The sequence below is a fragment of the Alteromonas marina genome, assembly GCF_000808575.1.
Taxonomy (GTDB): Bacteria; Pseudomonadota; Gammaproteobacteria; order Enterobacterales; family Alteromonadaceae; genus Alteromonas; species Alteromonas marina_A.
Genome location: NZ_JWLW01000009.1, coordinates 1 through 57671, shown reverse-complemented (window position 1 = coordinate 57671; position 57671 = coordinate 1). Strand labels below are relative to the sequence as shown.

46 protein-coding genes (1 of these 46 running past the window's edge) are annotated in these 57671 nt (G+C 45.2%); 20 read left to right on the top strand and 26 right to left on the bottom strand.

What is annotated here, in order from left to right; all coding sequences use genetic code 11:
• On the top strand, positions 1–85 hold the final stretch of the coding sequence (locus RJ41_RS04840) for a DUF4198 domain-containing protein (protein WP_039217713.1). 740 nt of this gene lie to the left of the window's left edge; 85 of the gene's 825 nt are visible here — the last part of the coding sequence; its start codon lies beyond the left edge, outside the window; it ends in the stop codon at positions 83–85.
• 76 nt (positions 86–161) lie between these two features.
• Here RJ41_RS04840 and RJ41_RS04835 read toward each other — a convergent pair whose 3' ends face one another.
• Entirely contained in the window at positions 162–1445 is a 1284-nt protein-coding gene (locus tag RJ41_RS04835; RefSeq protein ID WP_039217711.1) for a lytic murein transglycosylase, read from the bottom strand.
• A 266-nt stretch (positions 1446–1711) separates the two neighbouring features.
• Between RJ41_RS04835 and mrcB the strand changes: the two genes are divergently transcribed.
• Positions 1712–4063 carry a penicillin-binding protein 1B gene (gene mrcB / locus RJ41_RS04830; RefSeq protein ID WP_039217709.1) on the top strand — a complete coding sequence of 784 codons (2352 nt, stop codon included), beginning with the start codon at positions 1712–1714 and terminating at the stop codon, positions 4061–4063.
• Between the two features lie 265 nt (positions 4064–4328).
• On the opposite strand, the gene RJ41_RS04825 is transcribed toward mrcB, so the two are convergent.
• On the bottom strand, positions 4329–4613 hold the full coding sequence (locus RJ41_RS04825) for a hypothetical protein (protein WP_039217707.1): 285 nt from the start codon (positions 4611–4613) through the stop codon (positions 4329–4331).
• Positions 4614–5250: 637 nt separating this feature from the next.
• A complete protein-coding gene (locus RJ41_RS04820; protein ID WP_039217705.1) occupies positions 5251–6174 on the bottom strand; it encodes a DUF808 domain-containing protein in 924 nt (307 codons plus the stop codon).
• A gap of 165 nt (positions 6175–6339) precedes the next feature.
• On the opposite strand from RJ41_RS04820, the gene RJ41_RS04815 reads away from it, so the two are divergent.
• Complete coding sequence (locus tag RJ41_RS04815; RefSeq protein WP_240485730.1) at positions 6340–7080, top strand: helix-turn-helix transcriptional regulator; 741 nt, start codon at positions 6340–6342, stop codon at positions 7078–7080.
• Between the two features lie 49 nt (positions 7081–7129).
• Here RJ41_RS04815 and RJ41_RS04810 read toward each other — a convergent pair whose 3' ends face one another.
• Positions 7130–7984 (bottom strand): hypothetical protein, encoded by an 855-nt coding sequence (locus tag RJ41_RS04810; protein ID WP_039217704.1) that lies wholly within the window; start codon positions 7982–7984, stop codon positions 7130–7132.
• A 242-nt stretch (positions 7985–8226) separates the two neighbouring features.
• Between RJ41_RS04810 and glnK the strand changes: the two genes are divergently transcribed.
• The 4 genes from glnK to RJ41_RS04790 all read left to right on the top strand — a co-directional run bounded on the left by glnK (position 8227) and on the right by RJ41_RS04790 (position 12868).
• Positions 8227–8565, top strand: a complete 339-nt coding sequence (gene glnK / locus RJ41_RS04805; protein WP_012516988.1) for a P-II family nitrogen regulator — start codon at positions 8227–8229, stop codon at positions 8563–8565.
• A 32-nt stretch (positions 8566–8597) separates the two neighbouring features.
• Positions 8598–9845, top strand: coding sequence for an ammonium transporter (locus RJ41_RS04800; RefSeq protein WP_039217693.1), 1248 nt, complete (start codon positions 8598–8600; stop codon positions 9843–9845).
• A gap of 221 nt (positions 9846–10066) precedes the next feature.
• Positions 10067–11758 carry a gamma-glutamyltransferase gene (gene ggt / locus RJ41_RS04795; protein ID WP_039217692.1) on the top strand — a complete coding sequence of 564 codons (1692 nt, stop codon included), beginning with the start codon at positions 10067–10069 and terminating at the stop codon, positions 11756–11758.
• A 183-nt stretch (positions 11759–11941) separates the two neighbouring features.
• Positions 11942–12868 carry a Dyp-type peroxidase gene (locus RJ41_RS04790; protein ID WP_039217689.1) on the top strand — a complete coding sequence of 309 codons (927 nt, stop codon included), beginning with the start codon at positions 11942–11944 and terminating at the stop codon, positions 12866–12868.
• A gap of 87 nt (positions 12869–12955) precedes the next feature.
• Here the strand turns inward: RJ41_RS04790 and RJ41_RS04785 are convergent, their stop codons facing one another.
• The 4 genes from RJ41_RS04785 to RJ41_RS04770 form a co-directional block, all read right to left on the bottom strand.
• Positions 12956–14032, bottom strand: a complete 1077-nt coding sequence (locus tag RJ41_RS04785; protein WP_039217686.1) for an adenylate/guanylate cyclase domain-containing protein — start codon at positions 14030–14032, stop codon at positions 12956–12958.
• A 164-nt stretch (positions 14033–14196) separates the two neighbouring features.
• Entirely contained in the window at positions 14197–15477 is a 1281-nt protein-coding gene (gene hemL / locus RJ41_RS04780) for a glutamate-1-semialdehyde 2,1-aminomutase (RefSeq protein WP_039217683.1), read from the bottom strand.
• 4 nt (positions 15478–15481) lie between these two features.
• Positions 15482–16495 carry an aspartate carbamoyltransferase gene (locus tag RJ41_RS04775; protein ID WP_014948009.1) on the bottom strand — a complete coding sequence of 338 codons (1014 nt, stop codon included), beginning with the start codon at positions 16493–16495 and terminating at the stop codon, positions 15482–15484.
• A gap of 140 nt (positions 16496–16635) precedes the next feature.
• The gene (locus RJ41_RS04770) at positions 16636–17289 is read right to left on the bottom strand and encodes a TetR/AcrR family transcriptional regulator (RefSeq protein WP_039217681.1); all 654 of its coding nucleotides are present in this window, start codon (positions 17287–17289) and stop codon (positions 16636–16638) included.
• 129 nt (positions 17290–17418) lie between these two features.
• Here RJ41_RS04770 and RJ41_RS04765 point away from each other — a divergent pair, with 129 nt between their 5' ends.
• From RJ41_RS04765 to RJ41_RS04755, 3 genes are all read left to right on the top strand, one after another.
• Positions 17419–18558 (top strand): efflux RND transporter periplasmic adaptor subunit, encoded by a 1140-nt coding sequence (locus RJ41_RS04765; RefSeq protein ID WP_039217678.1) that lies wholly within the window; start codon positions 17419–17421, stop codon positions 18556–18558.
• Positions 18558–21704 (top strand): efflux RND transporter permease subunit, encoded by a 3147-nt coding sequence (locus RJ41_RS04760; protein WP_039217677.1) that lies wholly within the window; start codon positions 18558–18560, stop codon positions 21702–21704. Before RJ41_RS04765 ends, RJ41_RS04760 begins: the two co-directional genes overlap by 1 nt.
• Before the next feature lie 164 nt (positions 21705–21868).
• The gene (locus RJ41_RS04755) at positions 21869–22564 is read left to right on the top strand and encodes a DUF2982 domain-containing protein (protein WP_039217675.1); all 696 of its coding nucleotides are present in this window, start codon (positions 21869–21871) and stop codon (positions 22562–22564) included.
• A 41-nt stretch (positions 22565–22605) separates the two neighbouring features.
• On the opposite strand, the gene RJ41_RS04750 is transcribed toward RJ41_RS04755, so the two are convergent.
• On the bottom strand, positions 22606–25725 hold the full coding sequence (locus tag RJ41_RS04750; protein ID WP_039217777.1) for a hybrid sensor histidine kinase/response regulator: 3120 nt from the start codon (positions 25723–25725) through the stop codon (positions 22606–22608).
• 353 nt (positions 25726–26078) lie between these two features.
• Here RJ41_RS04750 and parC point away from each other — a divergent pair, with 353 nt between their 5' ends.
• The 3 genes from parC (at position 26079) to RJ41_RS04735 (ending at position 31145) form a co-directional block, all read left to right on the top strand.
• Positions 26079–28364 (top strand): DNA topoisomerase IV subunit A, encoded by a 2286-nt coding sequence (parC, locus tag RJ41_RS04745; protein ID WP_039217673.1) that lies wholly within the window; start codon positions 26079–26081, stop codon positions 28362–28364.
• A 63-nt stretch (positions 28365–28427) separates the two neighbouring features.
• Positions 28428–28964 (top strand): heme NO-binding domain-containing protein, encoded by a 537-nt coding sequence (locus RJ41_RS04740; protein WP_039217672.1) that lies wholly within the window; start codon positions 28428–28430, stop codon positions 28962–28964.
• Positions 28965–28976: 12 nt separating this feature from the next.
• Entirely contained in the window at positions 28977–31145 is a 2169-nt protein-coding gene (locus RJ41_RS04735) for a putative bifunctional diguanylate cyclase/phosphodiesterase (RefSeq protein ID WP_039217671.1), read from the top strand.
• A 64-nt stretch (positions 31146–31209) separates the two neighbouring features.
• On the opposite strand, the gene RJ41_RS04730 is transcribed toward RJ41_RS04735, so the two are convergent.
• The 8 genes from RJ41_RS04730 to rpe form a co-directional block, all read right to left on the bottom strand.
• A complete protein-coding gene (locus tag RJ41_RS04730; protein ID WP_039217670.1) occupies positions 31210–32016 on the bottom strand; it encodes a DUF1338 domain-containing protein in 807 nt (268 codons plus the stop codon).
• A 117-nt stretch (positions 32017–32133) separates the two neighbouring features.
• Entirely contained in the window at positions 32134–33603 is a 1470-nt protein-coding gene (gene astD / locus RJ41_RS04725) for a succinylglutamate-semialdehyde dehydrogenase (RefSeq protein WP_039217668.1), read from the bottom strand.
• 13 nt (positions 33604–33616) lie between these two features.
• Entirely contained in the window at positions 33617–34654 is a 1038-nt protein-coding gene (gene astA / locus RJ41_RS04720) for an arginine N-succinyltransferase (protein ID WP_014948020.1), read from the bottom strand.
• A 20-nt stretch (positions 34655–34674) separates the two neighbouring features.
• Positions 34675–35883 (bottom strand): aspartate aminotransferase family protein, encoded by a 1209-nt coding sequence (locus RJ41_RS04715; RefSeq protein WP_039217665.1) that lies wholly within the window; start codon positions 35881–35883, stop codon positions 34675–34677.
• Positions 35884–36412: 529 nt separating this feature from the next.
• Entirely contained in the window at positions 36413–37579 is a 1167-nt protein-coding gene (locus tag RJ41_RS04710) for an HDOD domain-containing protein (protein WP_039217662.1), read from the bottom strand.
• A 290-nt stretch (positions 37580–37869) separates the two neighbouring features.
• Positions 37870–38454, bottom strand: a complete 585-nt coding sequence (locus RJ41_RS04705; RefSeq protein ID WP_039217659.1) for an anthranilate synthase component II — start codon at positions 38452–38454, stop codon at positions 37870–37872.
• Positions 38455–38556: 102 nt separating this feature from the next.
• A complete protein-coding gene (trpS, locus tag RJ41_RS04700) occupies positions 38557–39564 on the bottom strand; it encodes a tryptophan--tRNA ligase (RefSeq protein ID WP_039217656.1) in 1008 nt (335 codons plus the stop codon).
• 37 nt (positions 39565–39601) lie between these two features.
• Complete coding sequence (rpe, locus tag RJ41_RS04695; protein ID WP_039217653.1) at positions 39602–40279, bottom strand: ribulose-phosphate 3-epimerase; 678 nt, start codon at positions 40277–40279, stop codon at positions 39602–39604.
• 305 nt (positions 40280–40584) lie between these two features.
• Here rpe and RJ41_RS04690 point away from each other — a divergent pair, with 305 nt between their 5' ends.
• The 3 genes from RJ41_RS04690 to RJ41_RS04680 all read left to right on the top strand — a co-directional run bounded on the left by RJ41_RS04690 (position 40585) and on the right by RJ41_RS04680 (position 42092).
• A complete protein-coding gene (locus tag RJ41_RS04690) occupies positions 40585–41412 on the top strand; it encodes a TorF family putative porin (protein WP_084081757.1) in 828 nt (275 codons plus the stop codon).
• Positions 41413–41581: 169 nt separating this feature from the next.
• Positions 41582–41890 (top strand): hypothetical protein, encoded by a 309-nt coding sequence (locus RJ41_RS04685; protein WP_039217648.1) that lies wholly within the window; start codon positions 41582–41584, stop codon positions 41888–41890.
• Positions 41891–41900: 10 nt separating this feature from the next.
• Entirely contained in the window at positions 41901–42092 is a 192-nt protein-coding gene (locus tag RJ41_RS04680) for a DUF2970 domain-containing protein (protein ID WP_039217645.1), read from the top strand.
• 116 nt (positions 42093–42208) lie between these two features.
• Here RJ41_RS04680 and RJ41_RS04675 read toward each other — a convergent pair whose 3' ends face one another.
• The 9 genes from RJ41_RS04675 to pilM all read right to left on the bottom strand — a co-directional run bounded on the left by RJ41_RS04675 (position 42209) and on the right by pilM (position 51323).
• Positions 42209–43069, bottom strand: coding sequence for a Dam family site-specific DNA-(adenine-N6)-methyltransferase (locus tag RJ41_RS04675; RefSeq protein WP_039217643.1), 861 nt, complete (start codon positions 43067–43069; stop codon positions 42209–42211).
• Positions 43070–43295: 226 nt separating this feature from the next.
• On the bottom strand, positions 43296–44771 hold the full coding sequence (locus tag RJ41_RS04670) for an SPOR domain-containing protein (protein ID WP_039217641.1): 1476 nt from the start codon (positions 44769–44771) through the stop codon (positions 43296–43298).
• Positions 44772–44891: 120 nt separating this feature from the next.
• A complete protein-coding gene (gene aroB, locus RJ41_RS04665; RefSeq protein WP_039217637.1) occupies positions 44892–45959 on the bottom strand; it encodes a 3-dehydroquinate synthase in 1068 nt (355 codons plus the stop codon).
• A 30-nt stretch (positions 45960–45989) separates the two neighbouring features.
• Entirely contained in the window at positions 45990–46505 is a 516-nt protein-coding gene (gene aroK, locus RJ41_RS04660) for a shikimate kinase AroK (RefSeq protein WP_025256800.1), read from the bottom strand.
• Positions 46506–46773: 268 nt separating this feature from the next.
• Positions 46774–48549 (bottom strand): type IV pilus secretin PilQ, encoded by a 1776-nt coding sequence (locus RJ41_RS04655; RefSeq protein WP_039217631.1) that lies wholly within the window; start codon positions 48547–48549, stop codon positions 46774–46776.
• 2 nt (positions 48550–48551) lie between these two features.
• Positions 48552–49079 carry a pilus assembly protein PilP gene (locus RJ41_RS04650; protein WP_039217629.1) on the bottom strand — a complete coding sequence of 176 codons (528 nt, stop codon included), beginning with the start codon at positions 49077–49079 and terminating at the stop codon, positions 48552–48554.
• Positions 49076–49687 (bottom strand): type IV pilus inner membrane component PilO, encoded by a 612-nt coding sequence (locus RJ41_RS04645; protein ID WP_039217627.1) that lies wholly within the window; start codon positions 49685–49687, stop codon positions 49076–49078. Before RJ41_RS04645 ends, RJ41_RS04650 begins: the two co-directional genes overlap by 4 nt.
• A 2-nt stretch (positions 49688–49689) precedes the next feature.
• Positions 49690–50268: a PilN domain-containing protein gene (locus tag RJ41_RS04640; RefSeq protein ID WP_039217624.1), complete on the bottom strand. Its 579-nt coding sequence runs from the start codon at positions 50266–50268 to the stop codon at positions 49690–49692.
• The gene (gene pilM / locus RJ41_RS04635; protein WP_039217774.1) at positions 50256–51323 is read right to left on the bottom strand and encodes a type IV pilus assembly protein PilM; all 1068 of its coding nucleotides are present in this window, start codon (positions 51321–51323) and stop codon (positions 50256–50258) included. Before pilM ends, RJ41_RS04640 begins: the two co-directional genes overlap by 13 nt.
• A 136-nt stretch (positions 51324–51459) precedes the next feature.
• Between pilM and RJ41_RS04630 the strand changes: the two genes are divergently transcribed.
• From RJ41_RS04630 to yghU, 4 genes are all read left to right on the top strand, one after another.
• The gene (locus RJ41_RS04630) at positions 51460–54123 is read left to right on the top strand and encodes a penicillin-binding protein 1A (protein WP_039217618.1); all 2664 of its coding nucleotides are present in this window, start codon (positions 51460–51462) and stop codon (positions 54121–54123) included.
• Between the two features lie 79 nt (positions 54124–54202).
• Positions 54203–55894 (top strand): NAD-dependent malic enzyme, encoded by a 1692-nt coding sequence (locus tag RJ41_RS04625; protein WP_039217614.1) that lies wholly within the window; start codon positions 54203–54205, stop codon positions 55892–55894.
• 310 nt (positions 55895–56204) lie between these two features.
• The gene (locus RJ41_RS04620) at positions 56205–56462 is read left to right on the top strand and encodes a hypothetical protein (RefSeq protein WP_039217612.1); all 258 of its coding nucleotides are present in this window, start codon (positions 56205–56207) and stop codon (positions 56460–56462) included.
• Positions 56463–56742: 280 nt separating this feature from the next.
• Positions 56743–57600 carry a glutathione-dependent disulfide-bond oxidoreductase gene (gene yghU, locus RJ41_RS04615; RefSeq protein ID WP_039217610.1) on the top strand — a complete coding sequence of 286 codons (858 nt, stop codon included), beginning with the start codon at positions 56743–56745 and terminating at the stop codon, positions 57598–57600.
• Positions 57601–57671: the final 71 nt, after the last annotated feature.

Below are 57671 nucleotides of genomic sequence, written 5' to 3'. Positions count from 1 at the left end.
CCCACTTACAAATAGCTCGGCTGCAGATTTCGAAACCTATTTTTCAAGCCTAACGTTTGAGTACTTTCAGTCACCAACAAAGTGAGTGGTTTACACCTTGTAGGCCAATGAAAATACCAAACAGTGAATGCGCGCCAGAAATGGCGCATCATATATGAAATTTAAGAAGTCGTCGTTTCAAGGTCGATATTAAGTGCAGCCATCACTTCAAGTCCTGGGAACCCATCCGCAATCATGTTGTTACTAATTTGGTAATTGCGAATGCCTTCGCGGGTGGCGGGGCCAATAATGCCGTCAGGCTTACCCACATCAAAGCCCAAATCATTCAGCTTGCTTTGAAGGGCAATAATATCTTTGCGATTGTACGCAGGTAGATCAGGTAACGTGGCTTTAATGCCAGACGCGCCAGCGATGCGGTCGGCCAATACACCCACGGCAATGGCATAAAACTCTGAGTTGTTCCAGCGCATAATAACGCGGAAGTTTTTGTAGGCGATAAAGGCGGGTCCGTTGTGACCAGCTGGCACAATAACATAGGCTGTAGTATCGCCTTCGCCCAATTCAGAACCATCAGCTTTTTTCACGCCTTGGGCGTGCCATTCACTGAGAGATTTTCTATTTTTATAGCCTGACTCTTGATAGTCAAAGTTCTCAGGCAGTTGCACTTCACGACCCCAGCGGAAAGCTCGTTCCCAACCAAGATTAGCAAGGAAGTTTGCCGCAGAAGACAACGCATCTTCTTCACTTGCCCACAAGTTAATTTGTCCGTCGCCATCGCCATCAATAGCGTAGTGTGTATAGGCCGAAGGCATAAATTGGGTGTGCCCCATGGCACCGGCCCACGAGCCAATCATTTCTTCTTTTTGCAGCTTCTCTCGCTCCATCAATTTCACAGCAACAAGAAACTCTTGGGTGAAGTAGGTGCTTCGTCGCTTATCACAAGCCAAAGTGGCAAGCGAATCGAGTACCGGCATTTTGCCTTTATAAGAGCCAAAGTTTGTTTCTAGCCCCCAAAAAGCAAGCAGGTAATGAGGAGGCACGCCGTATTTTTCACTTAGCTTATGCAAAAGCTTGTCGTGCTTTGCATACATCTCTTTACCTTTTTCGGTACGCCAGTCGGTAACGCGCTTGCTGAAGTACCCTGGAAAAGTTTGTACAAATTCTGGTTGGCTTCGGTCTAGCTCTATCACGCGGTCCTGGTGAACAAGACGAGGAAACACGTCATCGATAGTTTGCTGGCTAACCCCTTCCTGCTTGGCTTTATCAGCAAGCGCTGCGGTGCAGCTAGCGAATTGTTCATTGGCTAGCGCTGAATTCATTGTCGCACCCGCGAGAAGCAGCGCCATAGACATGCGAAGTGACGGTCGAAGAAATGAGGCGTAAGACTTGGTCTCTTTAGGCGAACGAATAGAGAAAAAAGAAGACTTAAATGAAGCTAAGCGCATAGTACGGTTCCTGTGTTACTTGCCAGCATGCTATCGCATTGTGACCGTGAAACGCGAGTAAAATTCATTTTAGTCCTTCAACATATTAGCGCCATGGGACGTTTTAGAAGTATACAATTCGGAGTGTGCATATTTGGAAACAGTTGTTGAGAGGCGGCCCGAATGATAATGTTGATACTATTAAAACTAACGTTTTAAAGGCGTTTGTTAAATCCATATCGCATTATGTGCGATGTCATCCTTAATGATCTTCATGGCGTTTTCACGTGGCAAAAAGACAGACAAAAGACAATCCATCTTCAAAAAGTAAAACATCAAGCAATGGCAAAGGCTCGGCCAAGCGCTCGTGGTTTTTCAAACTGTTTTGGCGAGTCACTCTTATTGGTTTAGTTGTGCTTGGGGCGTATGCCTTCTACCTTGACGCCCAAATTAAGCATGCGTTCTCTGGAAATAAATGGGAAGTTCCCGCGCAGATCTTCGCCCGTCCGTTGGAAATCAGCAAAGGTGAAGAGATAACGCCCCAAGAAGTCATTGATGAGCTCAATTTGCTGGGCTACCGCAAGGTAACCTTTGCCGACAGTAGCGGTGAATATAGCTATCAAAATAAGGTGCTGACTGTGCAGCGCCGTGCGTTTCAGTTTCCAGAAGGCGCAGAGCCTCTGCGACATTTAGTGATCACGTGGGAAGGTGCACGTATTGGGGAAATTTATGACAAGTCGCAAGGCCGCCCGTATGGTTCTGCAAAGCTAGAACCCTGGTTAGTAACGCGCATGACAAGCGGGTCTCAAGAAGACCGTATGCTGGTAACGTTAGACACCATTCCTGAGATGTTGCCAAAAGCGCTAACCCTGGTGGAAGACCGCAATTTTTATAATCACCATGGCGTTGCGCCGCTTTCAATATTGCGGGCTCTAATGGCAAATATTGCAGCCGGTAGAACGGTTCAAGGCGGGAGTACGCTAACGCAGCAGCTGGTTAAAAACATGTTTTTAACCCGTGAGCGCTCCATTGTGCGTAAGGCAAAAGAAGCCATTATGGCGGTGATCATTGATGCCCGTTACAGCAAATCAGAAATTATTGAAGCGTACTTAAACGAAGTGTTTTTGGGGCAAAATGGCGATATGGCCGTACATGGTTTTGGACTTGCTAGCTATTTCTATTTTGACCGACCAGCTAACGAGCTAAGTACGCCCGAAATAGCCACGTTGGTTGCTATTATTAAAGGCCCATCTTATTACAACCCACGCAAATATGCTGAGCGCACGAAAGAGCGTCGTGATTTAGTGTTGCGCATGCTGTTTGATGAAAATGAAATTAGTCGTCAAGACTACGAACGTTTTGTGAATATGCCGTTAGGGCTCGCCAGTGGGGCTAGCTTAGCAAGCGGTAAACACCCTGCTTTCATGGAGCAGGTTCGTCGGGAACTCAATGAAATTCTGGCTGAGCCTAGCTTAAGAGATTCGGGCGTAAAAGTGTTTACAACACTTGATATCGTAGCCCAGCGCCGCGCTGAAAGTGCATTGTCGGGTACGCTAGACGGTTTGCAAAAAGACAGGAAAGTACCCTTACAGGGCGCAATGGTAGTCACAGATAGTGCAAGTGGTGAAGTACGCGCTATCGTTGGCGGAAAAGACTTTGCGTTCAAAGGCTTTAACCGAGCACTAGACGCAAAACGCCCTATAGGCTCGTTGATTAAACCTGCGGTTTACTTAACCGCACTAGAAGATCCTACACAATTTAACCTGGCAACGCCGCTTAAAGACGAGCCCATTACCCTTGAAAGTCGAAATGGAAAAACGTGGTCGCCGCAAAACTACGATAAAGAGTTCAGAGGCCAAGTGCCTTTACTTCAAGGGCTAGTCGAGTCTTTGAACATACCTACGGTTAATTTAGGCATGCAGATAGGGCTTGATGCGTTAGCCGATACGATAGAGCGATTAGGGGTAACCACCCCCGTAGATAAAGTACCGTCGTTGACCCTTGGTGCTTTTGAGTTGACACCATTTAGTACCAATCAAATGTATCAGACCCTATCAAATGATGGGCGTTATATACCTCTTCATACGGTGACTTCTGTAGTAACAGCAGACAACGCGCTGCTTTGGAAAAAGGCGGAGTTTTTTGCTCAGCGCACCGATGAAGCGGCGACCTATTTGCTCAACTATGCCTTGTATAAAGTAACTACCGAAGGCACTGCGAAGCGTATCGGCTGGAATTTTGGCAATGTGAATATGGCTGGCAAAACGGGCACCACAGACGATTACCGCGATAGCTGGTTTAGTGGCTTCGATAGAAACAATGTGGTTACGGTTTGGGTAGGCAACGATGATAACCAACCGGTTAATTTGACCGGTGCAGGTGGTGCCTTGCCCGTCTTTATAAACTACATGAAATCTCAGTCGCCCAAGTCATTATCAAGGCGTTTCCCTAAAGGCTTAGGCATTGCACATTTTGACGCCAAGACCGGCGCAGTTGTGGTTGCAGGGTGCGCTGGGAGTTTAAGCGTACCGGCTATTTTGGATGTGCTTCCTCCACCTCAACAAGATTGCTCAGGCCGCCCTGTAGACAAAGACAGCGACAAGGATGATAAAAGCTGGTGGGAACGGATATTCGGATAAAAAAGCTCCAGTAAGAAGATAGAAAACACAATCACTTGGCTGGGATACTGTCAGTGCTTTCTATCTCCCTCTGGAGTAAAAGGCCCAGGGAGGCAAATTTGTTAGCGGTAGTCGGTTAGGTCCTATTTGTTTTTATTGCGTTTTCAGTGACCTTTCTGAAGGAATAGGCGCGCTGTTGAAAACACCAGCGCACTTACTACAAACGCAATAACCGGTCCGAGTACCACCATAAATAGGGTTGCGGCGGTTAACATATGCATTCTCCTTATGCGTCGTTATCGTCTGAGCTGATAGGCTCAATCGGTGTAATAGTAACGTCAGCAACCAATGCATTCGCTTCTTCTACTTCTGGCTCAAACGTATGGCTTGCAGTTAACACGTCATAAGTCACGGCTAGGTCTAAGTTCTGCTTTACGTCGTGCATGGCGCTTTCAACGATCGAATCTGTATGCGAAACAATGTTGTTCTGAGTGTCGTCAGCGAACGCTGATGCGCCCAATACGCTAGTTGCTAAAGTTAGTGCAGTGAAAGTTTTGCGACCAATAAACATAGTAATCTCCAAAAATTAAGTTAGACACTGCACTTGAACATACTGCGTGGCAGCTATCATGTTGCTAAAGGTTTCGATAATAAGTCGTTATCAATTAACAATTAGTTTATAGCGAGGGATGTGCCAACTCGTAAAAAATGCACAAGTAGCTGAAATTAATGATTTTTATTTTTTGTCGGAGAGCGGGTGTGAAAATGTAAAATAATAGAAAAGCTAAAATTTGGCGAGTTTGATATGGAGGTGGTCAAAATGACTAACGCAAATTTTTTAACATTCGAGCAGCGACACTGGTGACCATGAGACAGGTCAAAAATAGGGGCGCTAGTCTATAAAAAGAGCAGCGCCGCCAATGTAATACCAATCCGCATAGATCATTACCCACTCAGCGAGAGTTAAAATGTTCGTAATCGCGGCGTGTTACCGCAGGTATAGTGGTTCTACATCAAGGTGACACAACAAAGAGTACGGACATTTTAAACTCGCCCTTCGGGAAGGTCTGGCAAGCTTCCTAGCTTCATTCTGGGAATTTGAAAGGGAACAGCCATTCCTGCATTCCCACGCTTTGCTAGGAAACTTGCCAGCGCCTTCTGAGTGGGCAATTATCTATGCGGATTGGTATAAAAAAGAGTGAATAGGTTTAGGACGCTTTACTTCTAAATTGTGAAACCATAGTCACTATTAGCGCAATGAGCACACCAGCAGCAATACCAACAACACCATCAGCAAGTATAGACATAACCAGCGATGCGTCTGGGATAAGTGCGGTAAACCAGTCGGTAACAATGTGCAAAAAGCCGATGCTGTGAGTGAGTATGCCACCGCCTACCAAAAACATAGCTACAGTACCTACTACCGCAAGAGTCTTCATTAGTGCGGGGGCGGTAACTAATAACGCTCTGCCAATAAATCGTTGAAGGGTGTTCATTGATCCTGTTAACGACTTGCGAAGCATGTAAAGCCCAACATCGTCCATTTTAACTAGTGCCGCTACCAGCCCATAAACGCCAAGAGTAATCGCTAAGCTTAGTGCTACCAGTACGCCGATTTGCGTAGTAAGTGTTGCATCGGTCACAGTACCTAATGCAATGACAATAATTTCAGCAGACAGTATGAAGTCAGTGCGTATAGCGCCTTTAATTTTATCTTTCTCAAAAGCAACCATATCCACATCTTCGTGGGTGAGCGCTTCTATTCTGGCTTCTCGTGTTTTTTCTTCATCTTCGTGGGGAAGATATTTGTGCAACAGTTTTTCTGCACCTTCAAAACATAAATATAACCCGCCCAGTACCAAAAGGACGGTTATAAGTGAGGGCACAAAAGCACTGATAGCTAATGCCGCAGGAACCAATATTGCTTTATTAATAAGTGAGCCTTTTGCTACTGCCCAAACAACAGGTAGCTCTCGGTCTGCTTTGACGCCTTGGACCTGGTCGGCGTTTACCGCTAGATCGTCGCCCAAAACACCCGCTGTTTTTTGCGCAGCGACTTTCGACATGGTTGCGATGTCGTCCATTAACGTTGCTATATCATCAAGTAGGGCAAGTAAGTTAGCTGCGGCCAAAGTGATTTTCCTTGTGTTTGTTGTTATAAAGTTTGTTGCTTTATGTTTCACTAACATAGCAAATCAAGAAGCGATAAGTCGTTGCGGTATGCAGAGAATACGCGCAGGATCTTACCTTTGGCAACTTATGAATAGTACGAATTCAGATAAAAGGTTGAAATCATTGTGAGTAACGATAGTGAAATAAACGAAGAGACAGAACTTCCATCACTTTCAATTCGTTCCTATACCAGAACGGTACGAAGTCACGCACACCCCTATTATCAATTGGTTTTGCCTATTAATGGACATATAGAAATAGCGCAAGATTGCTATACAGGTAATGTTGGTGTTGGAGAGGGGGTGTGCATCGCACCACATGAAATACACGACTTTAGCGCAAACGAAAACGCTAAGTTTGTGGTAGCTGATTTGTTATCGGTACCGGTGCAGCTTCAAGACAAACACTCACCAATATTCCAAGTTAATAGTGCGCTTCAGGCATTTTTAAGCTTTGTTGAAGTACAATTAACGCATTACGCTTTTTATGGTCACAGTGAAGTGGCTGAATTGTTTCAGGTATTACTTGCGAAGAGCGAAGTAGGGAGTGCGACAGGTAAAGGCATGACTCGAGTATTAAGCCATATCCATAGTGATGTAGGCGGTGAGCATTCAGTAAAGAACCTTTCTGGACTTGCCTGCATGGGAACCACGCAATTCAAAAAACGCTTTAAAGAAGCCTCCGGACATAGTTTACGAGATTACCTCGTAAAAGTGAGGATGGAAAAGGCTAAAGCGCTGCTTAGAAATACTGATACGCCAATGTTGGGTATAGCTCAGCTAACAGGATACGAAGATGTTGCAGCGTTCAGTCGACGGTTCAAAGCGTATTTCGGGCAACCCCCTAAGTTTTTCAAAAGAAAGTGACTGTGATAAGGGCTTACCTCACATGACGGTAAATCGTTGATAGAGACAACTAGTTAATCTCTTCGTCTTTAGGAAGTTTATTGAGTCTGGCTTCTATGAAACGTTTGTGGTCGTCCATTTTGGTGCATTCTAAGGTTCCACCTGTAAAACCACTTAATATCGCCAAGGTTTTATTGGTCGTACTGCTACAATTTACCCGTTTTGAAGGGCGTCGATTTTCATTAGCTTGTATTTGCTGTGTGCTTGGCCCGCTAAGCACAGGACTATTTTTACGCTCCTGAAATGCCTTTGCTGCTTGTTCAGCGTCTTCAGCGACTTTGTCACTGTGATACTTTTCAAAGTAGAGGGCTGCGCCATCTTTTACCGATAGGTTCAACGAGCCTGCGCGCCGATTTGCGTCTTTTGATAAAGTGGGCGACGGCAGTGTATTCGTCGACTTACTTTCAATGGGTACCTGCTGTGTATCGGGCTCAGCATTTTTCTGCTTTTTGGGCGCAGGACTTTCTACAATTTCATTCTTACTATCAAGTGCTTCAGTCGCTTTGGTTGCGTCAGGCTTCAACTCAATTTCTTGCCTTTTAGGGGAAACATCGTTTGGTTTAGTTTCTTGTGGTTTAGCTTGTGCAGGAGGGCGTGGAACGGGGGGATAGTACAGTCTGGCGCTTATCTCCGGCGTTTGCTCCAAAACATTTACTCGTGCTTTTTGGTTGTTGATGCCCATCTGAGAAAGTATGACCACTACGATGACCCCAAACACATGTGCACAGCCCGAAATTAATAGTGGGCGCCACGCCGTTTTCTTTGCAACGGAATGGTGGTCAATGCTGCGCTCAGGCGCAAAGAAAGATGGGGTGATAGTCGTCATAGTAAACAACAGACCATGGGCCCTATCGAATAGTTCCATCCTAATTTCATCGCACTTTTTAGTCTTCTCACCTTACCGCAACCTCATACCGCTTCATAATTGGGCAAATTTTTATCGGTGCACCATTTGTGTGCATTATTTTTGTGCGTTCATGAAGCGTTTGTGTGTATGTATATGATTTTTATGGTTAATCATTTGTGGCATGGCTCTTGGTTTATCTTCCGATAGTTGGAAACACGACCATAAATCACAGAATAACCAAAATAAACTGGGAGCAACTCATGAAACTAGTCACAGCGATCATCAAGCCGTTCAAGCTAGACGATGTTCGTGAAGCCATTTCAGAAATCGGCATCGACGGTTTGACCGTGACCGAAGTGAAAGGCTTTGGACGTCAAAAAGGACACACTGAACTTTACCGCGGAGCGGAATATCAGGTGGATTTTCTACCTAAAGTCAAACTGGAAATTGCTGTTCAGGATGATCAAGTAGAGCGCCTGGTAGAAGCCATCGTTGGCGCTGCCAAAACAGGCAAAATTGGAGACGGCAAGGTGTTTGTTTACGACCTTGAACACGCCGTTCGTATTCGAACTGGTGAGTCGGATAGCGACGCGCTGTAAGCCACAACGATATATTTGCGGAGAAAACCATAATGGAAATCACTTTTGAACTTGGGTATGCGCTAGATACCTTTTATTTTCTAATCTGCGGTGCATTAGTTATGTGGATGGCTGCGGGTTTTGCGATGCTTGAAGCAGGTCTTGTTCGAGCGAAAAACACCACAGAAATTCTAACTAAAAACGTAGCGCTATTTGCTATCGCCTGCACTATGTACATGATTTGCGGTTACGGCATTATGTACGGTGGTGGCGACTGGGGTCCATTCCTAAGCGGTATCATGGCTGATGGCGCAACAGGTGTCGCTGAAGAGCCAGCAACCTATGCACCTTCTGCTGACTTCTTCTTCCAAGTAGTATTTGTTGCAACAGCAATGTCTATCGTATCTGGTGCGGTAGCTGAGCGTATGAAGCTTTGGGCATTCCTAGCGTTCGCAGTTGTTATGACGGGCTTCATCTATCCAATGGAAGGTGCTTGGACATGGGGCGGCGAAGCTGTATTCGGTATGTATACGCTTGGTGACCTTGGTTTCTCTGACTTTGCAGGTTCAGGTATTGTTCACATGGCTGGTGCAGCTGCTGCTCTTGCTGGTGTTCTTGTGCTTGGTGCTCGTAAGGGTAAATACACAGCTGACGGTAAAGTAAACGCGATTCCAGGTGCAAACTTACCGCTTGCAACTTTAGGTACATTTATCCTGTGGATGGGTTGGTTTGGCTTCAACGGCGGTTCAGTACTGGCTACTGCAACTGTTGAAAGTGCAAACTCAGTAGCGATTGTATTTATGAACACGAACGCTGCAGCGGCTGGTGGTGCAATTGCTGCACTTATCGTAGCACGCATTTTATTCGGTAAAGCTGACCTAACTATGGTACTAAACGGTGCGCTAGCTGGTCTTGTGGCAATCACAGCTGAGCCATCTACGCCAACGCCTCTACAAGCTACGCTGTTCGGCGGCCTTGGTGGTATTCTAGTAGTGCTTAGCATCGTTGCGCTTGATAAAGTAAAAATTGATGACCCAGTGGGCGCAATTTCAGTTCACGGTGTGGTAGGTCTTCTAGGTCTTATCCTTGTACCTTTCACTAACGATGGTTCAAGCATCTCTGGTCAGCTAATTGGTGCAGCGACTATCTTTGTATGGGTATTCGTAGTGAGCCTAGTTGTATGGCTAGTGATTAAAGCGGTTATGGGTATACGTGTGAGCGAAGAAGAAGAATTCGACGGCGTAGACATGAGCGAATGCGGTCTGGAAGCATACCCAGACTTCACAAGCAGCCGTTCGTAAGAGAGTCTCGATTAGGCAACGAAACAACAATAACAATAATGCCTTATTACTTCATTTAAGCCCCGCTAATGCGGGGCTTTTTTCGTTTCATGCAATGTGTTTTAAGACCATTACTGAGCTTAGGAAAAGAGCCTAGGCGTAATGTGACAATAACGCTACACTATGAATCGACAGACTAACGCTAGATTTATTATCGGCGACGTTTTAGTAAAAGGACGGTTATGATTGCAAGTGTGCGACTTCTACCTTTGATACTAGCTTTCTTTAGTATCAGTTGTTTGGGCTATGACAGAATAACGGGGCATCCCTTTGCAAGTCGTTCAGAAGTTATTGCAAAGAACGGCATGGCAGCAACGAGCCAACCATTAGCTACGCAAGTGGCGTTGGATATTTTAAAACAAGGCGGCAGTGCAGTTGATGCAGCTATTGCAGCCAACGCCATGTTAGGTTTAGTTGAGCCTACAGGCAGCGGTATTGGCGGCGACCTATTTGCTATTGTGTGGGATGCAAAAGATGAAAAATTGGTGGGTTTAAATGCTTCTGGCCGTTCACCCAGACAGTTAACCAAAGCGGTGTTTGCCGAGCGTGGTTTACATCAAATTCCAAAATTTGGTCCGCTACCCGTTTCTGTCCCTGGCGCTGTAGATGGCTGGTTTGCACTACACGAAAAATTTGGCAAGCTGCCCATGTCTGCGCTGCTTACGCCGTCTATCAAATATGCCCGTGAGGGGTTTCCTGTTTCAGAAGTCATTGCCTATTACTGGCAGATGAATCAAGAGCGAATTGGTCACTATGACGGCTTCGCAGAGACTTTTCTTATCGACGGGAAAGTACCGCAAAAAGGCGATGTTTTTAAAAATCCTGGGTTAGCTGTGACCTATGAAAAGATTGCAACAGGTGGGCGAGATGCTTTTTATAAGGGCGATATCGCGCGCACTATCGATGCTTACATGAAGTCTCAAGGCGGCTTTTTGTCATATCAAGATTTATCATCGCATACCTCAGAGTGGGTAGAGCCTGTTTCCGCTAACTATCGCGGCTACGATATTTGGGAGCTTCCGCCGAACGGACAAGGTATAGCGGCACTACAGATCCTTAATGTGCTTGAGCACTATGACATAGAAGGAATGGGGTTTGACTCAGCTGACTACATTCATACTTTTGTGGAAGCAAAGAAGCTCGCCTTTGAAGATCGCGCTAAGTTCTATGCGGATCCAGACTTTAACGATATCCCTGTCGACTGGCTGATTTCGAAAGAGTACGCCGCTAAGCGTCAGAAACTCATTGATAATGAACGCGCAGCGAATCGCGTTGATGCGGGTATTTATGAGGGGGATACCATTTATCTGACCGTTGCTGATAAAGAGGGCAATATGGTGTCCTTAATTCAAAGTAACTACCGCGGAATGGGCTCGGGCATGACACCTCCAGGGCTAGGTTTTATTCTTCAAAATAGAGGTGAGATGTTTACCCTTGAAGAAGGGCACTTTAATGAATATCGCCCAGGAAAGCGTCCATTTCACACCATTATTCCGGCTTTTGTAACCAGAAACGGTAAGCCAGTAATGAGCTTTGGCGTAATGGGGGGCGGAACTCAGCCTCAAATGCATGCACAAATTATTGTAAACATTCTCGACTTTGGAATGAATTTGCAGGAAGCGGGGGATGCTCCACGTATACTGCACAGTGGGTCGAGTAGCCCAACGGGCGCCTTAATGACTGATGGCGGCTATGTGAGCTTAGAATCAGGGTTCAGCGAAACCGTTCAACGAGAGCTCATGGAGCGGGGGCATAAGCTTCAACGTGTGGTAGGCGCGTTCGGTGGCTATCAGGCTATCGCTTGGGACGAGCAGAAAGGTGTCTATTTTGGCGCTTCAGAAACGCGAAAAGATGGACAAGCCGCGGGCTATTAAGCACACTAGAGTAAATAATAGGCGGCGGAGTTAATTTTTCCCCCGTTTGCTGCTTCGCTTTAAAGGGTTTCAAAGTTTGAAGCAGCCGCTACACTTTACAATAAGGTTCGCACAACAAAGCGCGGCGAATGATCGCCAGCAGCGAAACGTCAGAACAAGACGTTAATAACAACAAGAGCGGCAATGACACAACCACAAAAAGGCCTTTGCGCTGAGCCAAATTTACATGCACAGTATTTGTTACTGAACGTCATTGATGACGATAGCCAAGCCGTACGCGCCAAGCTATCTCGCGTGCTCGATATATTCGAGCATTTCGAGAATGAGCATTACGAAGCTATGGTCACCGGCGTGGTGGCTATAGGCACCGGTTACTGGGCTGAGGTATACCCCGGTTTGATACCTGTTGAGCTTGCCCCTTTTCCTGACATGCAATGTGATGATAGAAGTGCCCCCACTATGCCTTGTGACCTCTTTATCCAAATTCGCGCTGATAGGTTAGATATTTGTCATGCGGTTGGCATTGAAGTGATGGATTTGTTGCGTATTCATGTAGAACTGGTAGAGCAAATAAGAGGGTTTAGGTATTTAGATGGCCGTGACCTCAATGGTTTTCTCTATGGCGCAGATAATCCACGTGGCATGAAGCGTAGACAAGTCGCGATTATTGGCGAAGATGACCCTGATTTTAGCGGCGGAAGCTATGTTCACGTTCAGCGTTTTCGGCACGATTTAAGGCGCTGGAACAGCCTTTCAAGCCGTCAGCAAGAACAAGTGATGGGCACCACGCAAGAACACAATTTGATAAGTAGCGAACAGTCTGAATCTTCGCATTGTGTTAGGGCAAGCACAGTTGCTCCCGATGGCGACGAACCTAGGTTGATAAAGCAAGGTATGCCCTACGGCGACATGGCTTCTCAAGGGTTATTTTTCGTAAGCTGTAGCGCAAGCGCGCGGCCTTTTAAACAGATGCTTCACAGCCAAATATATGGCAACGGAGAGGGCGACTACGACCGCTGGTTGGACTTTACCAGTGCTGAAACAGGTGCTGCGTTTTTTGCTCCTTCTATTAGCTTTATTCGTCGGCAGGCAAAGCTCTCAGAAAACTAAGAGCTTTGTATAAGAACAGATCTTCATCGGAAGAAGAAAATGCTTCAACACCCAGTCGACCGACGAAAAAAGTCAGTTTGATAAACGTTAAAGAACCAGAGCGCCGTCCCAATCAGGCGCAAGGTCTAAATTTCTATAAATTCGGCACACATCAATATGGTGGTGTACAAGAGAGTCATTAGGGCTAATCGCTAGCGCTGTTTCAAAGTACGCGATAGACTCTTCCCACTGCTGGTTAATTCTACACGCCAGGCCCGCTGCAATCTTCGTTTGCACGGCAAGTTTTTTATCTTGCTCCTGCTCTGGAAGATGGCTAAGAATTTCATAAATCTCAATAGGCGCTTTTCGCCCTTTTACCCTCACCCAGTCAAGTAGTCGGGTTTTGATCGGAAAGCCAGGCCCTATTATTTGAAGTACTTGAGCGCTTACGATTATATCGGCCTGATACTTAGGGGTAAGCGCTTCTAACCGAGATGCGATATTGACACTATCACCTATCACCGTGGTATCCATCCTATCTTCTGAACCTACGGTTCCCATAATGACTTGGCCGAAGTGAATACCTATACCCATATTGATAGGTTCATAGTCACAATTTTTTCTGTGCCCGTTATAGATGGTTAACGCCTTGCGTAAATCTAATGCCGCTTGAACCGCATCCAATGCTTTCTGCTTAGGGGTTCCGCCCTGGTGGTCGAACAAGGCCATTATGCCGTCGCCCATAAACTTATCAATAAAGCCTCGGTTTTGGTGGATAGGGTCATTCATTCGCGTGAAATATGAATTCAGAAAATTCATCAGTTCTTGCGGGGTAATACTTTCAGAGAAACCAGCAAAGCCACGAATATCACAAAACATGATGGCGACATCGTTTTCAGCTGCGTAGCCAAGCTCCAATGAATCCACATCAGTCGTAGCCATGTGCTCAACGAATTGGCGGGGTACAAACTTTTGAAAAGTTTGAGTGAGCTTCATGGCTTCGTCGGCGGCAGCCTGAAATCGAGCTTCGTCAGCGGCCTGAAGCGTGGCTTCATACTTACTGGTGTTGCGTGAAAGGGCTTTTCTTAGTCGATATTTGAAGCGTCTGCTGCGCCTGATGTAAAGAATGCTTATAACAGCGCTATACACAATAAGAGCGCTTAACGCACTTGTTTGCCAATCCATTGTTAATCAAACCTTTCAATTTCCTACAGAAAAACAGCAAAAAGGGGCAAAAATTATGCTGCTAAGAAAGTATAAAGGAGAATTCGGCGTTAACACATTACTTTTGATTACATTTGCAAAAGTGTTAGCGCCGAACTTTAATTAACGATAAGGGGGCTGATAGTTTATAAGGTTGAGAACACTTTATCTGCCGCAGCCAAAGTTTTTTCAATGACTTCAGCATCGTGTGCTTTTGAGACAAAGCCAGCTTCGTAAGACGCTGGGGCTAAGTAAACACCTTGTTCTAACATACCGTGATAAAACTTATTAAACTGCTCGGTATTACAGTTAATCGCCTGCTTATAGTTAGTGACCTTCTCTACGTCCGTAAAGAATATCCCAAACATACTGCCGGCAATATTAGTAGTTAGGCTAATATTGTGTTTGTCAGCCAGCGCTTGGAACCCATCAACGAGCTTTTGTGTATTCTCAAAGATAGAGTCGTAAAGGCCAGGCTGTTTAATTTGGGTTAATGCAGCAAGACCTGCGGCCATGGCAACCGGGTTACCTGAAAGCGTACCTGCTTGGTAGATAGGTCCAGTTGGCGCGATATGAGTAATAATGTCACGACGGCCACCAAAACAGCCCACTGGCATGCCGCCGCCAATGACTTTACCCAAGCAAGTCAGGTCTGGTTTGATGTTGTAACGCTCTTGCGCCCCGCCGCGAGATACGCGGAAGCCTGTCATTACTTCATCAAAAATCAATATGCTGCCATATTGGTCACAAATAGCGCGAAGTCCTTCAAGGAAGCCTTCCACAGGAGGGATACAGTTCATGTTACCTGCGACAGGTTCAACGATAATGCAGGCGATATCATCGCCGTGAGCTTCAAAGATTTCTCGAACGCTATCTAGATTGTTGTATTCAACGGTAAGCGTATGCTCAGCAACATTTGCTGGAACACCTGGTGAACTTGGCACACCAAGGGTTAGTGCGCCAGAGCCTGCTTTCACTAGAAGTGAGTCCGCATGCCCATGATAGCAGCCTTCAAACTTAACAATTTTGTTTCTGCTGGTGTAGCCGCGAGCAAGACGGATGGCTGACATGGTGGCTTCTGTGCCCGAGTTCACCATGCGCACCATTTCCATTGAAGGAACTAATTCACTGACAAGTTCGGCCATGAGCACTTCAGCTTCGGTAGGTGCACCGAAAGATAGGCCGTTATACGACGCTTCAATTACCGCTTCGCGAATTTGAGCGTTATTGTGACCAAGAACCATAGGGCCCCAAGACTGAATATAGTCAATATATTGTTTGCCATCCGCATCCCACATGTAAGCGCCATCAGCTTTCGTGATGAAGCGAGGTGTACCGCCTACTGCTTTAAAAGCGCGAACGGGTGAATTTACGCCACCAGGAATGGTTTTTTGGGCGCGGGTAAATAGGGCTTCAGATTTTTGCATGTAATTACTTACTCTTATTGCTGTACCAAACCACGTCACGCTCGTACTTAGTGAGAAGGTTTTCCACACCCAGAGTAAGCGCAAACAAAGCCATTCTGACAAGCACACCGTTGTCGGTTTGTCTAAAAATGGCGAGGTTTGGATTGAGGTTTAGATCGTTATCTAATTCGTTGGCTTCCATACGTGAATCTCGCGGAAGTGGATGCATGATAACGGTCTTCGACTGAAAGTGTTTCGTGTAAATCGACTGATTAAGGCGGAACTTACCTCGGTATTTGTTAGCTTCTTCCTGAGAAGGAAAGCGCTCTTCCTGAATGCGTGTTTGGTAGCATATGTCCGCATCCATATTCCCTTCAAGGGTATCGGTAATCGTAAGCTGGTGCCCCGCATTTTCGATGGCGTCTATGATAGGCTGAGGCATGGCCAGCTCTTTTGGCGAAATGAGCGTAAAGCGAATGTTTTTAAACAAACATAACAAGCGAGATAAAGAGTGTACGGTTCGGCCGTAGCGCAAATCACCAATCATGGCGATGTGCAAGCCGTCAATGCCGTGGCCATTGTATTCCAGTTCACGTTTAATCGTGAACAAGTCCAACAGCGCCTGGGTAGGGTGTTCATTTGCACCATCACCACCGTTGATAACAGGTACACGACTACCTTCGGCAAATTCTGCCACTGAACCCGCTGCAGGGTGTCGCATTGCAATTATGTCAGAATAGCCGCTCAGCACACGGGCTGTGTCGTACAATGACTCACCCTTAGCAAGCGCAGAGCTCGACATGCCGGTGGTTTCTCTTACTTCGCCACCTAAAAGGTTGAATGCGGTACCAAAGCTAACTCGCGTACGGGTACTTGGCTCAAAGAAAAGGTTGCCGAGAATGGCGCCATCTAGCACGGTTGTGCGCTTTTGTCGTTTGGCATAGGGTTGCATGGAATTGGCAACTGAGAACACTTTCTCAATGGCCTCGCGATCGAATTGATTAACCGAAAGAATGTGGTTACCGGTAAAGTCAGACATGCGCTTCTCAATCATCAACGAAAACGGCGCTAGTTTATAATACCGCTGGTATTAAGTCATTAGGGCAAGGTTAATCTTGTCTCACGTTTCGTTAAGTTTGGCCAACGGTAAAAGCTAGATTAATGCTTTTTTTAAAAGCATCAGCATTTGGCGTTTTGCTGTGTGTAGTGAGTGAAAAGTAAGAGAATCTTTTCAGCTGCGCTATTTACGTGTGCTGTGATCTCTTCGTCTTTCAGTGGAGACTGTATGCCGCAAAGCATCATGGTGTGATATTCACCCTTCAGTAGTGCGCAAAAGTCCACAGCAAGTTGCTGTGCAACCTTAGCATTCAAGCTGCCTTGTCCAAATTTCTCAATGACTGAACTCAGTGTAGCGAGCGATGCTTCAGGGCCTGCTTGATAAAAAAGCGTAGCTACGTGAGGGCTGTTTACTGCTTCGGCTATAATCACGCGGAATATGGCGATGGCTTCAGGGTCTTGTAGTAAACGCACAAACTGACAACCCACTTTTTGTAAGCATTCAAACAGAGAAAGTGAGCCAGAGGTGGCGTCTATGAGTTGTTGAGTGTCGAGTTGATATGACCTGCACTTTGATGAAATAGCCGCTTTAAAAAGAGCATCTTTACTTTCAAAGTGAGAGTAGACGGTCTGTTTAGACACGCCCGATGCTTTAGCTACCGTATCCATTGATGTATTCGCAAAGCCTTCTTTCAGAAACAAGCAAGACGCGGCATGTAGTACAAGGTGGTATTTTTCTTCACTTTTAGGACGGCCTTGCTTTTTGGTGGTTGCCACGTATGTTCTCACTTTATTGCAGAATATTTAAATATCAAACTGGACGGTCTAGTATTTATATACTAGCATAGCACAATAAGTATGCAAATATAGCCTAAAGCATTCGCTAAATTGGTTAAAGGAACTGTTATGACTGCTGCAAATACGCCAACTAAAAGTGGTAAATTCACGTTAATAATTTCGATTGCCGCTTTTACTGCAGCATTAGTGATACTTTTAATGACGGCCGGTTTGGGTAACGCAACGCAAGCGCCAGAGGCAAGGTTGCCCGCAACAGTTTCCACTGGCCAGGTAAAAATTCAATCAGGCTTTGAAACACCTGTTAACGTATTTGGTTTAGTTGAATCACCTAAGGCAACGTCTTTGTCTTTTGATGTCGCAGGTCAAGTTAACCGCATGCTCGTAGAAGAAGGCGATGTAGTAAAGAAAGGCGATATGCTTGCGCAACAAGACATTGCGCGTCTTACTGCGAGAAAAAGAGAACTTCAAGCTGCAATTGAACGCGCAAATGCTGACCTTGCTCTTGCGAATGTAAACAGCGATAGAACCAAGTCATTGGTAGAAAAAAAGCTAGAATCCGCACAACGATTAGATGAAGCAAAAGCGAATTTAAATGTTGCGAAAGCCCAATTGAGTGAGATGCAAGCCGCCCTCGAATCTCTTAATGTGGAGATAAGAAAAACCACACTTTTTTCACCGTTCGATGGTGTAGTCAATCGCCGCTTTTTCGATGAAGGCAGTGTGGTGAGTGCAGGCAGTCCTGTGTTTGGTATTACAAGCAGTGAAAATTACCAAGCGCGCTTTGCGGTGCCCGCTGACGTTGTAGAGCAATTTGACGTAAATGAACCTGTGCTTGTACGCGTTGGAGATCTAGATGTAGCAGGGACGGTATCTCAGCGCCTCCCCACGCGCAACGTGCAAACTCGAACCGTTGATATCCTTGTTACCCTTAATAGCAATGAACGTGTACGCCCCGGCGATATGGCCATTTTGTCTGCGTTCCGCTCTCATTCTGAAACTGGCGCATGGCTTCCAGTTAACGCATTAAGTAATGGGCTTAGGGGGCTATGGCGTGTCTTTGTGTTACCAAAAGAAGGAAACGCCACCTTGCAAGCACGTGTGGTAGAAGTGGTATACACCGACGGTAACAAGGCGTTTGTTCGCGGCGCACTTGAAGACGGTGATATATATGTTGATGAAGGGACGCATAAATTAGCGCCAGGGCAGATGGTAGCCATTCCCAGTCAACAGCAAGCTGGGGCGCGTTAATGAAGTCATTCAATGTCGACACCGATAAACCCTATCCTTGGTACACGCTGTTTTATCGACGTGGCCATTTGCTGATTTTAAGCTTGTTGATTTTAATCACCGCAGGCTTATCAGCATTGGGCTCTTTGCCACGTATCGAAGACCCTCGAATAGATACAAGAAATGCGTTGATCATCACTCAATACCCAGGAGCATCAGCCGAGCGGGTTGAAGCCTTAGTCAGCGATGTGTTGGAAGACAGGTTAAGAGAAATATTTGAGATCAAGGAAGTAAAATCCACGTCTCGTGCAGGTATTTCTATTATCTTAATTGAGACTCAGGACTGGATTAATAACAAAAGCAACGAGCAGCTATTCAGTGAAATTCGCGATGCAATAGGTGCAGCCGCTGAGTCTTTTCCACAAGGCGCAATGGCCCCAATATTTGACGAAAAACGGGGGGCAACTGCCTTCACCTTATTGCTTTCTGTACGTGCCGACCATTTTGAAAATACCCCTATTACACTCACTGCTCGATTGGCCCAAGAACTGACAGACCGCCTTCGCAACGTTAATGGAACTGAACTCGTGCGTGTATACGGCGCACCGCAGGAAGAAATCAGTGTCAGTATAGACCCTATTAAGCTTGCCGCCACAGGGCTTACACTGCAGCAGGTAAGCAACACAATTAGCCGAGCCGATCCCAAGTTGCCCGCTGGCATGCTGAACACCGAGCAGAGCAACGTGCGCTTCACAGTGGGAGAAGGGTTAAATGGCGTCAATATGATAGCGTCAATTCCTTTGATGAACGCGCAGGGCCGCTACTTGAGGGTAGAAGATGTGGCGTCGGTAGAGCGCAGTTACACCACACCGAGAGGCGAGGTAGCCTTTTTAAACGGTGAAGAGTCAATTTTCGTAGCAGCCCGTATGCAGCCTTCGCTACGTTCTGATGTGTGGACTAAAAATGCGTTAGCGGTTGTTGAGCAATTTAATAAAGATTTTAGCGGCACCTTGACCGCTACTGTGGCATTTGAGCAAAACGAATATACGGCAAACCGCTTGGCTGACTTGTCGATGAACCTGCTTATGGGGTGTGCTGTTGTCATGATGGTCATTCTATTGTTTATGGGATTTCGAGCGGCGTGGATTGTGGGGTTAGCACTGCCATTGTGTGCGGCCTTTGCCCTGTTTTCGTTAAGCTTTTATGACGAGCAGATACATCAAATGTCAATTTTTGGGATGATTATCGCTATCGGCTTGCTTATTGATAACGCCATTGTGATCACCGATGAAATACGCATTAATCTACAAGATCCCAACTTAACTCGGGTGGGAGCAATGGCTAAAAGTGTATCTCACCTATTTGCGCCGTTATTGGCGTCAACACTCACTACCATTCTTGGCTTTATGCCTATTTTTCTGCTTGATGGGAATATAGGGGATTTCGTAGGGCCTATTGCGATTAGTGTGGTTATGGCGCTTATTGGTTCGCTGTTTATTTCATTGACGATAATCGCTGCGTTAGCCGCTCGATTTTTACCAAAGCACCACAATGACTCGTCCTCCGAAATCGTATCAAAGCCTTGGTGGAAAGTTGGATTGCAAGCTCCCCAGCTAAGCCTAGCATTCAAGAAACAATTAGGTCGCTGGATAAAGCAGCCTGTTTTAGTGCTGCCGGTTATAGCCTTACTTTGCTTGTCCGGCTTTGTGCTGTCTTCAACACTCGCTAACGTGTTTTTCCCAAGTGCAGATAGGGATCAGTTTGAAGTCTACCTGTGGACGAAAGAGGGAAGCAGCATCGATAACACGACTCAATATGTTAAAAAGGTTGATACCGCTATTCGTGACGAGCGAGGGGTGAAGCAAGTCAGTTGGTTGGTGGGCGGATCAGCACCGTCAGTTTATTACAATCAAATGATGACCCGTGACAATATGCCGTACTTTGCAAATGCTGTTGTATCGACACACACGGTAGAAGACGCCGTAGCGCTAGTAGGTAATCTTCAGCATTCCCTTGATAGTGAGTACCCTGAAGTACAAATTGTAGTACGAGCCTTTGGACAGGGGCCCCCCATTGCCGCGCCGGTTGAAGTTGAAATCTTCGGCCCCGATCTTAATATACTGAACGACCTAGGTGATAAGGTGCGTATGCTGATGTCACAAGTTGACGGCATATCTCAGTCGATCACCAGTATTTCAATGGGTGAACCTGAGCTTAAAATAAATGCAGACAGCGATAACTTGTCTCACCTCGGCTTAACCCTTTCTGAGCTTGCCAATCAGATGCAAATTAACTTCTCGGGGATTACTGGCGGTTCAGTGCTTGAAAGTACAGAGGAAATTCCCGTTAGAGTGCGACTTGATGAGGCATATAGGCAAAATGTAACGGGTGTGGATGCTATGCCTATCCCTGTAACCGGCGATAATGCTATTTCTTGGTCTCCTTTGGCCGCAGTGAGTAATTTAACACTACAGCCTGCAACCAGCAGCATTACCCGTGTAGACGGAGAACGACTTAATCGCATCCAAGCCTTTTTGCTTCCTGGTGTACCGGCAATTGACGCTAGTAATCAGCTAAGAGATTTGCTTGAGAGTAGGCTGGTATTGCCAGAGGGCTATAGGATCCACTTGGCCGGTGATGCAGATGAACAGCAGCAGGCGTTAGGTAAACTTGCGACGTATGCCCCAGTCTTATTAGTGCTAATGGTGACCACGCTCATTTTAACCTTTACTAGCCTACGCATGGCTGGCGTAATCGCGCTAGTTGCTATTCTCTCTGTAGGACTAGGAATGTTTAGCTTGTGGATTTCTGGTTTGCCAGTTGGGTTTAACCCTTTACTTGGTTGTGCAGGGCTTATCGGCGTTGCAATAAATGGCTCGATAGTCGTTATCGCCGCGATTAACGCTAACCCCAAAGCTAAGCAAGGCGATACCAAAGCCATCGTTGAAGAAACCATGAGCTGTAGCCGACATATTTTATCCACTACTTTTACTACTGTGGGTGGCTTAATACCGCTGCTGTTGTTCAGTGAAGGGAGCTTTTGGCCGCCGCTGGCTGTTGTGCTTGCTGGTGGCGTAGGCTTTTCTGTTATTTTATCTTTGGTGTTTACCCCGACAATAGTGGCAGCATTTCAACGATATCGTTATAGAAATCACACATTAGCTTAATTTTACGGTTAAACTATCCCTCTTTAACAGGCGTATAAGAAAGTGTTGTTAGCGTATGCGAAAATCAAACCCAATATTGCGCTGGTGGCATACTGACTGCGTGAAATGCAAACGCATTAGACTCTATATTGTTTGGGCTGTAATTATGTTGGTGGTGTATTTGTATGTCTGGCACTAATGTTGAACCTATCTATATTCGAGCTTCATCGAAAAGTAATGGCATTACTAGCATTGTATTGGGCTGCGTAGGTCTGTTTATTGCAGCGCTATGGCTGGCCTTTCTACCAGACTGGTTGTTCTTAGCGGGTATCTTTTTGACAAGCGCAGCGTTGGTGTGTTTGCTGGTCGGCTACTTCAAAATACGCGAGCCAGACTACAGCTTGGAAATCGCAAAAGACTATATCACTTATCGTCATCGCCTTGGCTCTTGGCGTATTCATTGGGACAACTTACAGCGTGCAGATTGCCCCCGTGTGCGGCATGGACTTGACCATGTTCCTCTAGAAACAATCGGTTTTAAACTGAAAAGCTATACAGATTTCCTCAATACTATTTCACCAAGGCTTGCGACCCATTTACTCATGGAGCAACGACCTTTGTTAATGCAAAATACTGATGAGGGGTGCGCATCGGGGAGTTGCTATGAACAATCAATGTTTGATGACAAACAGTATGTTATGGAGGACGGCACCGTTATTAAGGGAATCAAAGCCATGCTAGCACACCGCATGGTAGAGCTAAGAAAAAGGCTGGGTTTTGACATTTTTATCGCAAGTTCAGAGTTAGACAGAGAAGCCAGCGAATTTGCTAGGCTAATTGCCCAATGTCAGCAAACACGTCAGTCATCCCTAGACAGTTAATCAGAAACACACGCTTTACTCGAAGTGTAAAAAACGCGCCGTTAAAGGCCAGATTTACTCTCTCGTAATATTTTTTCGGCTTCCGCGATAAGTGCAGGTAAATGCTCATCCACAAGGTTATGTTGACCTAGTTTAAGCGCACTTTCGGTTTCATGTGCAAGGTGCTGCATAAGTGGAAGGCCAGTATAGCAACACGCACCGTGTAGCTTGTGCACTTCGGTTTTAAGTTCGTTGTAATCTTGTTTTTGCCAAAGTGTCGAAAGCGTATAGATACATTCTGGTAGCATAGCTACGAAGCCATCTAACATCTCTCTTGCTGTATCTTGATTTTGATTAGCACGCTTTAATGCGAGCTGCCAATCGACAGAGGGCAGTTCAATTTTTCCTGGTTCAATATTGTGACACCATGACTTAATAAGATTAATTAGCAAATCTATTTCAATGGGTTTGGGTAGGTAGTCATCCATACCAGAAGCAAGTAAGCGCTCCTGTTCCTCTTTGAAAGCATGAGCAGTAACGGCAATGATGGGCGTGCCCATATTTATAGGGGACTTCCGAATCTCTCTGGTAGCTTGTATACCGTCCATCCCCGGCATCTGAACGTCCATCAAAATCAGGTCGAACTCTTGTGTTTGACACTGGTTAACGGCGTCTTGTCCGCTAATTGTCGTAATTAGCTCTACAGGTGAATGATCAAGCCATGTATGCAGGAGCTTTAAATTCATTTCCATGTCATCAACGGCTAATATTTTTACACTGGGAAGGCTACCAATCTTCTCCTGCATCGCATTTTTTGCCGGTGTCGCGTGCTGATTCACCAAACTATCTAATTTAGTCAAGGTAATGGGCATGCGCACTTGGGAATGGAAATGTTGCGAAAGGCTGGGATATTGAGCAAACGGTTCGGGTCCAGAATACCAGAGAATGCGCTTTTGAGCCGGGAATTGTACAAACCGGCTAAGAAAAGTATCACGTAGCGACATTTTACTTACCGGTACCGTTGCCATGAAAAAGTCATATTGACCATCTAGTGTAGCTAAGTAGTCCAAAGACTCCACTGAAATGATATTCGCGCCTAAGATAGATAACATGTTAGCGCTTGAGCGACGGGTTGCAGGAATGGGATCGAATATCACAACGCTTTTCCCTTTCCAATCGTTGCTACTTGTCAGCGAATACTTTTGGCTTAACTGATTCATGCGAAGGGATACGCTAAAAGTTGAGCCCTGGCCAAGAACACTTTTAAGGGTAAGGTCGCCATTCATTAGGCGAACTAACTCTCTGCTTATAACAAGGCCTAAACCTGTACCTTGATAATTGCGATTAAGTGCATCATCTACTTGTGAAAAAGCGTTAAACAGCTTTTTCCTGTCCTGTCGGCTAATTCCAATACCCGTATCTTCAACGGTAATATTCAACTCGTGGATGCCGTGCGCTAACGAGCGCCCACTTGCTGAGAATGTAATGGCTCCACTGGATGTAAATTTTAATGCATTACTGAGCAGGTTATTTAGCACCTGTTTGATGCGAAACACATCGCCAATAAGCTTTTCAGGTAGCGGGTTTAAGTCAAAAACGAATTCAATACGCTTACTGTGCGAAGATTTAGCCATGATGGTGACCATCTCTTCGAGCAATTTATTGGGCGAAAACGGTTGATTGTTTATTTGCAATTTACCGGCTTCAATTTTTGAAAAGTCGAGAACATCGTTAACTATAGTGAGCAAGTTTTCAGCGGCGGTATTGACGATTCGCACTTGCTCTTGTTGATCTGTTGGCAAGGGCGCGTTGTTGAGTTCTTTGCTGAAACCTAGTATCGCATTAAGTGGAGTTCGAATTTCGTGGCTCATGTTCGCTAGGAACTGAGACTTCACATTGCTGGCTTTGATCGCATCTTTCCGCGCAATGTCTAAGCGCGCGTTTTGCTCTTCAATAAGCTCAACATTGTTGCGCAAATCGTTAGTGGCTTGCTCTACCTCACTTTCAAGCTGACCTCTGCTTTTCTCCATAAGCGCGAAAGAGAAAAGTCCTGCCTCTAGAAAAACGCCAACCTGAAAACAGTAGGTAGTAAAATCATTAGAGGGCAAAACGCCGATAAGGCTTAACATGCCAATAATAGCGCCGGTGGCAAGCATGCTCCATGCAAAAATAAAATAGCGTGCAGGTTTGAAATTATTAAAGAAGGCTTCAAACCCCGCGCAGATATAGCTCAAAATCGCTACTAGGCCTACGCCATATACAAGGTTGTTCTTCCATATAGAGGGGAGAAGATTGATAAAGCACACTAGCCCTGTTAATACCTGGCATACCAATAACAGTTTGATAATGGGATGGGCAGTGGAGGAATGTTTTTCGGTTTCTAAAAACGTCATGGTAAATAAGCCTGAGCTTATACCAATAATGACGAATATTAGCTCTGAATGACCAACCAGCAATGATGGAATGCCTTGGGTGAACAATAGGTGTGTATGCCCGCCCCACACAAACTGCCACAAGATTACCGCCAGTATATAGCCCACATACGCAAGTAGACTCTTTTCTCTTACGCCGAAAAACAGCGCTAAATTGTAAATCGCTAGAATGAGTAAGCCACCGTAGAAAAAGCCCCACAGCAAACTGTCCATCTGAAAGTAACTGCTATGCAGAGGTTCAGCTTGAATACGAAGCGGGGCAATCAGACTGGATGAATGGCTTTCAATGCGAATGTAAAGGTCGACGGGGTCGCTGTTGGGAAGTTCAACACGAAAAGTCGGCACGCGAAAACGTTGTTCCTTTTGTGCTTTTCCCTGATGACTTTGACTAATGACCTTTCCATCTTTTACTAGGTAAAAATCAACGCTATCCAGCTGGCTAAAGTTGATTGAAAAGACCCAGTGTTTGTCGTTCGAAACATTGGTTACCGACGTAAGTAGCCACATGCCGTTATTACGAAAGCCAAAATTGGGGTTGTCGTGTGGATGCATTAAAAAGTCGCTTCGCCTTCTTGATACATCACCAATGGTAAGCTGATAGTCAGTTTCGAATAAAAAATACAGTGAATCTGACAAATCAAGCGTACTTTGTTCATCAAAAAGCTGCTCGATATGCTGGGCATGTAAGCAGGAGGGCAAGAAGCTACCTAACAAAACAAGCAGAAAAGAGAATACGCGAAATATTGCCATATTAATCTGTACTTTAATTACCGTCTGAATAAAGGTTTTATTATTTTTGGGGTGAATATTGAACGGCAAAATTCATCCTTCTCTATTTAACCACTCTATGTACGTAATGACAAAATATTGCGCCACAGCCGTTAATCACTAGGTTTAGTTTATTACGGAACAAAGGTTAAACAGCCTTTTTGAGCGCTCAAATGCTATGACAAATGTTTTCAAGGATTGCACACAATTGCGGTTTACCCCACAATAGCTTTATTGCTCGCGTGAATTCACTATGTGGTGCGCTAAACCACCCATAAACGACCGCCTCACTAGCACGAGCCTATTGGTATTAATAACAAAACGAAAAAACTATCATGAGTGACGAGATCATCATTAATCGCGATGGGGTAGAGCAACTTCCTCTTCGACGTTTCACCGAAGACGCTTATCTAAACTATTCCATGTACGTCATCATGGACCGTGCACTTCCACATATTTCGGATGGCTTAAAGCCTGTTCAGCGACGCATCATTTATGCGATGTCAGACCTAGGCTTAAGTGCAAACGCCAAATATAAAAAATCGGCGAGAACCGTCGGTGATGTGCTGGGTAAGTTTCATCCTCACGGCGATTCTGCCTGTTATGAGGCGATGGTGCTCATGGCTCAGCCTTTCTCTTATCGCTACCCTTTAGTAGATGGTCAAGGCAACTGGGGTGCGCCGGATGATCCGAAATCGTTTGCTGCCATGCGTTATACGGAAGCTAAGCTCTCGCGCTTCTCTGAAGTGCTGCTGAATGAACTTGGACAAGGTACTGTAGACTGGGTACCAAACTTCGATGGTACGTTAGAAGAGCCTAGTGTTCTACCTGCCCGCTTACCTCATATTCTCTTAAATGGTGTGACAGGTATCGCAGTGGGCATGGCGACCGATATTCCACCGCACAACGTAAGAGAGCTGGCTAATGCGTGCGCTATGTTGCTGGATAACAGCAAAGCCGAACTTAGCGATGTGCTAGAACACGTTAGTGGACCTGACTATCCTACCGAAGCTGAAATTATTACGCCAAAGGCTGATATTCAAAAACTTTACGAAACTGGCCGTGGCTCGATAAAAATGCGTGCAGTATATGGCGAGGAAAACGGTGACGTTGTTATAACTGCCTTGCCACACCAAGCGTCTGGTGCCAAGATACTAGAGCAAATTGCCGCGCAAATGCAGGCGAAAAAGTTACCGATGGTAAGCGATCTTCGAGACGAATCGGATCATGAAAATCCAACCCGTTTGGTGATTACGCCTCGCTCAAACCGCATTGATGTCACCCAATTAATGCAGCATTTATTCGCAACTACCGACCTTGAGAAAAACTATCGCGTTAACCTGAATATGATTGGTCTAGACGGCCGTCCGCAGGTTAAAGACTTGCGTACCATCTTGTCTGAGTGGTTGCAGTATCGCAAAGATACGGTAACGCGTCGTTTGCAGTACCGCTTAGACAAAGTGTTAGCTCGCCTGCATATTCTAGAAGGTTTGTTGATTGCGTTTCTAAATATCGATGAAGTCATCGAAATTATTCGTACTTACGATAAACCAAAACCTGAATTAATGTCCCGTTTCGGATTAAGTGATAAGCAAGCTGAAGCTATTCTCGAACTTAAGCTTCGTCACTTAGCCAAACTGGAAGAAATGAAAATTAAAGGCGAGCAGGACGAACTTGCCGCAGAGCGTGACAAGCTACAGCAGTTGCTTGGTTCAGATCGCCGTCTTAAAACGCTTATCAAAAAAGAAATTCTTGCAGACGCTGAAAAATATGGTGACGATAGACGCTCGCCAATTGTTGAGCGTGGCGAAGCTAAAGCCTTGTCTGAAAAAGAGTTGGTGCCTGCTGAATCAGTAACGGTAGTACTTTCAGAAAAAGGCTGGGCACGTTGTGCGAAAGGTCACGATATTGATGCGGAAGGTTTAAGTTACAAAGCGGGTGATGCCTATTTATCCAGCGCCGAAGGCAAGAGCAATCAGCCTGCCGTGTTTATGGATAGTTCAGGTCGTACTTTCTCTTGTGACGCTCATGGATTACCGTCTGCACGAAGTCAGGGAGAGCCGCTAACAGGCCGCTTCAGCATAGTGGGTGGCGAGTCATTCCAACACGTCATTATGGCGCAAGACGAAAGCAAATTCTTAGTAGGTTCTGATGCAGGCTATGGCTTCGTAGGCACGTTTAAAGATATGGTGAGTAAGAACAAGGCAGGTAAAGCCTACTTATCATTACCTACTGCCGCAAAAGTAATGAAACCCATGCCAGTGACTAACCCTGACTCCGATTGGTGCCTAAGTATTTCAAACGAAGGTCGTATGCTCATGTTCCCTCTACGCGATTTACCGAGTTTAGGTAAAGGGAAGGGGAACAAGCTTATCAATATTCCTTCAGCAAAATCACAGTCTCGTGAAGAGTATGTGAAGGTGCTTGCTGTTGTACCTGATGGTGCCGCAATTAAAGTGGGAGCCGGTAAGCGCAACATGACACTGACGGCTGACGACCTTACCCACTATCAGGGAGAAAGAGGCCGAAGAGGGAATAAATTACCGCGAGGACTACAGCGGGTTGATACGGTTGAAGTTGTCTTACCCAGCAAGGACGAAACATCTGAAGATTTGTCATAAAGTTTAAGTTGTTCTTATGCTTAGGTGAACTACACTCAAAAAGGGATTAGATGAGGAATTTACATGCTAGGCATAGTTTTTACATCGTTAATCGATATGCTCGAGGAGAAAGTTTCTCCTGAGTTTGCTGACGATGTCATCATGGAAGCTGGGTTAGAAAACGACGGCGCTTATACCGCAGTGGGCTATTACCCGTTTGAACAAATGCAACGCCTGTTAGGTGTGCTGGTGGAGAAAACGGGTAAGTCAGCTAACGAGCTACTCTACGATTTTGGCTATTACTTATTTGGTAAGTTAGGTGCAGTACATCGCGACGTGCTAGCCAGTACAGAAGGCATGTTGGATATGCTGGAGCACTTGGACGGCGACATTCATGTTCAGGTTAAGAAGCTCTACCCAGACGCCGACCTACCCCGATTTACGGTGATATCCAGAACCGATAACACCATGCGCTTACAGTATTATTCTGAAAGAGAATTATATCCTTTAGCAGAAGGCTTGATGGACGCAGCCGCAGCTCATTACAACTGCACCCTGGAAAGGGAAACCCATCAACTAGATAGGCCTCATACCTACGAATTTAGTATATCTCTCGTTTAACGGAGGCATGTTATGTCAGATGGAACAACGCATAGCACGCCTTCTGGTAGCGACCGTGCTGCGTTACTTGAAAGGCGTTTAAAGCGAGAGCGAAATGCGAGAGAGCAAGCCGAAGCTTTGCTGAGAGAAAAGACGCAAAGTTTGTATGCTACGCTTCAAAAAAGCCAAAGTGCACAGAAAGATTTGGAACTTGCACTATGGGCGTCGCAGGAGTCTTTTTGGAATTGGGAGGCAGAGAATGACATTATGGAATTTCGCTCATTCTCACTACATTCTGAAAGTGTATCTACCTGGTCAGGCACCTTAATTGAGCTTCTAGAGCGGGTACATGAGGACGATTTAGACGGTCTGCAGTTTCACTGGAGCATGGCGCTACACGGCAATCGTGACCGTATAGAGTTTTCTTTTCGCTTAAAGCTCGACAGCGATTTTCAGTGGGTAAGGCTGCGCGGGCGCGTGCTGAAGCGCGGAAAAGCGGGTGAAGCGCTTCATATTGTTGGCACCACAAAAGACATTACTCAGCAGCGCAAAGCTGAACAATCGTTTCACTTAATGGCCTCTGCTTTTGCGAGCTCACGTGAGCCCATGTTAGTACTCTCACCTGATCTTGTTATCACAGAATGTAACGATGCATATATTCAGCTGATTGCTGCGCCTTTTAAAGAGCAATGCATTGGTTTGGATTTCAACCAAATATTCATTGCTGAGAAAGTCGATAAAGTGCAGTTGGCGCTTGATAAACAAATTCGCTTCGAGTCGAAAGTGAAGACGCAAAACGGCGAAATTAAGGTTGTCGATATCTCGGTGGCTCTGTTTGAGACCTACCAGCAAACGTCATCTTATTTAATTGCTACAATGCGCGACATCAGCGATAGAAAACGCAACGAAGCTAAACTACGTCAACTGGCATTGCACGATGAGTTAACCGGCCTTTCCAATCGCAATTCGCTGCGTGAGTCCATCTCCGGGTTAGTACAAAAAGAACAGCACTTTATTTTGGTCTTTATTGATCTGGACGGGTTCAAAGCAATTAACGATAACGCAGGGCATGAAAGAGGGGATATTGAGCTTCAGCGCGTAGGAGCGCTCCTTACTGCCATATTCGGCCCGATAGGGGAAGTCGGCAGGTGGGGTGGTGATGAGTTTATTGCCGTATTGCCTAATCAGAATGTTGAGGAAATTGCTGAACGCTCTGAGCGGCTTATCAGCCAGATAGAAGAAGACGCCATAACCGTAAAAACGTCGGAGCTTAGGCTGTCTGCCAGTATTGGTATTGCTGAATTTCCAGAACATAGTGATAACCTAGAAAGCCTGGTGCAGTGTGCCGACGCCGCAATGTACCGTGCGAAAGAGCTGGGTAAAGGTCAGGCGTTTATTTACGAGTCAGGTCTCTATGAGAGCATGACCCAGCAGGTCAGTATGGTGAATGACTTGCGCAGAACGGTAGAGAACCACCTTCTCGATTTCTATATTCAGGGTAAATACGATCTAAACGGCGAGTTAAAGGGCGGTGAAGTACTGTGTCGCTGGATTTCAGGCTTGCACGGTGTTGTATCGCCAGCAGTGTTTATTCCTATAGCAGAAGAGTACAAGCTAGACAGTGCCATAGGCCTTCAAGCGCTGGAAGCGGCATGTGATTACATTTCAATAATGGAGTCGCAGCAGGGTGATGCCATTCCTTTGTCTGTGAATATCAGCGCTAATCAGATGCTTGACCCAGAATTTCCAAATCAGGCAATGTCTATCTGTATGGATAATGATGTGTCTCCCGAATTTATTGAACTAGAGCTCACTGAGTCGGTCTTTATTCGCGATGAAAAATCAGCACTTAGAGCATTAAACACGTTGAGAGATCATGGGTTTAGACTGTCTCTGGATGATTTTGGCAGTGGCTTTTCATCTCTTAGCTACTTGCGAAGTTTCCAGTTTGAAGTGGTTAAGGTGGATAAAAGCTTAATTCAGGGTATTCACCAAGATAGCAAAGCCAATGCGCTATTTAATGGTTTGATAGCCATGTTAAAGAGTTTGCAAATAGATGTGGTGGCTGAAGGCGTAGAGTTGGAGTCTTATTTGCCTTTCATGGAGCAGGCCGATATTCAGCTAATGCAGGGGTTTTACTTCGATAAACCAATGCCTTACGATCAGTTCTTGGCAAGGCATACTACTGAGCCTAATCGGTAATGTCTTCAGCTAAGCATAAACAAAAAAAGCCCTATCGGGCTTTTTTAATGACTAAGCAGACTCGTTACTTAGCATTGGTGCTTTCAAAGATTTTATCTGCCGATGCGGCAACAAAGCCTTTGTAAAGCTTGCCATCAGGCATTTCATAGCGTTGTGCAAACTCGTAGAAGCAGCTTGGAATTGCCACAGTCTCGTCGCTAAACGCTACGTCAGCACGGTCAGCCATCGTTGATGATTGCGCTAAAAATACGTCTGGCCCACCTTTAATTTCGCCACCTGAGGTGTTCAGCACAAAGCCTGCTTCTTTAAGCAATGTGTTTACGTCGGTAAGCTCGTCAGTACGGGTTAAGTGATTAACACTTACCGTAAAGTGGTTAGCACGGAAGCCCCATGCCGCCATCCACGCCGCGTATTCTGATTCGTTAAGCAGTGTGTCGTATTCTGCTTTAGTAACGTCCCAATGTTTACCCGAATACAAGAAGTTATCTGCATCCACTACAGACTCAGGCATTTGATCAACCATCTTCTTGATAATTGCTTGAGCAGTTTCAGAAAGCTCATTTACACGAAGCTCACTAATAAATACTTTTGGTTTAGTATCGTCAGGGTGCTCGAAATGCTTTGCAGTAAGCTTTTTCGCTTCAAAGTCATAGTCGCCTTTAGCTTCATAACCCAATGCTAAGAAGTGCGCAGCAAGCTTGTCTAAGCGGGTTTTATCAAGAGCAAAAGTTCGAAAAGCTACATGGTCGTTAACGATGTCGTTCGTGTTTTCTTCACCCGCTAATAGTGCATGAATTTTATGCGCTGAGGGAGTGATGGTAACGTAATCGTCCCACATGTTGCTAAACAACGTATCGATGTTGCTATGCATGGTAGTAGGGTCCTTTCTGTCGTTGACTATTTTAAAACGAATAGTTCTTATAGGGTTGGTACTAAACTGGCCGACACAAAAGTTGCATCGGCCTTTTTATAACGTGAAAAACTTAAGTTACATCGACAAACCAGGGCTTAATTTGCCTGGCATAGTAACTTTATCAAGTTCAACTGATGCAACTGGGTATGCACAGTAGTCGGCTGCGTAAAACGCGCTTGCTCTGTGGTTACCACTGTCGCCCACACCACCAAACGGCGCAGCACTACTAGCACCCGTGATAGGTCTATTCCAGTTTACGATGCCCGCGCGAATGCGTGCGAAGAAGTAGCGATAATCTTCTTCGTTGTCGCCAAGAAGACCTGCTGACAAGCCAAAGCTAGTGTTATTAGCTTCTTCAATCGCAGCGTCGAAATCGCTGTAACGGATCACTTTTAGCAGTGGACCGAAGTGTTCTTCGTCAGGCAGTGAGGCAAGCATGTCAGTAACATCAATAATGCCTGGGGTAGCAAAACCTTTGTTCTCGTCTTTTTGTTCAAGGCGAACTAGTACTTTACCACCAAGGTTTTCAAGCTCTTGCTGTGCTTTTACCATAAGAGCAGCGGCATTGCTTGAGATCATTGCGCCCATAAATGGTTGATCTTCAGCGTCATAATCACCCACCTTAATATTCTTGGTCACTTCGATTAAGCGAGCAAGGATTGCATCACCCTGTGCATCGGCTGGTAAGAATAGGCGACGTGCACACGTACAGCGCTGACCTGATGTAATGAAAGCAGATTGAACGATGTCGTGTACGGCAGCATCAACATCAGCTACATCTTTTACGATTAACGGGTTGTTACCACCCATTTCAAGGGCCAAGATTTTACCTGGGTGACCTGCGAACTGCTCGTGCAAGATTTTTCCTGTGCGCGAGCTACCCGTAAAGAAAAGACCATCGATATCGTTATGCGACGCCAATGCCTTGCCCGTTTCAACTTCACCCTGTACTAGGTTGAGTACGCCCGCTGGCAGGCCAGCAGCGTCCCACAGCTTCACCATTTCTTGTGCAACCATAGGCGTTAAATCGCTTGGTTTAAACACAACTGTGTTACCTGCAATAAGGGCTGGAACAATGTGTCCGTTTGGCAGGTGGCCAGGGAAGTTGTATGGGCCAAATACAGCAACAACACCGTGAGGCTTGTGTCGAATGAAGGCTTTACCTACAGGCATTGGGTTTTCAACGTTACCCGTGCGCTCAAAATAGGCTTTTTCAGAAATACCAATTTTGCCCATCATGGCGCCAACTTCAGTGGCAGTTTCCCACTCTGGCTTGCCCGTTTCTTTAGCCATTACTTTGGCAAGGTGCGCTTTAGCTTCTTCTAGCTTAGTGCCGTAAACCTTTATTATTTCAAGACGCTCTTCAACGGTTTTCATGCTCCATGCTACAAGTGCAGCACGAGCAGCGTTAATTGCGTCATCAATTTGAGCGGCGGTCGCAGACTTACCTTCCCAAATCACTTCGTTTTTTGCAGGGTCAACTGATGTTAAGTCATGACCTTGTCCGGCAACCCATTCACCGTTGATAAAATGTGTATGTAGCATAGTGGGTGTCCTTTTAATCTCTGAATGTAACGGGGGCGAAGCGTACGTGCTCTCCCTCTTTGACATTCAATGCAGCAGCGGCTTGGCGAGATAGTACGGCAACTTGCTTTTCTTCGCTTACCGTCATCTCGGTGGCAACTGCACGAAAATCAGATACTGATGTATTAATGATGTAGTGCGTTTGCCCTTGGGCAGCAGCGCTATCGTCAATCACTACAGGCAGTTTTAAGCTCGACTGAGCCGTGCGGATGTGGCTTAAGTTTGCTTCTACCGTCGGGCCTGCGTCGAAAATGTCTACGTAGCCGCGGCAAGAAAAGCCTTCTTCTTCAAGAAGCTGAAGAGCAGGGCGTGTTTTGTCATGAACTTCGCCAATCACTTCTTGCGCTTCTTTGCTAAGCAGATTTACGTATATCGGGTACTTCGGCATAAGTTCAGCAATAAACACTTTATTACCAATGCCAGTTAAGTAGTCGGCAGTAGGAAAATCCATAGAGAAGAAATGGGTTTCCAACCACTCCCAAAACGGTGAGCGTCCTTCTTCGTCACTCACACCGCGCATTTCAGCAATAACTGTCTCTGAGAAGCGTTCACGGTGCTCCATCATGAACAAGAATCGAACCTTTGAAAGGAAGCGGCCGTTTATGCCGCCGCGGGCTTGTTCGCGAAGAAACAGCGTACATATTTCAGTAACACCGGTGTAGTCATTACAAAACGTTAGAATGTCTACCGTGTTGTGAATGTTAAGCTCGCGCGAGGCGTGCACTACTTTGCTTAGGTGGTAATGATAGAACGCATCGTCTATACCAACAGCCGCTTCAATACCTGTTGTTCCCACTACCTGTCCGGTAGTGGTATCTTCCATTACAAACAAGTATGACTCATCGCCAGGTTCGGTTACGTTTGGTTTGTTAAACGCAGTTTCTGCACGATCAATTTTACGCTGCAGCAACTCGTCGTTGACAGGTAAAGACGTAAAGCCAATACCTGATTCAACGGCGATTTCTTTAAGCGCGTTATAGTCGGCCTTCGTGATAGGGCGAATGATATTCATGTTCGCTACTCGTGTTGTAATTATTCGGCGTTTACAACGGCAGCAACGGCGCGTTCAAAACGTGCAAGACCTTCTTTGATGTCTTCATCAGGAATAACCAGTGAAGGTGCAAAACGAATAACGTTCATGCCAGCAACAAGACACATAAGGTTCTCTTTCGTTGCAGCCATCATGAAGTCACGTGCACGGCCTTGGTATTTCTCATTTAACGCACAACCTAACAGCATGCCTTGACCACGTACTTCTTCAAATACGTTGTACTTTTCATTGATAGCACCTAGTAGTTCACGGAATAGGGCTTCTTTCTTAAGTACACCTTCAAGCACTTCTGGTTGGTTCACGATATCTAACGCTTTTTCCGCAACAGCACAGGCTAGTGGGTTACCACCGTAAGTACTACCGTGGGTACCTGGCTTAAGGTGTGCAGCGATGTCTGCTGTGGTAAGCATGGCACCAATTGGAAAGCCGCCACCAAGAGATTTTGCGGTTGTTAGGATATCAGGTGTTACGCCAAGACCCATGTAGGCATAAAGGTGACCAGTACGACCAACACCCGACTGAACTTCGTCAAAAATAAGTAATGCGTTGTGCTTGTCACAAAGTTCGCGAACGCCTTTTACGAAATCTACATCAGGTGGAATAATACCGCCTTCACCCTGAAGCGGTTCCATCATTACCGCGCAGGTTTTGTCAGAAATTAGCGCTTCAAAGGCCGCTAAATCGTTGTAGTCACAGTGGTCAACAGCGCCTGGCTTAGGACCAAAACCGTCAGAGTAAGCTGCTTGACCACCTACTGTTACGGTAAAGAAGGTACGGCCGTGGAAACCTTTGTTGAAAGCGATGATTTGGTTTTTTTCTTCACCGTGCTTGTCCAGCGCCCAGCGACGAGCTAGCTTCAATGCTGCTTCGTTCGCTTCTGCGCCTGAGTTTGCGAAGTAAACTTTGTCAGAGAATGTCGCATCGTTAAGTTTCTTAGCGAGACGAAGGGCTGGTTCGTTAGTGAACACGTTGCTTAAGTGCCAAAGCTTGCTGCCCTGTTCATTGAGAGCTTTAACTAATTCTGGATGGCAGTGACCTAAAACGTTTACCGCAATACCGCCTGCAAAGTCGATGTACTCAGCTCCATCTTGATCCCATACGCGCGAACCTTCACCTCGAACAGGTACCATACCTGCTGGGTTATAGTTAGGAACCATTACATCATCAAATGTAGCGCGAGTTACGTTCATCTTTGTTACCTCTGCGTTGGGCGCCAATCACACAATGTGAGTTTGCTTGTAGAATCAACGAGTACGTTTTGTTCGTACTCCGAGTGACAAAAAGCATCAACTGGACGCGTAAAAACTAATCGGATTTGTTTTACAGTATGCCATTTTTTTTAACATTTGTCTTCTATGTAAAGGGCTGTAGCCCTTTATTTATAAGGACTGTGGCTTAATTTGCAGGAAAAGTGAATAACTATTAACTACTGGTCTATATCGATTAGTAATAATCGTTTTTTACGCCAAGAAAAGCGCCGCTTGGGAGTTTTGTTATGCTTCACGATAATTTTCGTGCTGTAGTAGACGATACTCAAGTTACCTTTCAGTAGCGCTAAAACCAGTCGAGTCGTTGAGTAATAGTCAATAATTCAGTGTATTTAATATGACTGCTAGACTAGGTGCATAACGAGTGCATGAATATCCACAAAATATTTAAGGTTTGCCTTATTTTTATGCTCGTAATTTGGTCTAAATGAGTAAAAAAAGCAAACTGAGCCTATCTTTTATCCTCGTTTTTTACCAACGGAAGAGTGAAAATATCCATGCTTTTGAGTTTCTCAAGTGCACCCGCAGGATAGCGCTGCTCAGAAAAAAGCGGTTTTACTTCTTTAATGTCGACGAGTTTCAGCTGATGTAGCATTCTTATTTGTGTGTAAGTTCGCGCTTGATGCAGTATTTTACTCAAGGTTTTGGGTTGACTGGGCTGCTTATCGGCGCAGTCTCGCATTGGCTGTGCAATGGGGAGGCGTGTGAAGTGCATCCATTCTAAGATGTCTGCACTCACCGCATCAGCGAATTCTTGTTGCAGAGCGATAAGATGGTTGGCCGACGGCGCAATTTTTAATAAAGCCTCATGACGCTTTTGCTCTTTGTCTTTCTGGCACTCTTGTAGTAAATGCAGTTGGATCTTATCGAACAGTTTGAAATAAAGTCGTGTTACAGCACAGCGGCCTAAATTACTTATCATTGCTAGCGTGTAGGCTTGATTCTTATTTAAGTCACTCATTGCAGCTAGGCGTTTTGCAGTAAGCGCAACGCCTGTTGAGTAATGCGTTAGCTTTTGCTTGATAAGCGGGTAAGGATCAGTAATTTGAGGCATAGCGCGCTTTAATATCAATGAAGGTATCAGCGTGCGCAAGTTTTCTATTCCCAAAAAGCTTAAAGCAGTGCGCAACGTCTCAACGACGATTATCCGTCCTCGCGAATCTTTGCGTCTGAATTGGGGCGTATTTACAACAACTATCAATTCGTCATAAAGCCATGGCATGGTGGCGGCTATAGGCTCTAACTTTGAAACCGAGCATGCTTTTACCGATAGAGCATCTAAAAGTTCGCCGATATTTTCAGGTAAGTTAAGCACGTTCTGAACGAGTTCGTCGGTATAACTCAGTTGCTCAGTCAGTTCACCAAGCAAAATTTCGTGAAGATGATGACTCACAGATTCCAGGTAAGAGGCTTCGGTTTTTTCTTGCAGGCGCTTATTTTCAATTGCAACTTTCTCAACGTGGAGTAAAAGTCTGCGCGCGTCTCCTTGCTCTGACTGTTCGAAGCTAACTTGACCCACCTTGCGCTTTCCTAGCATTTCAAGAACGCGTTCGGGTGATATGACCATATTTTCGAAACGATCATCTATCGTGGGCGATGTGGTTGCCCCCATTGTCATTTTAAAAGCACTCCTGCTCATAACTTTTTGGTGAACGGCTATATTATCGTACATCAGGGCCTTATAACTTTCGCAATGCTAATGGTGGAAATAATAGCTACAACTTGAAAGTGTTTTATTCGCTCGGCAACTTTTGATATCGCTTATGCAGTTCTCGACATTACGTTAATTCAGTACAGTGACTAAATTAGTTTATGAAAAGTTAAACGAAAAATCAGTGAATTGCGAGTTTTACCGGTCTTCAAGCGTAAGCTTTACGCATTTTAAGTATCGGCACTAAACTCGCTAACTTAAACCGTTTTAACACGAAGAAAGGCATCAAGCACATTGTGGCCGTGTTCGGTAAGTAGTGACTCCGGGTGATACTGTACCCCCCAAATCGGGTAGTGGATGTGCGAAACCGCCATAATTTCTTTCGTGCCTTGAGCCGTTTCACACCAAGCATCAACACGTAGCGATGGCGGTAAAGAGGTAGGGTTTAAGACCAGGGAGTGGTAACGAGTTACGTTAAACGTACTAGGTAGCCCGTTAAATAAGGCCGTATTGCCGTGTGATAATACTGACACTTTACCGTGTTTAATTTCTTGTGCGCCAACCACTTCAGCGCCGAATGCTTGGCCAATTGCTTGATGACCCAAGCAAACGCCCAGTATTGGCATTTTGCCAGCAAAGTGTTTAATCGCAGCTAGACTGATACCTGCTTCGTTAGGCGTGCAAGGTCCCGGCGAAATAACAAGATGAGAAGGGGCTATATGCGAAATATCGTCGATGCTGAGAGCATTGTTTCGCACAACTTCGACGTCTGCGCCGAGCTCTGTAAAATAGCGAGCAAGATTGTGAGTAAACGAATCGAAGTTATCAATTAACAGCAACACAGCAGTGCTAGTCCTTGGTATTTCTGAAGTATGGGGGTTTTACACATGAAGCGCTTTATCAACGCTTCATGCTGTTAGTATTTTAAGCCCTAAAGCAACGGTTTATGGCTTTGGGATGAAGCCGACGGCTTTGTAAACTTTTGCCAACGTTTCTGCCGCACGTGCTGATGCTTTTTCAGCGCCTTGGCGCATAACGTCATCTAGATATGCTCTATCTGCGCGAATTTCAGCATAGCGAGTTTGAATAGGCTCAAGTAACGAAACTACCGCATCTGCTACGTCACCTTTTAAGTGACCGTACATTTTATCGGTATATTCAGGCTCTAGATCTTTTACCGATTTACCCGTAGCGAGAGAAAGTAAAGTAAGTAGGTTTGATACGCCTGGTTTTTCTGTCGGGTTGAAGTAAATGTTGGCTTGTTCGTCAGAGTCTGTGACCGCGCGCTTAATCTTCTTAGCCAGCTTTTTCGGCTCTTCCAGCAAACCAATGAAGTTATTTGGGTTGTTGTCTGATTTAGACATTTTCTTTTCTGGCTCTTGCAGGCTCATGATACGCGCACCGAACTCTGGAATATAAGGGTCTGGTAAGCGGAATACGTCGCCGTATAAGTTGTTTACTCGCGTTGCTATATCGCGTGTTAACTCAAGGTGCTGTTTTTGATCTTCACCCACAGGTACTTTATCGGCTTGATAAAGCAAGATATCTGCTGCTTGAAGTACAGGGTAGCTGTACAAGCCTACGTTTATGTTGTTCTCATTTTTCGCAGACTTATCTTTAAACTGCGTCATGCGATTTAGTTCGCCCATTTGGGCATAACAATTTAACACCCACGACAACTGTGCATGCTCTGGTACGTGAGATTGCAAAAATAGCGTACTCTTTTGCGGATCAATGCCGCAGGCTAGATAAAGAGAAAGGCCGTCTAAACAAGCTTCTGCAAGTTGCTTCGGATCTTGTCTTACGGTGATCGCATGTAAATCGACAATCATGTATAGACAGTCGTAATCGTCCTGCATGGAAACCCACTGCTTAAGTGCACCCATGTAGTTTCCAAGGGTAAGTTGTCCTGAAGGCTGACAGCCACTTAATACAACGGATTTATTACTCATTTCTTTTTACCTGTAATACGTTAAATTCTGTTAAAAATTAAGCTTTTGATAACGATGAAAGCTCATCGCGCATTTGTGCAATGACATCACTGTAATCGGGTTGAGAAAAAATCGCCGAACCAGCCACAAACATGTCTGCTCCCGCTTCTGCTATTTCGCGAATGTTATCGACTTTGACACCACCGTCAATTTCAATTCGTATATCGTAGCCGCTTTCTAGTACGCGCTGTTTTACTGCTCGTACCTTATCTAATGTGCTAGGTATAAATTTTTGACCACCAAAGCCTGGATTCACCGACATAATAAGAATGTGGTGCAGTTTATCCATAACGTGGTCAAGGTAGTGCAGTGGTGTGGCCGGGTTGAATACCAAACCCGGTTTGCAGCCTGCATCAATAATAAGCTGAAGAGAGCGGTCGATGTGCTCTGACGCTTCTGGATGAAAGCTAATATAGCTTGCGCCAGCATTAGCGAATTTCTCAATGAGGTCATCTACCGGCTTTACCATAAGGTGAACATCGATAGGTGCAGTAATGCCGTATTTTCTCAACGCTTCGCAAATCATCGGCCCAAACGTAAGGTTTGGCACATAGTGGTTATCCATTACATCGAAATGCACCACATCGGCGCCAGCGGCTAACACGTTTTCTACGTCTTCACCTAGCCTAGCGAAGTCAGCAGACAGTATTGATGGGGCGATTAAAAATGGTTTCATTACATGTCCTTTAAATCAAAAACAACAAGGTGCGTTGCCACTTACGTTTTGAGGTTGCGAAAGTTTACCCAAAACCACGCTTCTTTACTATGTAAAGGACGCAACAAGGTTAATTTCACAGAAATTTAAGACCAGTAACCTTAGTTTACGGTGCTGCCCAACTTTGGTGAGGTTGCGTTTTATTGGTGCGTTATTGTTCGTTTATTGGATCGTCCAAAAACTGTGGATGTGAGATTGCACTTAAATAAGTCATTATTTTTCAATGTTTTAAATTTATTTCGGTCGACTTTTTTGATGAACCATAAATGGGCATCAACTTTGCGTTACCCAGTCCAAAAAGAAAACACAGACAGAAAAAAACGAATTACAACAAGTTTGAATTTGACTGGAGAACACACATGAAAACATCTACAAAAAGAACTCTACTTGCCGCTGCTATTTCTTCAGCGTGTTTACTAACTGCTATGCCTAGCTATGCAGAGGGTGAATTTACTGCGAATGCTGGCGCGACCAGCAATTACATTTGGCGTGGTCTAACCCAAACTGTAAACGAAGCTGCTGTTCAAGGCGGTATCGACTATGCGCACGAAAGTGGTTTTTATGCAGGTACATGGGCGTCGAACGTAAGCTATGCATCAGATGATATTTACTCATACGAGCATGACGTATATTTTGGCTACTCGGGCGAGTCTGATGGTATTGCTTATGACTTCGGTTACCTGTACTACAACTACGACGCTGAAGCAGAATTTGATTTCGCAGAAATCTACGGCTCAGTTGGCATGGGTGGTGTAAGCGTAACAGTTTACCTACTAGCGCACACCGAAGCTGACGAAGCAGAAGGTCAAGATTTCGGCTTTGGCCAGGCTTACTACGCATCTCTTGACTATACTACAGAGATTTTGAACGGCACTGAGTTGACTCTACACGCTGGTTATCACAGCGGTGACTTTGTTGATGCGTTTAACTTTGGCGACGGTACTGATAGCTATGCTGATTACGGCGTAACTATTGCTAAAGACGGTTTTAGCTTTGCAGTGACCGGCACTAACCTAGATGATGTTGGAGCTGACGCATTAGATAACGACGAGTTGAAATTCACTGTAGGTTATTCAGTAGATTTCGAACTCTAAAATTATAGGGAGAGGTCAACGGACAGGCCTCTTGACTTAAACGTTGAGTAATAAAAGCCTAATATATATTAGGCTTTTCATTTTTAAAGCAACGCATTTTTAACTTGTTCGTTACCTACTTTTGATTATAATGAGACTACTTTTTAGACGAGTGTAAGGGGTGTTCAGGATGAAAGTTCTTCCTTTTTTTGCGATTTGTGGAGCCGTCGCCCTGGTTAGTGTGGCTGTTACAAACCCGCCAAGCTCTCGTTCGTCTGTTTGCGAATTCCAACCTGTTACTGAATTTAACCCCAAGTTGCCAGCAAGCCACATTCAAAATCAATGCGCCCGTCATCAAGAGGGAGTGGAAGAAGTTAGTTGGCTATCGTGGATAGCAGGTAAATCACCGTCTTTTCAATTCCACTTTTTAGACTTACTAGAGTTGCTTCATAGCGACGATGGTAATCGAGATTTCACCTCACCTTCAAACGATTCATAGGGGCGGCGTGATGCAATCTGGTACTGGTTTCTGGTCAGTTCTAGGTAGTGTAGTAGCAAGCTTATTCGGCGTGCAAAGCCACAAAAACTATGAACGGGACTTTACTAAAGGTACCTTTATTAGTTTTGCTATTATTGGCGTTATTTTAGTTGGGGTATTCGTCGTTTCGCTTTTTATGTTTGTCAGATGGTATGCAGGCTAAACCCGAGCTAGACCTATACACTACCTAGATGAACTCAGACTCGTCAGCATTGCGAATGAATGCTTTCTAACCTTTCTTTCAGTTTTATGTTCGTCATCAAGCTTACGGGCGCTGAACTATTTTTTTTTATGCGTGTTTCGTTTGGGAACGACTTTGGCGGGTGGAAAATAAGCAAGTATTTCATCCACAGGCTGCCGCTTCGCACCATTTTGACTTATTGAGCGCTTAACCGACAGCATACTAAAGTCTGCGCCCTGGTATAAGGCGCGCGTGAGCGGTAGGTCATGATTCGATATCAATACTGGGATACCACGCTTTTTAGACGCTCGGGTAGCGAGCTCAGCCAGCTTCTCTTGTGACTCTTGCCCAAAGCTTCGCGCCGCGTAGCTAGTAAACGCTGCTGTTTTGCTAATAGGTGCGTATGGGGGATCACAGTAAATGACATTGCCTCGCCTAGCTCTTGAAAAAACTTTTTCAAATGGTAGACACGTAAACGTAGCCTTTTGTGATTTTTCAGAAAACACAAACATCTCGTCTTCAGGGAAATAGGGTTTTTTATAGCGCCCAAATGGCACATTGAAACGGCCTTGAAGACTATAGCGACATAAACCATTGTAACCATGACGATTTAAATAAAGAAAAAGAATAGCTCGGTAGTATTCATCCTTCGTTGCGTTGAACTCCTCACGCAAGTCGTAGTACATCTTTTCTTTATTGCGACTCCCATCAAAAAAAGTTCGAGCGTCGTTAATCAGCGCATCGGGTTGCGCTTTTAAGAAGTTGTATAGATTAATGAGATCAGGGTTTATGTCATTAAGCAGGTAACGTTTGTATTGCGTATTCAGAAATACAGAGCCGGCTCCAACAAACGGTTCTATAAGTTTGTTAGCTTGCGGTAATCTGGCCTGAATATGCTCAACCAAGCTGTATTTGCCACCGGCCCATTTTAAAAAGGCCCGGTTTTTTTTCTGCATCATGCTTAAACGTTACTACCTAGACGGAATGAAGACGGTGGTTTTTCCGTGCGCCGCCGTTCCAAGGGAAAGGGTCGTCTTTATACTTTTATGCTGATCAGTATCAGATATCACCACACTAAAGGTAGATTGTAACTTTCATCAGTAAAACGGACAACCAACAAGTGTCGCAAGAATGGAATTTTGGCAAATTATCAAAATTAAAAGAGAGTTTGCGTAAAAAAGTGGCTTAATTTTGTGCTTTGTCTATTTCAGAGAGGACCTGATTTCCTCGCTTAATAAACGCATTTTGTTTGCCCGGATATTCAGGTAGCGCCGCACGTACCTGTTGTGCTTGTGATAGTGAGGAAAAAACCTCTCGAAAAACAACGACAAACCAGTCGCCACCATAGCGTTCGGTTTTATAAATGCGGGTTTGACCTACAAGATTGTTTTCACGCAAGAATGCATTGAGCACCGATTCGCTTTTCATCGCTAGCATCTGAATGGCGTAATCGTTAGCACTAATCCATTGATTTGGCTGCAGTGATGTTTGGTTCCTATTTTCTCTGCTAAGTGCCGTATCAGCGCTTTGTTCAGTTTTTTCACCTGAACTAGTATCGACGAAGGAAGAATTACTGCTTCGTGCCCTTGCTGTAATATTACTATTATCGCCTTCTGTTTTAGACGAAGAACCTGCATCAGGCAATGTTGATACTGCGCTTTCCCAATCAGTAATCAGCGAGTCATTGGCTGCTATTTCATTTTCAGCTGGCATATCAAGGGTTGATTGGTTCGGTAACTCAGGCGTGGCAGTCGGTGTTGAGACAATTTCCACATTACCGGTTTGTACGCTTACGTTATTTTGAATTTCAGCAGCTGTGGTTTCTCCGCTTTTTTCATCGTCGCCACTGAAGCCTTCACCAGCAATGCCGTCTGCAATTAGCTTATTATAGGCTGAACCCGGTTGAACCTGAGTTTCCTTAGGTTCAAGTGTTTGCTGGCTAATAGGAGAAAAAATAGATGACAGTTTTTCACCGTATTGCCAATAAATAAGGCCTGAGAATGTGACCAGAAAGACTAGAACCACCCCTAAATAAAACCATTTTGTTTTTAGTGGGTTAGTGAATGTCTTGGTGTTTTCACGTTGTCTATTTTCTAAGTGAGCCTGAAACGCTTCTCTTCGTGACGCGATCATTTTGTCGAGATCTGACTCGAAATTTGGCTGCTCACTAATGACAGATTGGCTACTAATAATAAGCGGAGTTTCAGTATTCTTCGCAGGAAGCCATTGTTTGGCGCGCTCAGCCCACTCATTATTGGCAAATAAAAGCACGTTCAAATGTTGTTTATTGCCAGCAAATCTACTCTGTAACACCAAATCCCATAGCTCTTGTAACAGTGCATCAGGAAGATTATGGGCTTGGGTGATAGCGATTAGAATTGGGCCTTCGTGGCTATTCAGATCAGAAAGTAACTCATTGAGGGGGCGAACAAAGCTTCCCACTACTTGACCTAGTAGCTGGCGGCAAAGCTGTCTACGATAGTCAGAAGGCTCCATATTATCTTGCGCGGTCAAATACGCAATTTCGGTATCGTCGTGCTGTTGGAAGACAAAGGCTTCAAGGGTTTTTTGCTGTTGAGCAATAGACTCACCGCTGACAAAGATCAGCTGAGAGGAGTAATTGACCAGATATTCCAAACGTTCATGCAGTTCACTTTGCATGGGAGTTTGCCCTTATTCACCGTTGCTTTAAAACTAGTCTAGCAACGCACCTTGTTACTAGTTCCCAAGTCTCGGGAATAACGAAAGGGCACGCTGCCAGTTTGTCGTGAACGCGATTGACTAAGAGAGAATGTCAGTAAGGATGGCGTCGGTGACGTCTTTAGTAACAACCGCTTTGCCAATGCCTTGAGGAAGTACAAATCGAATACTGCCCGCTTCCACTTTCTTATCGCGTTTCATGTGCTTAACATAGTCGTCTTTCGTCATGCTACTAGGCCCTGCAATAGGCAGTGCAAATGCTTCAAATAGCGACGATACGCGTCGTGTTTCTGACGCTTCAAACCATGTTAATGCTTCAGCAGCTTTACAAGCAATTATAGTACCAGCGGCTACCGCTTCGCCATGCAGCCAGTTGCCGTAGCCTTGTTCAGCTTCAATAGCGTGACCAAAGGTATGCCCAAGGTTTAGAATAGCGCGCAATCCACCTTCCCGCTCGTCTTTCGCAACCACATCTGCTTTTATTTCGCAGCAGCGAGAAATAGCGTAGGTAAGGATTTCAGTATCAAGAGACGTAAGTGCGTTAACGTTTTCTTCAAGCCACGTAAAAAACGGTGCGTCGTAAATAATGCCGTATTTAATAACCTCTGCCATACCAGCAGCAAATTCTCGTGGCGGTAGTGTCGCCAGCGAGTCAGTATCGATAGCAACATAAACAGGTTGGTAAAAAGCACCAATCATGTTTTTACCTAGAGGGTGGTTTACCGCGGTTTTTCCACCTACCGATGAGTCTACCTGGGAAAGCAGGGTAGTAGGGACTTGAATAAAAGGCACACCGCGTTGGTAAGTTGCTGCGACAAAGCCCGTGAGGTCTCCTATCACACCACCGCCAAGGGCAATAAGTGTTGTATCTCTTGCCGCATTTAGTTCGAGAAGGCGGGTCATGACTACTTCGAATTGTTCTAAATTCTTGTACTGCTCGCCATCTGGCAAAATAATGGTTTCAACTTGAACGTCACCACATGCTGCTTTAGCGGTTTCTAAGTAAAGCGGCGCAACGGTCTCGTTTGTTACGATAACCGCCAGAGGGCCTTTTATGTAGGCACTAAAAAGACCGGGTTGCGAAAGCAGCCCAGCCTCTATCTGTATAGGATAGCTACGTTCTCCAAGTTCCACAGTTAAGGTTGACATTGGCGTAGCACCTCCTAATACATATTTAATTTATAGACCGATTTTACTGATAATTTGATTTGCTACAGCACGTGCACTTTGGTCGTCTGTATCAACAATGTAATCAGCAACTTCTTCGTAAAGCGGGTTGCGCATTTCTGCAAGATCGCGAAGTACTTGCTCTGGATCTTCGTTTTGCAGTAAAGGGCGACGTTTGTCGCGTTGTGTACGGGCAACTTGCTTATCGATTGTCGTTTGTAGGTAAACAACGATGCCGCGGGCAGATAAACGATTACGCACAGCTTTGGTTACAATAGAGCCGCCGCCAGTGGCAAGTACAATACCTTGCTTATCTGTCAAATCGTTAATGACGGTTTCTTCGCGTTTACGGAATCCATCTTCGCCTTCAAGGTCGAAGATCCAGGCGATGTCCGCACCTGTACGGCGCTCAATTTCCTGATCCGAATCAAAAAAGTCTAGGTGAAGTTCGTCTGCCAGATGTCTACCGATAGTACTTTTGCCAGCACCCATTGGGCCAACTAAAAAGATATTACGTTTTTCAGCCATATTTGCTTATATCACAACTTAATCATGTTAGGGGCAGTGCACTGTTGCCTTACCAGCCTACCCATTGACTCGTGCCTATTTAGTTTCCAATAAGCACCACTCCTTAAACCTCGCTTAAATTTCGAGGCGGGGATTATCTCAGTTTCACGTAAGGCGTTGCAAGTTTTGTTACTAACAAATAGCGTATACCTGTAAATTTAGTGATAAAAACGGTCTAAAAACAAAAAAAGCGCATTAAGATGCGCGTTTTTTGAAGATAAAACTGTTCTTATGGACGTTCAGTTACAATTTTGGGTGTAACAAAAATGAGTAACTCTCGCTTCTGTTGAAGTTGTGACGTATTTCTAAATAAGGCACCCACAACAGGTAAGTCACCAAATAAAGGTACCTTGGATACGCCATCAGAACTTGTCTGCTGGAAAATCCCACCAAGCACAATGGTTTCGCCGTTTTCAACCAATACCTGCGTTTTAATTTCCTGTGTATCGATAGCAACTGCATCACCAGTTGATGTAGCCACGGTTTCGCCGCGCGTATCTTGAGTTACCACTAAGTCCAGAATAATGCGATTATCTGGCGTAATATGAGGAGTAACTTTGAGCGATAGAACCGCTTTTTTAAACTCAACCGATGTAGCGCCGCTTGACGTTGCCTGCACATAGGGTATTTCCGTACCCTGTTCAATGTAAGCTTCATGTTGGTTGGCCACAGTAATACGAGGACTTGCAATAATTTCCCCTTTGTTTTCCGACTCAAGTGCAGAAAGTTCAAGATCTAATATGGTGCCGTCTACTAAGCTTGCTATTTGAAAGCCGATGCTTCCCGCAGCGCTGGTTACCGGAAGGTTCACATTAAGACGATTATCAATGCTAGGCACCACGCCTCCGGCAATGGTATCGGCTGCTTCGAGGCTGCCTGATACGCCGTTATCATCTTGGCGGTCGCTGAACCCCCAGCGCACGCCTAACTGTTCGTCAACATTGTCAAGTACTGTGACCATTCTGCTTTCAATCAGTACCTGTTTAACTGGAATATCTAACGCGTTGATAGTTTTTCTTGCTTCGTCAATCGACGCTAATGTATCACGTATAAGTAGGGTGTTGGTTCGCTCATCTACCGTAACGCCGCCACGCTCGGAAAGAATACCGCCTTCGGTAGATTTTAGAATAGTAGCCAATGCAGAGGCTTTAGCGTAGTTAACTGAAATATTTACCGTATGCAAAGGGGCTAAATCTGAGACTTGTTTTTTAGATTGCAACGCTTGAGTTTCACGAGCAGACAATTCTTCTGCAGGGGCAATCAACAAGATATTGCCCTCTAAACGCTTGTCTAATCCTTTAACGCGCAAGATCATATCTAAGGCTTGATCCCAAGGAACGCCAGATAAACTGATAGTAACATTGCCTGATACTGTGTCAGTCGTAACGAGGTTAAAGCCATTTACTTGCGCAATAATTTGCAAAACCTGTCTTACAGGTACATCTTGAAAATCAAGAGAAATAGGGTCGCCAGTATATTTCTTCTCTGCCTCAAGTGCTTCTTGCTGTTCACTGTCCATTGGTGAAATTGCTACGCGTAATACGCTATCTTTCACCGTGTTTTTGACGGTAACTGGACCTGAGTAATTTATCTCAATACGGGCGGCATTTTCGTCTTCAAAGGTTTCTATGGTCGAAACGATAGTTCCGAAGTCCGCCACGCTTAGCTCTACTAGCTGATCTTGAGCTAATGCAGTATTGGTGAGTGTGAGTATCACCTTTCCTTGAGATTCAATAAGCTGCACCTTTGGTGCTGTGCCCACAAATTCTACTAATGTAATTGCAGTGCTATTTGCCGCTTGGGTAAAGTCTATATTCGTAATGGTGGTAGCTGGGGCCGTTTCATTTCTCTTTGCGTTAGGATCTACCAGTAGTGGTTCCTGTGCTTTGACAGGATGAGAAACCAGAAAGGTGAATGAAAATATTGCAGCGACAACGAAGGCCAGCCAATACCATCTAGGCGCTCTACGATTGAGAGATTTGTTGAAAATATATCGTTCGGCCATGCTTACTCTCCCGCCTTCGATGCTGTAGTCATTGTTGTTGTTTTCCTTTGCCAGCAGCCTGCACCATCAGGTAATAGTTGTTCAATAGTAATTGAGTCGGTGCCAATTTGCATAATTTTGCCATAAAACAATCCGATACGGCTCCCTACTTTCGCTTTATGTAACACTCCGTCGTTGCTTTTTAATAACGCCCATTTCACTTCTTTAACCGCAAAATTGCCGGCAAGGGCGAGGGCATCTAAGCCATAAGCCTCCAAGGCTTCCTTTGGACGTTGAAAGTTAGGCTGTAGACAGTTTTCCACGCGAGCTTTAGCTACAGGGGCCGCATTGTTGCGCGGGCGGTCAAACGGGCTTCTAAGTGCGCTTGCAGTATAACTAAATGGCGGGTGGGTTTTAAACTCTGGGTAGGGCTCGATTTGAGGCTGCGCACGCGATTTCACACTTTGCGTGTAGGCTTGAAGGTCATTCAGTTTTGGCGAGCAGCCCGCAATAAGTAACAAGGCCAAAAGAGAAATAAGTACACGAATCATTGCTCATCTCCTTCAAAATCCGAGGAGTTTTCAGAACGATAGGTTTTGGCTTGAAGTTTAAGGGATAGCCCGTTTGCTTGCCGTTTAATATCAAAGTCATGCAGCGTAACAATACGAGGTAAGTCCGCCACTTTAGACACGAATTCCCCAAAGTTGTGATATCCGCCACTGACTTCCATTTCTATAGGTAGCTCAGTATAGAATTCTTTCGGTACTTCTTGTTGCCAGTTAAGTAGTTCAAATGTCAGGCCTGCCGATGTGCCGACATAAGTGATGTCGTCAAGCAAACCTGGCGTTTCATTACTGGTGGGTAAGCTCTTAAGCATGGAAGAAAAATCTTCTTTAATTTTCGCGAGCTGCGCTTCATAAGCTTCTAAATTCGCCGCGATACGGTACTTCGCTTCAAACTGCAGCTTAAGCTCTTGTTCTTTCAACTCAGCTGCATCCTTGATAGGGAGCTTTGGGCTTACCAACGTATAATAGCTAAGGGCGCCTACTAATATTGCGACGAATGCAGCAACGACAATGCGAACTTCATTCGGCCAAATAGCAATCTGCTCAAAATCGAGTTCGTTTAATTCTTTAAGTTTCGAAACGTCAAACTTCATAATTATGGCGCCTCACTACTAGCGCTTTTTAGGGGGGCAACATTCGGCGCGATAGAAAATGTAAGGGTAAAGTTACTAATAGCTCTTGCCGCACTACTGTCAGACTTAATCGTAGAGAGTTCTGCGCCCACAAATACTTTAGAGTTATCTAAGGCACGCATAAAGTCTGATAAGCGATTATTAGAGTCGCTTATCCCTTCTATTTTGATGCTGTTATTACTTCTTGTCATTGATTCAAACGCCACCCCTTGAGGTACCAATTTGGCGAGTTCATCAAACACAATAGGCGCGACATTACGGCTGGCCTGAAGCTGTTCAATTAAGGCCATACGTTGTTCAACAGCGTTCTTTTTGTCTTTTAGTTTCTTGATTTCGCCGATCTGTGCATCAAGAGTAGCAATTTCGCGTTCAAGATATTGGTTACGTGAGTTTTGGTTATTAATCTGCTGGTCGATAGCTTGCCCTATAAACCAAAAAATTAAGCCTACGATAGCAGCAACGGCAACCAAGCCAACTAAGTATTGTTGTTTTTGATGTTGGCGCTGTTTTTCTCGCCACGGAAGTAAATTTACATGTGCCATGGCGTAAAGCTCCGGCTCGCCAGACCCGCTGCAATTGCAAGCTGTGGTGCAATTTTGCTAAGTCGAGTCGTATCGAGTTTTGGGTTTATCGTCATATTGCTGAACGGGTTAAAGCAATCTACTTCAAGGCCTAAGTCTTGTTTCAGAATCTCTACCAATGGTTCGATGGTCGCTGCGCCACCACTTAATAGAATCTTACTTGGGCGTTGTGCATGTAGAGTGCTCATATACATCTGCAGCGCCCGGTTGATGTTCTGCTGAAGGTTAGCAGCAAAGATGGGAAGGGTATCTTCTACCCAATTGCCTGAAAGCGTGCCGTCTAATAGCTGACGCTCTGCCACCTCTCGTTCTACCATATGGATGGCACTAATATCACTGATTAATTGGTTAAGCCCAAACGCATGCTCTTTTGTATAAATTACGTCACCATTTTTGATCACGCATATTTGAAGTAGCGAGGCACCCACATTAATGCAACAAAGTGGCTCATCTTCTGGCTGAGGGGGGTGAAAAAAGTCTAACGCATTGCCAATGGCGTAATTTTCCATATCAACAATTTTAGGCTCGAAATTGGCTTCTCTAGTAAGCAGCAACCGGCTATCTACTAAGTCTTTATGAGCAGCGGTCAGCAAAACGTTCACTTTGCCAGTATGGGTAGTACTTGGCCCCATTTCTTCAAAATCTAAATACACTTCTTCAAGAGGATAGGGAATCAGACTGTCAGCTTCAATTTCTATTTGATTTTCAAGATCATAATCGTTTTGTTCAGGATCCATGTATACGATTTTGCTAATTACTGAGGTTCCTGCCACCGCAACATTCGCCAACTTCAATTTTGTCTTCAGAGATTTGCGAATTTTTTTCAGCGCAATGCTTACCGATTCATAATCTTTGATATCTCGCTCTGAAAAAGCGATTTTAGTGATCGGCTCGCAGGCATACCCTTGAAGGACGAACCCGTCTTTAGATTGTTCTAGCCATACCGCTTTTATTTGACGCGTGCCTATATCTAAGCCCACAATGGGCGGCAGCTTTTTTTTAAACAGCGATTTCATTTGCAAGTGTCCAGTTTCAAAGGTAGTTGCTCTAAAGTACAATATTACTCTATTAGTATTGTGCGTATGGTTCTACAGATAACACATACGTATAGAATATACGTCATTTCAACAAAATGTCTTGGTATCCGTTACAGTGAAGTACATTAAACCACTTATTTTATTTAGTTTTCTATCAGGCCTTCTTGGTTTTGCAGCACTGGTAGGTATTTACTTTTATATCAAACCTGACCTGCCAAGCGTTACTGTACTTAAGGATGTAAGGCTGCAAACCCCTATGCAGATATACACCAAAGACGGAAAACTTATTTCGCAGTATGGAGTTAAACGGCGGATCCCCGTAAAACTTGAGGAAGTTCCACAAGAATTAATTGACGCCATACTTGCTACCGAAGACAGTCGATTCTACGAACACCACGGTATCGACCCCATTGGTATAATGCGTGCAGCAGTAAGTTTAGTCTTAACTGGCGAAAAACGTCAGGGAGCGAGCACGTTAACTATGCAGCTGGCGCGAGGCTTTTTCCTGAGCCGTGAAAAAACCTATATTCGTAAGATAAAAGAAATATTTATTGCATTGCACATGGAGCAGGAGCTTTCTAAGCAAGAAATTCTCGAATTATACCTCAATAAAATTGAGTTAGGTCATAGAGCTTTTGGTTTCGGTGCGGCGGCTCAGGTGTATTATGGCAAACCGCTTAACGAGCTTTCTTTAGCCCAAATTGCTACTATCGCGGGTCTTCCAAAGGCACCTTCAGTGCTAAACCCAATCAGCGGGCCACAGCGGTCTGTAGAGCGCCGACGTGTTGTGCTGCTTCGAATGTTAGATGAAGAATACATTACTAAAGCGCAGTTCGATGAAGCTGCCAATGCGCCAGTTACGGCCAAAAAGCACGGTGCCGAAATTGAAGTTGATGCCCCTTATTTGGCTGACACCATTTACAATGAAATGGTCGAAATTTATGGAAAAGAAGAAGCGGAAACTGGAGGCTACCAAGTATTCGCAACAGCAACGTCTGACCTTCAACTAGCCGCGCAACGAGCGGTTGTGAGAAACCTTCACGATTACGATGAACGTCATGGTTATAAAGGAGCGATGGGGTACCTATGGGATATTCCAAAGCAAGAAGGTAAAGATGACGTCATTCCCCAGCTTTCGTTAAGTTTTGATGTAAGCAATAGAACATCTCGTGAAGAGTGGGATGATGAATCACTTATACGAGTGCTTGAAGAAATCCCTCACATCAAGCCTCTGTTACCTTCTGTGGTAACAAAGGTAAATGAACAGTCAATCGATGTGCTTGCCGTTGACGGAAGAACCATTACAGTAGAGTGGGATGGCTTGGACTGGGCGAGGCGTTATATTACGGATTTTAGGCAGGGCAGTGACCCTAAAACCGCGTCCGATGTTACTCAAGAAGGGGCGGTTGTCTACATCAGGCAGCAAGAAGGGCTGTGGCGTATTTCGCAAATCCCCGAGGTAAGCGGAGCCTTTATTGCACTTAACCCGAAAAACGGCGCGGTAGAAGCCGTGGTTGGCGGTTACAGCTTCTACCAAAGCCAATTTAATAGAGCTACCCAGGCTAAGCGCCAAGTGGGTTCAAACATCAAACCTTTCGTTTATTCAGCAGCGTTAGACAGTGGTTACACCCTTGCCTCTATTATCAATGATGCGCCTATTAACCAATGGAATGCCGCTACAGGTGTCGCCTGGCGCCCTCAAAATTCGCCGGCTGAATACGACGGTCCAATCAGAATGCGTAAAGCCCTTGGTAAATCGAAAAACGTGGTATCGGTTCGATTACTCCGCGGTGTTGGTCTTAGAGAAACGGCTGATTATCTAACGCGCTTTGGATTTAATAAAGATGATATCCCGCTGGATGAAACCGTGTCTCTTGGTTCGAGTTCGCACACGCCGCTTGAAGTGGTAAGAGGTATGTCGGTCATTGCGAACGGTGGCTACTTAGTAAACCCTCATTTTATCAGCAAAGTGCTTGATGAAAACGGCGATGAGCTTTGGAAAGCAAACCCAGTTTGGGCGTGCAATCGTTGTGAAAATCAAAGCGATCCAGAAATACTACCTGAAGACGAAGAAGCCGATATTGAAGCCTTACTTGCCGCTGAACTAAATCAAGATATTTTACTTGGCGACGTCGATGATGACGAAGCTGCAGAAAAAGTGATTGCGCCTCAGGTTATTACTGCTCAAAACGCTTTCTTAGTGGCAGAAATGATGCGAACGGCTGTGAGAGCAAACGGAAATTGGAGCAAGAAAACCTATTGGTTAGGCACCGGCTGGCGTGCTCGTAATATTCTTCAGCGTACTGACATAGCTGGGAAAACGGGTACAACGAATGACTCGCGAGACACGTGGTTCAGTGGTTTCCACAAAGATTTGGTGGCAACAACTTGGGTCGGGTTCGACAACATGGGGCGTCAGTTAGGACGTGCCACGCGTAATCAAAATTTGATTAATAAGGCGCCTGAGAAGTTTAACTGGATAGGCAACGCCATGATTGGCATTGAAGATGGCGCTAAAGCGGCGGAGCCAGCGTGGATCAGATTTATGCAATTTGCTTTGAAGGACAAGCCACATACGCCTATGCCCGTACCAGAAAATATAGTACGTGTTCGCATTGATCGTACCAGTGGAAAGTTGACCAGACGAACAGACCATACGACACTATTCGAATATTTCCTGCAAGGTACTGAGCCAACTACTTACGTTCGCGATGACGAAGTGTTAGATCCAGCCACGCAGGACAAGACAACTGCGCCAGAGCCAGAAGAAATATTCTAATTATAAAAAAAGCACGCTGTGTGCGTGCTGCTTCAGGCGAAGGCAATGTATTTGCCCTGAACACATTATCGGAAAACCAATGTCAGAAGATTCACAGCGATATCTTTATATTCCTCATGCCGGCCCTTCACTGCTGGAAACGCCCCTACTTAATAAAGGTAGCGCCTTCACTGCGCGCGAGAGAGCTGCGTTCAACCTAACTGGTCTTGTGCCTCCACGGTACGAAACTATTGAAGAGCAAGTTGAACGCGCCTATATGCAATACAGTAGCTTCGATGAATCACTCAATAAGCACATTTATTTACGTGCTATTCAAGACAACAACGAAACCTTATTTTATCGTCTTATTCAAAAGCACATCGATGAGATGATGCCTATCATCTACACCCCAACAGTCGGTGATGCATGTGAACAGTTTTCTGATATTTATCGCAGTTCACGAGGCTTATTCGTATCTTATGAAGAGCGCCATCAGCTAGATGACATTGTTCGCAATGCGACTAAGCGCAAAGTGAAGGTGATTGTTGTAACTGACGGTGAGCGTATTTTAGGCTTGGGAGACCAAGGTATCGGGGGGATGGGCATTCCCATTGGTAAGCTTTCGCTTTACACCGCGTGTGGTGGAATTAGCCCAGCATACACATTGCCCGTAATGTTAGATGTAGGGACTAACAACGAAAAGCTACTAAACGACCCAATGTACATGGGGGCGCGCCATCCTCGTATTGGACAGGAAGAATACGACGAATTCGTTGATATGTTCATTAATGCTGTGAAGCGACGCTGGCCTGATGTCATGATTCAGTTTGAAGATTTTGCGCAGCCTAACGCTATGCCGTTATTAAATCGCTATCGTAACGACGTGTGTTGTTTTAACGACGATATTCAAGGAACTGCTGCCGTTACCCTTGGCACTATTTTGGCGGCTTGTAAAACCAAGCAGCAAAAGCTGCGTGACATGAAGGTCGTGTTTGTGGGTGCGGGGTCAGCTGGCTGTGGCATTGCCGAAATGCTTATTCAGCAAATGGTGTTTGAAGGCCTTACTGATGAACAAGCGCGTAAACAAGTGTTTATGATTGACCGCTTTGGCTTGGTGACTGAGGGCATGGAAGGTTTACGCGACTTTCAGCAAAAGCTTCAGCAGAGAAATGCAGATTTAGCTGATTGGACATTCAGTGGAGATTACGCGTCACTGTTGGATGTGATGCATTGCGCGAAACCAGATGTACTTATTGGTGTCTCTGGTCAGCCAGGCTTGTTTACTGAGCAGGTGATCCGTGCCATGAAACAAGGCTGTGAATTGCCCATAATCTTCCCGTTAAGTAACCCCTCACGACAAGTTGAAGCGCGCCCCGAGCAAGTAATTGAATGGACAGATGGCGAGGTAATTATCGCAACTGGTAGTCCGTTCAAGCCCGTAGAGTACAATGGCAATATCATCCCTATTGCTCAGTGTAATAACTCGTATATTTTCCCTGGTATCGGCCTTGGTGTTGTCGCCTCAAAAGCGAAGCTCATTAGTGATGAAATGCTAATGGCTGCAAGTAACGCTCTTGCGGCGGCGTCGCCATTAGTCAACACAGGGCAAGGCTCACTATTGCCACCACTTGCTGCAATTGCTGAAATTAGTCGTGAGATTGCTTTTGAAGTGGGTAAAGTTGCTATGGAGCAAGGGCTAGCGCTTGAGATGTCTGACGACGCATTGCGCGCCAGCATTGAGCGTAACTTCTGGAAAGCAGAGTACCGCCCTTACAAGCGGGTAAGCATCTAGTATCCGTTAACGTTATAAAAAAGCAGGCTTAGCCTGCTTTTTTAGTACTTGTGAACAACGCTTTCACCATGACTTACAACCCAAAAGCTGAAGTAAGCCACCGTCTCACTGCTCGAACTTCATCCATTTCGCGGCTGAACTCCAACCAAATGTAATATGGTGTTGCCTATGCGCAACATTTCCTATGTGTTATTCATATATATTCACGTTAATTTTCCGCTAACCCGCTGTTATTAATGAATTAATTTTAATTGGCACAATGATTGATACACCTCTTAATAGTTACAACAAGGAGCAAGGGGTGTTATTGATGACCAAGTTAAAAAACAAGGTAAGTCCTTTCTACGCGCGAATTATTAAGCGCTCATTCTCTACGTCATTAGTTATGGCCGCTCTTGCAACACTCTCAGCTTGCGACGCACCTAATGTTGATGTTGCAGCACAAGATGAAAAAGCTGCTAAAACGGCTGCTAGTACAGTTTCAGAAAGCCCAGTGGATGAGCAAATTGAAATGTTTGCTTATCTGGATGAATCCGACTTAATTGATGCCTACTACGAGGTTAAGTAATTCGCGGCTAATCCTTCTTACACACTATCGATTCTGCCACGGTTACCGCTGGCAAAAGATTATGGCAACTATCGATAGTACCAGTTTGCGGGCAAAGGACTGCTCGCCTTTTATTCATAAAACCGCGCTCTGGATAAAGCTAAAGCGCGGCTTTTTTATGTCAATAAACGTATATCGCCGTTTATTAGTCGACACCGTTGAGCTATAAGTCTTTAAAAGCTGTTCTTAGTAGCTATGTATTGCACTAACCTTAACGATAAAGTCATTTAAAGGAGCTGCTATGTCGACAGAAAGTAACTATACACCACCAGAAGTTTGGACTCAGGCTGAGGATGATGGCAACAAGTGGGCCAGTATCAATCGTCCTGTATCGGGCGCTACCCATGAAAAGGCTCGTCCTAATGGTGAACATGGTTTGCAGCTATACTCGTTAGCTACGCCTAATGGTCAGAAAGTTACCATCATGCTTGAAGAGTTGTTGGCAGCTGGCGTGAGCGAAGCAGAATACGACGCTTGGCTGATTAACATTGGTGAGGGCGATCAGTTTTCTTCTGGGTTTGTTGACGTTAATCCGAATAGTAAAATTCCTGCTATGGTCGACAGGACCACGTCGCCAGAAACCAAGCTTTTCGAGTCGGGTTCAATCTTAGTTTACCTAGCGGAAAAGTTTGGAAAGTTTATTCCACAAGATGCCCATGCTAAAGCAGAGTGTTTCAACTGGCTATTCTGGCAGGTGGGATCAGCACCTTACTTAGGTGGTGGTTTTGGGCACTTCTACAGCTATGCGCCTTATCCCATGGAATATCCTATCAATCGTTTTACCATGGAAACTAAGCGTCAGTTAGATGTGCTAGACAAACACTTAGCAAACAATGAGTTCATGGCTGGCAGCGAATATAGCATTGCTGATATGGCTATTTGGCCATGGTACGGCAACTTGGTACTTGGCAACCTGTACGACGCAGCGACTTTCCTTCAGGTGCACGAGTACACCAATTTGGTCCGCTGGGCTAAGCAACTAGAGCAGCGTGAAGGGGTTAAACGAGGCCGTATCGTCAACAAAACCTGGGGTGACGATGGTCAGTTAGAAAACCGTCACAGCGCAAAAGATATCGACGACGCACTCGCCAACACCTAATTAACGGGGTCAGAGTCTGAGGGATCCCCACGAATTTAATTCCATGTGCCAGCGGTCCAGGCCCCGTCGAC

What these genes read in the sequence shown, in the direction of transcription:
- RJ41_RS04835 (WP_039217711.1), bottom strand. Translation starts at nt 1,445, where the DNA reads ATGCGCTTAGCTTCATTTAAGTCTTCTTTTTTCTCTATTCGTTCGCCT.
- RJ41_RS04825 (WP_039217707.1), bottom strand. Translation starts at nt 4,613, where the DNA reads ATGTTTATTGGTCGCAAAACTTTCACTGCACTAACTTTAGCAACTAGC.
- RJ41_RS04810 (WP_039217704.1), bottom strand. Translation starts at nt 7,984, where the DNA reads ATGGAACTATTCGATAGGGCCCATGGTCTGTTGTTTACTATGACGACT.
- glnK (WP_012516988.1), top strand. Translation starts at nt 8,227, where the DNA reads ATGAAACTAGTCACAGCGATCATCAAGCCGTTCAAGCTAGACGATGTT.
- RJ41_RS04800 (WP_039217693.1), top strand. Translation starts at nt 8,598, where the DNA reads ATGGAAATCACTTTTGAACTTGGGTATGCGCTAGATACCTTTTATTTT.
- ggt (WP_039217692.1), top strand. Translation starts at nt 10,067, where the DNA reads ATGATTGCAAGTGTGCGACTTCTACCTTTGATACTAGCTTTCTTTAGT.
- RJ41_RS04790 (WP_039217689.1), top strand. Translation starts at nt 11,942, where the DNA reads ATGACACAACCACAAAAAGGCCTTTGCGCTGAGCCAAATTTACATGCA.
- RJ41_RS04785 (WP_039217686.1), bottom strand. Translation starts at nt 14,032, where the DNA reads ATGGATTGGCAAACAAGTGCGTTAAGCGCTCTTATTGTGTATAGCGCT.
- hemL (WP_039217683.1), bottom strand. Translation starts at nt 15,477, where the DNA reads ATGCAAAAATCTGAAGCCCTATTTACCCGCGCCCAAAAAACCATTCCT.
- RJ41_RS04775 (WP_014948009.1), bottom strand. Translation starts at nt 16,495, where the DNA reads ATGTCTGACTTTACCGGTAACCACATTCTTTCGGTTAATCAATTCGAT.
- RJ41_RS04765 (WP_039217678.1), top strand. Translation starts at nt 17,419, where the DNA reads ATGACTGCTGCAAATACGCCAACTAAAAGTGGTAAATTCACGTTAATA.
- RJ41_RS04760 (WP_039217677.1), top strand. Translation starts at nt 18,558, where the DNA reads ATGAAGTCATTCAATGTCGACACCGATAAACCCTATCCTTGGTACACG.
- RJ41_RS04755 (WP_039217675.1), top strand. Translation starts at nt 21,869, where the DNA reads ATGTCTGGCACTAATGTTGAACCTATCTATATTCGAGCTTCATCGAAA.
- RJ41_RS04750 (WP_039217777.1), bottom strand. Translation starts at nt 25,725, where the DNA reads ATGGCAATATTTCGCGTATTCTCTTTTCTGCTTGTTTTGTTAGGTAGC.
- parC (WP_039217673.1), top strand. Translation starts at nt 26,079, where the DNA reads ATGAGTGACGAGATCATCATTAATCGCGATGGGGTAGAGCAACTTCCT.
- RJ41_RS04740 (WP_039217672.1), top strand. Translation starts at nt 28,428, where the DNA reads ATGCTAGGCATAGTTTTTACATCGTTAATCGATATGCTCGAGGAGAAA.
- RJ41_RS04735 (WP_039217671.1), top strand. Translation starts at nt 28,977, where the DNA reads ATGTCAGATGGAACAACGCATAGCACGCCTTCTGGTAGCGACCGTGCT.
- RJ41_RS04730 (WP_039217670.1), bottom strand. Translation starts at nt 32,016, where the DNA reads ATGCATAGCAACATCGATACGTTGTTTAGCAACATGTGGGACGATTAC.
- astD (WP_039217668.1), bottom strand. Translation starts at nt 33,603, where the DNA reads ATGCTACATACACATTTTATCAACGGTGAATGGGTTGCCGGACAAGGT.
- astA (WP_014948020.1), bottom strand. Translation starts at nt 34,654, where the DNA reads ATGAATATCATTCGCCCTATCACGAAGGCCGACTATAACGCGCTTAAA.
- RJ41_RS04715 (WP_039217665.1), bottom strand. Translation starts at nt 35,883, where the DNA reads ATGAACGTAACTCGCGCTACATTTGATGATGTAATGGTTCCTAACTAT.
- RJ41_RS04710 (WP_039217662.1), bottom strand. Translation starts at nt 37,579, where the DNA reads ATGACAATGGGGGCAACCACATCGCCCACGATAGATGATCGTTTCGAA.
- trpS (WP_039217656.1), bottom strand. Translation starts at nt 39,564, where the DNA reads ATGAGTAATAAATCCGTTGTATTAAGTGGCTGTCAGCCTTCAGGACAA.
- rpe (WP_039217653.1), bottom strand. Translation starts at nt 40,279, where the DNA reads ATGAAACCATTTTTAATCGCCCCATCAATACTGTCTGCTGACTTCGCT.
- RJ41_RS04690 (WP_084081757.1), top strand. Translation starts at nt 40,585, where the DNA reads ATGGGCATCAACTTTGCGTTACCCAGTCCAAAAAGAAAACACAGACAG.
- RJ41_RS04685 (WP_039217648.1), top strand. Translation starts at nt 41,582, where the DNA reads ATGAAAGTTCTTCCTTTTTTTGCGATTTGTGGAGCCGTCGCCCTGGTT.
- RJ41_RS04680 (WP_039217645.1), top strand. Translation starts at nt 41,901, where the DNA reads ATGCAATCTGGTACTGGTTTCTGGTCAGTTCTAGGTAGTGTAGTAGCA.
- RJ41_RS04675 (WP_039217643.1), bottom strand. Translation starts at nt 43,069, where the DNA reads ATGATGCAGAAAAAAAACCGGGCCTTTTTAAAATGGGCCGGTGGCAAA.
- RJ41_RS04670 (WP_039217641.1), bottom strand. Translation starts at nt 44,771, where the DNA reads ATGCAAAGTGAACTGCATGAACGTTTGGAATATCTGGTCAATTACTCC.
- aroB (WP_039217637.1), bottom strand. Translation starts at nt 45,959, where the DNA reads ATGTCAACCTTAACTGTGGAACTTGGAGAACGTAGCTATCCTATACAG.
- aroK (WP_025256800.1), bottom strand. Translation starts at nt 46,505, where the DNA reads ATGGCTGAAAAACGTAATATCTTTTTAGTTGGCCCAATGGGTGCTGGC.
- RJ41_RS04655 (WP_039217631.1), bottom strand. Translation starts at nt 48,549, where the DNA reads ATGGCCGAACGATATATTTTCAACAAATCTCTCAATCGTAGAGCGCCT.
- RJ41_RS04650 (WP_039217629.1), bottom strand. Translation starts at nt 49,079, where the DNA reads ATGATTCGTGTACTTATTTCTCTTTTGGCCTTGTTACTTATTGCGGGC.
- RJ41_RS04645 (WP_039217627.1), bottom strand. Translation starts at nt 49,687, where the DNA reads ATGAAGTTTGACGTTTCGAAACTTAAAGAATTAAACGAACTCGATTTT.
- RJ41_RS04640 (WP_039217624.1), bottom strand. Translation starts at nt 50,268, where the DNA reads ATGGCACATGTAAATTTACTTCCGTGGCGAGAAAAACAGCGCCAACAT.
- pilM (WP_039217774.1), bottom strand. Translation starts at nt 51,323, where the DNA reads ATGAAATCGCTGTTTAAAAAAAAGCTGCCGCCCATTGTGGGCTTAGAT.
- RJ41_RS04625 (WP_039217614.1), top strand. Translation starts at nt 54,203, where the DNA reads ATGTCAGAAGATTCACAGCGATATCTTTATATTCCTCATGCCGGCCCT.
- RJ41_RS04620 (WP_039217612.1), top strand. Translation starts at nt 56,205, where the DNA reads ATGACCAAGTTAAAAAACAAGGTAAGTCCTTTCTACGCGCGAATTATT.
- yghU (WP_039217610.1), top strand. Translation starts at nt 56,743, where the DNA reads ATGTCGACAGAAAGTAACTATACACCACCAGAAGTTTGGACTCAGGCT.